Below are 56,161 nucleotides of genomic sequence, written 5' to 3'. Positions count from 1 at the left end.
GAACGTCTCGCGCAGCCGGCACCAGTCCAGCGTCAGGTCGAGGGCCCGCTGGGCGTGCGAATACGCCTGCACGGCAAGCGAAAGACGCTCGGTGACGAACTGCGTGGCCACCTGCGCGAACCCGCTGTTCTCGGCGCCCACCAGGTTCTCCACCGGCACCCGGACGTCCACGTAGGACAGTTCGGCGGTGTCGGAGCAGAGCCAGCCCATCTTCTCCAGCTTGCGCGACACGGTGAAGCCGGGCGTCCCGCGCTCGACGACGATCAGCGAGAGCCCGTGCGCGCCGTCGCCGCCGGTGCGCACGACCGTCGTGACGAAGTCGGCGCGGCAACCGGACGTGATGTAGGTCTTGGCGCCGTTGATGACGTACTCGTCGCCCTCGCGCACGGCGGTGGTGCGGATCCCGGCGACGTCCGACCCGCCGTCCGGCTCGGTGACGGCCAGCGAGCCGATCTTGTCGCCCGCCAGCGTCGGCCGGACCCAGCGCTCGATCTGGACGGGGTCGCCCGCCTCGGCGATGTGCGGGACGGCGATGCCGCAGGTGAACAGCGACGCGAACAGCCCGCCGGAACCGCCCGCGTAGTGCATCTCCTCGGCGATCACCAAAGCGTCCAGGTAGTTGCCGTCCCCGCCGCCGACCTCTTCGGGGAAGCCGACGCCCAGCAGGCCGAGGTCGCCGGCCTTGCGGTGCAGGTCGCGCGGCAGCTCGCCCTCGCGCTCCCAGTCGTCGAGGTGCGGCAGGACCTCCTGCTCGACGAACTTGCGGACGGTCTCGCGCAGCTCGGCCCGCTCGGGCGTCCGGAACGGATCAGTCACAGGAGCACCTCGGGGACGTCGATTTCGCGGGACCGCAGCCATTCCCCGAAGGCCTTGGCCTGCGGGTCGAACCGCGCCTGCGACGCGACACCCTCGCCGAGGATGCCTTCGACGACGAAGTTCATCGCGCGCAGGTTCGGCAGCAGGTAACGCGTCACCGGCAGGTCGGCGGTCTCGGGCAGCAGCAGCTTGAACTCCGCGACGGTCAGCCGGTGCACCAGCCACCGCCAGGCCTCTTCGGACCGGACCCAGACGCCGAGGTTGGCGTTGCCGCCCTTGTCGCCGCTGCGGGCGCCCGCGATCGTGCCCAGCGGCACCCGGCGCACCGGCCCGTGGTCGAGCGGCTCGGGCAGGGCGGGCTCGTCCACTTCGGACAAGTCCAGAGTGGACGACGAAGGCGCTATGTCGACACGCATGCCGTCCGGCAGCACGGCGACGTGCGGGACCTGCCCGGCGTCCACGTAGGCCGCGGTGTAGACGCCGTAGGGCGAGGCGTCCGACGGCGGCGCGGTGACGTGGAACCCGGGGTAGCTGGCCAGCGCCAGCTCGACGGCGGCGCCGGTGAACGCGCGGCCGGCGACCTTGGGGTCGGCGTCCTTGACGGCGACGTGCAGCAGGGCGCTCGCGGTCTGCTCGGTGTCGGCGTCGGCGTGGTCGGTGCGGGCCAGGGTCCACTTGACGTCGGCGGGCGGCCGGTCCTTCAGCGCCGCTTCGAGCTGTTCGCGCACCAGCGCGGCTTTCGCGTCGATGTCGAGTCCGGTGAGGACGAACGTCGTCTCGTTCCGGAAGCCGCCGAGGGTGTTGAGCGCGACCTTCAGCGTCGGGGGCGGAGCCTCCCCGCGGACGCCGGAGATCCGGACGCGATCCGGCCCGTCTTCGGCGAGCGAGAGCGTGTCGAACCGGGTCGTGACATCCGGCCCGGCGTAGCGCGCGCCGGTGATCTCGTACAGCAGCTGCGCGGTGACGGTCCCGGCGTTCACCACTCCCCCGGTGCCCGGGTGCTTGGTGATGACGCTGGAGCCGTCGGCCTCGATCTCGGCGATCGGGAAGCCCGGGACGCCCAGGGAGTGCTCGGTGAAGAAGGCGTAGTTCCCGCCGGTGGCCTGCGCGCCGCACTCGATGACGTGCCCGGCGGCGACGGCGCCGGCGAGGGCGTCGTAGTCGTCGCGGGCCCAGCCGTAGTGCGCGGCGGCCGGGCCGACGATCACCGAGGCGTCGGTGACGCGCCCGGTGACGACGACGTCCGCGCCCGCGTTCAGGCATTCGACGATGCCCCAGGCGCCGAGGTAGGCGTTGGCCGTCAAGGGTTTTCCGAGGTTCAACTCGTCGGCGCGCGCGACCAGGTCGTCGCCTTCGACGTGCGCGATCTTGACGTCGAGCCCGAGCTTCGCCGCCAGCTCGCGGAGGGCGTCCGCGAGCCCGGCGGGGTTGAGCCCGCCCGCGTTGGCGACGATCTTGACGCCCTTTTCCCGCGCCAGGCCGAGGTTTTCCTCCATCTGGCGCAGGAACGTCTTGGCGTAGCCGCGGTTCGCGTCCTTCATCCGGTCGCGGCCGAGGATGAGCATGGTCAGCTCGGCCAGGTAGTCCCCGGTGAGCACGTCCAGGGGGCCGCCGGTGAGCATCTCCCGGACGGCGGAGAACCGGTCGCCGTAGAAGCCGGACGCGTTGCCGATCCGGTAAGTCATGCGAACTGCCCCGGCTTGCGGCCTTCCCCGGGCGGACCCGCGAAGGCCTGCGCGATGGTCAGCCATTCTTCGACGTCGGCGCCGTGCGCGACGAGGTCCGTGTCGGCCGGGTGCCGCCGCTGCGTGACGACCAGGCAGAAGTCGACGGCGCTGCCGGTGAGCTTCTGCTCGGCGTCCTCGGGCCCGAACGCCCAGGTAGATCCGTCGGGCGCGATCAGCTCGACGCGAAACTCTTCGGACGGCGGCGCGAGGGAGTTGAGCAGGTAGGCGAAGTCGCGGGTGCGGGTGCCGAAGCGGGCGATGTGCCACAGCCGCGCGGTCGGCTCACGCGTCAGGCCGAGAGCGTCGAAGATGTCCTGGCCGTGGGCCCACGTTTCCATCAGCCGGGCGGTGACCATGGAGGCCGCGCTCATCGGCGGGCCGTACCAGGGCAGCTTCTGCCCGTCCGGCACGGCGGCGAGCGCCGCGGCCAGCTCGGCCCGCCCGGCGCGCCAGTCGTCGAGGATCTCCTGCGGCGGGCGCTCGGCCCCGGCCGCGGCGCCGTCGTCGACGTAGGTCTCCCCCACCTTGAGGAGCTCTTCGACCTCGGCCTGCCAGTCCTCCGGGTGGGCCGCCGCGATGAGCGCCTTGCGGTCGGTCCAGGCCAGGTGGGCGATGGTGTGCGCGATAGTCCACCCCTCGGCCGGCGTCGCGCGCGCCCAGTCGGACGCGGGCAGGTTCGCCACCACGTCGTCGATAGTCCGTGATTCCGCGTCGAGATCCCCGAGGATCACGCCGAGGTCCGCCATCCGCCGCCTCCTTGCGTCCTGGTGCCCAGCGTCGCACCGGCCGCCGGAAAAATCAAGCGCGCCTGATTGTTTCGCCTCGGACGCTGCGGACCCACTATTGACATCTTGCCAGTAGTGGCGGACTGCAATACGTTCCTCACCATGGCCGAGACCACCTACGCCGTCGCGGACCGGATCGCCACGGTGACGCTGAACCGCCCCGAGGCGCGCAACGGCTACACGATCCGGATGGCCGACGAGCTCGGCGCCGCGATGGATCGCGCGGACCGCGACGAAGACGTCCGCGTGGTGGTGTTGACCGGGGCGGGCAAGGACTTCTGCGTCGGCGCCGACCTGTCACAGGGCGGCTTCGACTTCGACCCGGCGACCGGCCCGGACGCGGCCTGGCAGGAGCCCGCCGGCCGGTGCTCGAAGCGGATCTTCACGATGAACAAGCCGGTGATCGCGGCCCTGCACGGCGCGGCGGTCGGCGCCGGCAGCACCATCACGCTCCCCTGCGACTACCGCCTCGCGTCCGAGGACTCCCGGTTCGGCTTCGTGTTCACCCGCCGCGGCATCTACCCCGAGGGCGCGTCGGCGTGGTTCCTCCCCCGGCTCGTCGGGATGGGTACGGCGCTGGACTGGATGATCAGCGGCCGCGTCTTCCCCGCCGCCGAGGCGCTCGAAAAGGGCTTGGTGCACCAGGTGTTCCCGGCCGGGACGGTGCTCGACGAGGCGTACGCGCTGGCCCGCGAGATCATCGCGAACACCGCACCGGTGTCGGTCGCGGTCACCCGCCAGCTGCTCTACCGGATGGCCAGCGCCGACTCGCCGTTCCCGGTGCACGAGCTCGACTCCCGGCTGATCGGCGGGCTGGGCACGAACCCGGACGCCGTCGAAGGCGTCATGTCGTTCTTGCAGAAGCGGCCGCCGTCGTTCGGTCTGCGCGTCGACAAGGACCTCCCCGACTACTTGCCCTGGTTGGACGCATGAGCCTCTATCCCCCGCAGCCCTGGGCCCTGACCGCCGACGCGCGGGTGTCGATCTGGCGCGTGCCGCCGTCCGAGCTGCCCGCTTTGCCGGAAGGCGCTTCGCCGTTGCTCGTCGCGGGCCGGGCGTCGGTGTTCACGGCGTGGATCGACTACACCCCGCCGGGGCAGCTGGCGTACCACGAGCTGCTCGCCGCGGTGTCGATCAAGGCACGGCGCGTGTCCTGCTCGATCACGGAGATCTGGGTCGACAGCGAGGCCTCCCTGGCGGGCGGGCGCGAGCTGTGGGCGATCCCGAAGGACCTGGCGACGCTGGACTTCACCGGCGGCCGCACGTTCCAGGCCACGGCGGCGACGGCGGACGACTGGATCGCGACGGCGGCGTTCAAGCCCCGGCCCGCACTGCCGCTGCGCGTGCCGACGACGTTCGAGGTGGTCCAGGAACGCGACGGCCTCCTGCGGACCCCGGTCGGCGCGAAGATCCGGCCCCGCCCGGCATCGGCCGACTGGAGCTTCAACCCGGACGGCCCCCTCGGCTACCTCGCCGGACGGCGGCCGGTGACGAGCCTGGAGCTCCCGAAGTCCGAACTCCGCTTCGGCGCCTGAACGTGCCGAGCGGACCGGAAAACTACCCCCTGAACGCACGTCCCGCGGCCTGAACAGCACCTCTGGGTGATCGCGTAACCCGCCAGGGTGAGAGCGCGACACGCCACCCCTTGGGTCCCGCGCGGGGGATCACCCCTACATGTAGTCTCTGATGACCGGCAGCGCCCAGCGACGGGGAGACCGCTGCAGAGTACTGCCGGGCAGCTTTGAAGAACCTGCAGCGCACGGCCTCGCGAGGCCGTGCGGCGATCGAACGCGCCCGAAAGCTTGGAGACACGCATGTCAGTCGATACCGGTCAGCGGCCCGCCGCCGCCGACACCCCCACCGCGATCCGGGTCATCCGGCGGGACGGCAGCGTGTCGCCGTTCGACGCCGGGAAGATCTCGGTCGCGCTGACCAAGGCGTTCCTCGCGGTCGAGGGCGGCGACGCCGCCGCGTCCTCCCGCGTGCACCACGTCGTCGCGGAGCTGACCCAGCAGGTGGAGACCACCCTGCTGCGCCACGCCGGCCCCGAGACCGCCCTGCACATCGAGCAGATCCAGGACATCGTCGAGCTGGCCCTGATGCGCGGCGAGCACCACAAGGTCGCCCGCGCGTACGTCCTCTACCGCGACGAGCGCAGCAAGGCCCGCGAGGCCACCAAGCCCGCCACCACCGAGGTCGCGCTGAACGTCAAGGGCGCCGACGGCGTCCTGCGCCCGCTCGACTGGGCCCGCGTTTCCCACGTCGTGGGCGAGGCCGTCGCCGGCCTCGAGGACGTCTCGGCCGAGCCGGTGCTGGCCGAGGCCAAGCGCAACCTCTACGACGGCATCAGCGCCGACGAGCTGGCCCTCGCCCAGGTCCTCGCCGCCCGCGTGCTGGTCGAGCAGGAGCCGAACTACTCCTACGTCTCCGCCCGGCTGCTGCTGGACAAGCTGCGTGGCGAAGCACTGAGCTACCTGGCGAAGAAGCCGCGCCTGGCCAGCCAGGACGAGATGGCGACCGAGTACCCCGCGTACTTCCGCGCCTACCTGCGCCGCGCGGTCGAGCTGGCGCTGGTCGACGGCGAGCTGCTGTCGTTCGACCTCGACAAGATCACCGCCGCGATCCACGCCGAGCGGGACCTCGACTTCGGCTTCCTCGGCCTGCAGACGCTGTACGACCGGTACTTCCAGCACCACAACGGCACGCGCTTCGAGCTGCCGCAGGCGTTCTTCATGCGCGTCGCGATGGGCCTCGCCATCCGCGAGGACGACCGCGAAGCCCGCGCCATCGAGTTCTACGAGCTGCTCTCGACGTTCCACTTCATGGCCTCGACGCCGACGCTGTTCAACTCGGGCACCACCCGCGCGCAGCTGTCGTCCTGCTTCCTGACCACGGTGGACGACGACCTGGACTCGATCTTCCAGGCCTACAAGAACAACGCGCTGCTGGCGAAGTACTCGGGCGGCCTCGGCAACGACTGGACCCCGGTCCGCGGCCTCGGCGCGCACATCAAGGGCACCAACGGCCAGTCGCAGGGCGTCGTGCCGTTCCTCAAGATCGCCAACGACACCGCGGTCGCGGTCAACCAGGGCGGCAAGCGCAAGGGCGCGGCCTGCGCGTACCTCGAGACCTGGCACGTGGACATCGAGGAGTTCCTCGACCTGCGCAAGAACACCGGTGACGACCGCCGTCGCACGCACGACATGAACACGGCGAACTGGGTGCCGGACGAGTTCCTCCGCCGCGTCGAGGCCAACGCCGAGTGGACGCTGTTCTCGCCGAACGAGACCCCGGACCTGCACGACCTCTACGGCAACGAGTTCTCCGCCCGTTACCGCGAGTACGAGGCGATGGCCGACCGCGGCGAGATCAAGGTCTTCCGCCGGATCCGCGCGGTGGAGCTGTGGCGCCGCATGCTCACCATGCTGTTCGAGACCGGCCACCCGTGGATCACGTTCAAGGACCCGTGCAACCTGCGCTCGCCGCAGCAGCACGTCGGCGTCGTGCACTCGTCCAACCTGTGCACCGAGATCACGCTGAACACCACCACCGACGAGGTCGCGGTCTGCAACCTCGGCTCGGTGAACCTGCTCAAGCACGTCACCCCCGAGGGCCTGGACACGAAGCGCCTCGAGAAGACCGTGCGCACGGCCGTCCGCATGCTGGACAACGTGATCGACATCAACTTCTACACGATCCCGGAGGCGCGCCGCTCCAACCTGCGCCACCGCCCGGTCGGCCTGGGCATCATGGGCTTCCAGGACGCGCTGTTCGAGATCGGCGTCCCGTTCGCCTCCGACGAGGCCGTGAAGTTCGCCGACACCTCGATGGAGCACCTCTCCTACTACGCGATCTCGGCGTCGACCGACCTCGCCGAAGAGCGCGGGCAGTACCAGTCGTTCGAGGGATCGCTGTGGAGCAAGGGCATCCTGCCGATCGACTCGATGCAGCTGCTCATCGACGCGCGCCGCGGTGACGGCCTCGACGTCGACCTCTCGTCCACTTTGGACTGGGCGCCGCTGCGCGAGCGCGTCAAGACCGTCGGCATGCGCAACTCCAACGTGATGGCGATCGCGCCGACCGCGACGATCTCCAACATCTCGGGGGTCGGACAGTCGATCGAGCCGCTGTTCCAGAACCTGTTCGTCAAGTCGAACATGTCCGGCGACTTCACCGTCGTCAACCCGCACCTGGTCAAGAGCCTCAAGGCCCGCGGCCTGTGGGACGAGGTCATGGTCAGCGACCTCAAGTACTTCGACGGCAGCCTCGGCCAGATCGACCGCGTCCCGGACGACCTGAAGGCGCTGTACGCGACCGCGTTCGAGATCGAGTCGAAGTGGATCGTCGACGCCGGTTCGGTGCGCCAGAAGTGGATCGACCAGGCGCAGTCGCTGAACCTGTACATCGCGGCGCCGAGCGGCCGCAAGCTCGACGAGCTGTACCGCTACGCGTGGCACAAGGGCCTCAAGACCACGTACTACCTGCGGGCGCAGTCCGCGACGCACGTGGAGAAGAGCACCCTGCGCGGCACCGACGGCAAGCTGAACGCCGTCTCGGCCACCCCGGCTCCCGCCGCGCCGGCGGCCACCCCGGCGCCCGCGGCCGCTGTCCCGGCGGTGCCGGTGACCGCGCCGGAGCCGAAGGAGATGCCCACGACGGACGTCGACTTCGTCACCACCGAAGGCGCCGCCTGCCGCATCGACGACCCCGACTGCGAATCCTGCCAGTAAGGAACCCGAGAACATGACCAACGTGGAGACGACCGGCGCCACCGGCCTCGGCGAGATCGAGGTCGGGGCCGCCCGGATCAACGTCGACGACAAGCGCATGATCAACGCGCGCGCCGACGTCAACCAGCTGCTGCCGATGAAGTACACCTGGGCCTGGGAGAAGTACCTGGCCGGCTGCAACAACCACTGGATGCCGACCGAGGTCGCCATGCAGGCCGACATCGCGCTGTGGAAGTCGAAGGACGGCCTCACCGAGGACGAGCGGCAGATGCTCAAGCGCAACCTGGGCTTCTTCGCGACCGCGGAGTCCCTGGTGGCCAACAACATCGTGCTCGCGGTGTACCGGCAGATCACCAACCCCGAGTGCCGCCAGTACCTGCTGCGCCAGGCGTTCGAGGAGGCCGTGCACACGCACACCTTCCAGTACATCTGCGAGAGCCTCGGCCTGGTCGAGGGCGAGCTGTTCAACATGTACCGCGAGGTCCCGTCCATTTCGGACAAGGACGCGTGGGCGCTGAAGTACACGCAGCACCTCGAGGACCCGGACTTCGAGACCGGGACGCCGGAAGCCGACACGGCGTTCCTGCGCGACCTCGTCGCGTTCTACGTGATCTTCGAGGGCATGTGGTTCTACACCGGCTTCGCGCAGATCCTGTCGCTGGGCCGCCGGAACAAGATGGTCGGCATCGCCGAGCAGTACCAGTACATCCTGCGCGACGAGTCGATCCACCTGAACTTCGGCATCGACTGCATCAACCAGATCAAGATCGAGAACCCGCACCTGTGGACGCCCGAGTTCCAGGAAGAGGTCCGCGGGATGCTGAAGGACGCGTGCGAGCTGGAGGTCAACTACGCGCGCGACACCATGCCCCGCGGCATGCTCGGCCTGTCGGCGCAGCTGTGCGAGCAGTACATGCACTTCATCACCGACCGGCGCGCGCAGCAGATCGGCCTCCAGCCGATCTTCGGCGAGACCGAGAACCCGTTCCCGTGGATGTCCGAGGCGATGGACCTGAAGAAGGAGAAGAACTTCTTCGAGACCCGCGTCATCGAGTACCAGTCGGGCGGCGCGCTCGACTGGGACTGATCTCCCGACACCGGGTTCCTGCCTGGGAAGGATCCTTCCCAGGCAGGAACCCGCGGCTTTTCCGCGGCACGGCCCGGGGTGAAGGTGTCCTCATGACCAAGACCACCGTCACCTTCACCAGCGCCGGCCTCGACATCGCCGCCCACCTCTACGTTCCCGACCATGCCGACGGCCGGGCCCTCGTCGTCGGTCACCCCGGCACCGGGGTCAAGGAACAGACCTCCGGGACCTACGCGCGGCTGCTGGCCGAGCAGGGCTTCGTGACCCTCGCCTTCGACGCCGCCCACCAGGGCGAGTCCGGCGGACTGCCGCGCGGCCTGGAAGATCCCGCTCAACGCATCGAAGACTTCAAGGCCGCCGTCTCCTTCCTCACCACCCGGCCGGAGGTCGACGCCGACCGGATCGAGCTGCTGGGCATCTGCGCCTCCGGCGGTTACTCGCTCGCCGCCACCGGCGGTGACCACCGGGTCAAGGCCGTCGCGACCGTGTGCACCGCCGAGCCCGCCCGCCAGTTCCGCTACGGCGCCGACGGCACCCAGGACCCGGCCGTCTTCCAGGGCCTGCTCGACGCCGCCGCCCAGGCCCGCACGACCGCCGCCCGCGGCGAGGACCCCGGGGTGCTCACCATGTTCCCCGAGACGGCCGAACAGGCCGGTGCGCTCGGTGGTGAGCACGGCGTCGAGGGCTGGGAGTACTACTGCGGCGCCCGCGGTCACCACGAGCGTTCGGCGAAGTTCCTCACCTGGGACAGCGTCGACAAGATGGCCGCGAGCGACGTCTTCCACGCCGTCCCGCTGATCGGCCCGCGCCCGATCCTGCAGATCCTCGGGGAGCGCGCCGTCACCGCCTGGATGGGCCTGGAAGCCCACCGCCGCGCCACCGGCCCGGCGGAGATCCACTGGATCAAGGGTGCGAGCCACGTCGACCTCTACGACAAGCGCGAGTACATCGACCAGGCTGTCGGCAAGCTCACCGATTTCTCCACCGGCACCCTGGACAAGTGACCTAGACTCGGGCTCGCCACTGGTTCCCCGGGGTTCGCCCCGGGGAGGCAACAGGGAACCCGGTGCGAATCCGGGACTGCCCCGCAGCGGTGAGTGGGAACGAAAGCCGTCATGAAGCACTGAGCGACACAGCTTGGGAAGCGACGGCCGGTAGGCGAAAGCACGGCGCCCACGAGTCCGAAGACCTGCCCGTGGTGCGCGCGCCGACGGCGTGCGCGAGTCCGGGCCTCGCGGGATGGGCACGACCGAAACGCTCGCCTTCGCGCGCGTCCGGACTCTTCGGACTAGCTCGCGAGGAGAGAGCTGTGACCATCGGCACCACTGTGCTGGGCTACCCCCGGATCGGCCCGGACCGGGAGCTCAAGCGCGCCCTGGAACGCTACTGGGCGGGCAAGATCGACGAGGCCGCGTTGCTGGCCGTCGGGCGCGAACTGCGCCGGCGGACCTGGCTCGACCTGCGGGACGCCGGCCTGGATTCGATCCCGTCCAACACGTTCTCGCACTACGACCACGTGCTCGACACGGCCGAGCTGTTCGGCGTGCTGCCCGCACGGCCGGGTCTTTCGCCGCTCGACACGTACTTCGCCGCCGCGCGAGGCGTCCAGGACGCGCCGGCGCTCGAGATGACCAAGTGGTTCGACACCAACTACCACTACCTGGTCCCGGAACTGGGCCCGGACACCGAGTTCACGCTCGCCGGGACCAAGCCCCTCGACGAGTACCGGGAGGCCCGCGCGCTCGGCATCGAGACGCGGCCGGTGCTCGTCGGGCCGGTGACGTTCCTGCTGCTGAGCAAGGGGATCGGCGGGTTCCGGCCCCTGGACCTGCTCGACGCGCTGCTGCCCCGCTACGCCGATCTGCTGGCGCGGCTGCACGACGAGGGTGTCGAGTGGGTGCAGCTCGACGAGCCCGCGTTCGCCGCCGACCGCACCGAGGCCGAGCTGAACGCGCTGATCCGCGCGTACCACTGGCTCGGCAAGACGAGCGCGCGGCCGAAGCTGCTGGTCGCCGGGTACTTCGGCGGCTTGGGCCGCGGGCTCGGCGTGCTGGCCCGCTCCCCCGTCGACGCGCTGGCCGTCGACCTGGTCTCCGACGAGTCCTTTGTGGACGCGGTGGCGGCCGAACCGGCGTTGCGGGACAAGGAGCTGCTGGCCGGGGTCGTCGACGGGCGCAACGTCTGGCGGACCGACCCGCAGCGCGCGCTGAGCCGGGCCGCGACCCTGCTCGGCGTCGCGAAGTCCGTCAGCGTGTCGACGTCGTGCTCGCTGCTGCACGTGCCCTACGACGTTTCCCGGGAAGACCTGCACCCGCGGCTCGCGAGCTGGCTTTCGTTCGCGCGGCAGAAGGTCGACGAGGTCGTGCTGCTCGGCCGCGCCCTGCGGGGCGAATCCCCGGACCTGACCGCCGCGCGGGCCGCCGTCGCGGACCGGGCCTCGGCGGCCGAGCTGGCCGACTCGAGCGTCCGCGACCGGCTGGCCGCGCTTCCGGACGTCGGCCGGGCGCCGTACGCGGAACGGGCGGCGGCGCAGGCCGCACTCGGGCTGCCGCCGCTGCCGACCACGACGATCGGGTCGTTCCCGCAGACCCCGGACGTCCGGCGCGCGCGGGCCGCGCACCGCGCCGGCACCCTCGACGACGCGGGCTACATCGCCGCGATGCGGGCCGAGGTCGAGCGCGTCATCCGGCTGCAGGAGGAGCTGGGGCTCGACGTCCTCGTGCACGGCGAGCCCGAGCGCAACGACATGGTGCAGTACTTCGCCGAGCAGCTGACCGGGTTCGCCGCGACCGCGCACGGCTGGGTGCAGTCCTACGGCTCCCGCTGCGTCCGGCCGCCGATCCTCTACGGCGACGTCTCGCGGCCGGCGCCGATGACGGTCGAGTGGGCGCGCTACGCCCAGGGCCTGACCGCGAAGCCGGTCAAGGGCATGCTGACCGGCCCGGTGACGATCCTGGCGTGGTCGTTCGTCCGCGACGACCAGCCGCTCGGCGAGACGGCGCGGCAGGTGGCGCTGGCGATCCGCGACGAGGTGCACGACCTGGAGGCGGCCGGCATCCGCGTCGTCCAGGTCGACGAGCCGGCGCTGCGGGAACTGCTGCCGCTGCGCGCCCGCGCACACCGGGCGTACTTCGACTGGGCGGTGTCGGCGTTCCGGCTGGCGACGTCCGGCATCGCCGACGCGACGCAGATCCACACCCACATGTGTTATTCGGAGTTCGGCGAGGTGCTGCCGGCGATCGACGCTTTGGACGCGGACGTCACGTCGATCGAGGCGGCGCGGTCGAAGATGGAGGTGCTCACGGACCTGAACGCGGGCGGCTTCGGCCGCGGCGTCGGGCCGGGGGTGTACGACATCCACTCGCCGCGGGTGCCTTCGGCTTCGGAAGTCGGCGCTCTGCTGCGGACGGCGGTGGGGGCGGTACCGGCTTCGCGGGTGTGGGTGAACCCGGACTGCGGGTTGAAGACGCGGGGTTATGCGGAGGTCGAGCCGGCGCTGCGGAACCTGGTGGCGGCGGCCCGGGAGGTGCGCGCCGAGCTGGACTGAGGCCGGAGCCCCGGGCGGGAGCATCCGCCCGGGGCCCGTTCAGTACGCGTAGCGGTGCACGGTTTCCGGGTGGAGCACCAGCCGGACCTGGTCCACCGCCAGGATTCCGGCGAGATCCGCGGCCCGGGCCGGGTCGTCGAGGTCCCAGTACCGCGCGGCCAGCCGGGACGCCAGGTCGTGCGCGCCGCCTTCTTCCACCGTGACGCGGCCGGCGACCGAAACCCACCGTTCGCGCTCCCCCACCGGCGCGGCGACCACCAGGGAGGCGCGGGCGTCGCGGCGCAGGCGTCGCACCTTGGGCGCGTCCGGCTCGGTGAACAGCTGGAGCGTGCGGTCGGCGGCCGCCTCGAACCACACCGGGCGGGGCCGGCCGCCGGCCACGGTCAGGAACCCGTGCAGGGGCCGGCGGAGGAACTCGAGGTCGTCTTCGGTCAACGCGGTCATGCCGTCGAGTCAACCCGATCCGCTCGGACGATCCCATGGGCGAGAAGCCGGAATCCCTGCGCGATCGTCTAATCTCGGGGACGTGGACGCGTTCGGTGACCTGCGGGCGCACGGCTCGCTGTTCGGCAGTTCGGCCCTCTCCGCGCCCTGGGCGCTGCACTTCGTCGACGGCGCGCCGCTGACCCTGTGCACCGTCCTCGACGGCGGCGGCTGGGTCGTGCCGGAGCACGGCGAGCCCGAGCCGCTGAACGCCTACGACACGGTCGTCGTGCGCGGGCCCGGGACCTTCTCCTTCGTCGACGAGGTCGGCACACCGGCCGAGCCGGTCGCCTGCGGCGAGCACTGCGCGGCACCCGAAGAAGGCGGGACCCGGCACCGGCGTGGCTGGCACGACCCGGGCGACGGCGCGACGACGCTGATCGTCGGCGCCTACCCGGTGCGCGGCGAGATCGGCGCGCGGCTGCTGGACGCGCTGCCCGCCGTCCTGCGCGTCGCCGGTGGCGGCACGGGCGACGCCGTGCTCGACCACCTCGCCGCCGAGGTCGCCGTCGACGCGCCCGGGCAGCAGGTGGTGCTCGACCGGCTGCTCGACTGGATGCTGGTCTGCACGCTGCGCGAGTGGTTCGACCGGCCCGGCGGCGAACCCCCGGCCTGGTGGACCGCCCAGCGCGACCCGGTGGTCGGCCACGCGCTGCGCCTCCTGCACGCCGAGCCGGCCGCGCCGTGGACGGTCGGATCGCTGGCCGGCCGCACCGGCGTGTCGCGGTCGACGCTGGCCAAGCGGTTCGCCGACCTCGTCGGCGAACCGCCGCTGACCTACCTCACCCACCGGCGGATGGCACTCGCCGCCGACCTGCTGGCCGAGCGCGCGGACCGGACGGTCGCGGACGTCGCCCGCGCCGTCGGGTACTCCGACGCCTTCGGGTTCAGCGCCGCGTTCAAGCGGGTCCGCGGCGCCAACCCGAGCGAGTTCCGCCGCGCGGCACGCTGAGAAGCCACCCGAAAAGAGGACACGCCCTACTGTTGTCAGGTCGTCAACAAGGGTGCATCGTGGAGGGATCGCCGATCTCGACGAGGAGATGGTCACTTTGCCGGGCACCGTGAGCCGAGCCGCCGAAGCACTGCGCGAGCGCGTGCCGCCGCTGACCGCGCTTCCCCTCCCCCACCGGGTCGACGAACGCTGGCTGCAGTCGCGCTGGCCCGTCAAGGAATTGGCGACGCCGCCCGCGGGCAGCGGCCTCAAGCCCGTCCTCGGCGACGAGGGCCCGCCGGTCGTCGGGCACATGCTGGAGATGATGCGCTTCGGCCCCGCTTTCGGCCTGCGCCGCTTCGAGCTCTACGGCCCGGTGTCGTGGACCGGCGGCTTCGGCCGGCGGATCGTCGCGCTGTCCGGACCCGAGGCGACGCAGATCGCGCTCGTCAACAAGGACAAGGCGTTCTCGCAGGAGGGCTGGAAGTTCTTCATCGAGAAGTTCTTCGAGCGCGGCCTGATGCTGATGGACTTCGGCGAGCACCACCTGCACCGCCGCATCATGCAGGAGGCCTTCACCCGCTCCCGGCTCACCGGTTACGTCAACGAGATGGGCCCGGCGCTGCGCGAGGGCGTCGCGAGCTGGGGGTCGGCCGAGCGGCCCCGGCTGTACTGGGCGCTCAAGCAGCTGACCCTCGACGTCGCGACGCGGGTCTTCATGGGCATGCGCAGCGGCGGCGACGCGCACCGGATCAACCGCGCGTTCGTCAGCTCCGTGCGCGCCGGCACCGCGCTGGTGCGCTTCCCGGTGCCCGGCGGGCGCTGGTCGGCCGGGCTGCACGGGCGCAAGGTCCTCGAGCGCTACTTCAGCGAAACCCTGCCCGCCAAGCGGAAATCGGACGGCAACGACCTGTTCACCGCGCTCTGCCACGCCACCACCGAGGACGGCGACCGGTTCACCGACACCGACATCGTCAACCACATGATCTTCCTGATGATGGCCGCGCACGACACGACGACCATCACCAGCAGCGCCATGGCGTACTACCTCGCCAAGCACCCCGAATGGCAGGAACGCGCCCGCGAGGAGTCCCTCGCCCTCGGCGACGACATCCTCGACATCGACGCCATCGACAAGCTGGAAACCCTCGACCTCGTCATGAAGGAGGCACTGCGGCTGGTCGCGCCGGTGCCGACGCTGACCCGGCAGACCGTCAAGGACACCGAGGTGCTCGGCCACTACATCCCCGCGGGCACGCTGTGCGGCGTCTCGCCCACGGTGAACCACTTCTCGCCGGAGTGCTGGACGAACCCCTTCGAGTTCGACCCCGAGCGGTTCGCCGAGCCGCGTCGCGAGGACAAGTCCCACCGGATGGCGTGGATGCCGTTCGGCGGCGGCGCGCACAAGTGCATCGGACTCCACTTCGGCGGGCTCGAGGTGAAGTTGCTGATGCACGAAATGCTGCGCGCCCACCGCTGGTCGGTTCCGGAGAGTTACACCGCGAAGTGGGATTACGTGTCCCTGCCGGTGCCCGCCGACGGTCTCCCGGTGCGGCTGACCCCTCGCTGACCCCGGCCGCGTCCACCACTGCATACGCCGTGTGACAAAAAGTTACCGCATGTGGATGTTCGTTCACTCGTTCAGCCGGTAGACACCCCGTTACACACATGATGGCGTGGCATCGGTCGCGGGCGAGGGGTACCCGGTGTGGCTTCATGATCCCCTGGCACCGTGCTTGAACTGGCCTGACTTGCACGTGAAGAGGTGGAGTGTGCCTGAGTCCGGTGCCGCGCCAGGACTGCTGGACGTGGCGCGCCGGTGGGCGGCGACGTTGGCCGACACCAAAGGAGTAACACTTCCCCTGGAGGAGCTGGAGCCCCTGCTGCTGGAGATCGCGCACGACGCGGTCGACCACGCCGGCTCGGGTCACGGTGGCGCCCTGCACCGGTTCACGGCGCTGTACGCCGCGTCCCCGATGGGGATCGCGCTGGCCGGGCCGGACGGCGAGATCGTGGAGGCCAACCTCGCGCTCGGCCAGCTCCTCGGCTGCTCGCCGAACCGGTTGCGGGGCCGCCACATCACCGACCTCGGCTCGACCGACCACGACGTCTCGCGGCTCAAGGCGGGGCTCGAGCAGGTCCGCAACGGGCGTGAGCGCTACCAGGAGCGGATGCTGCTCGACCACACCGAGGACGGGCAGCTCTGGACCGACGTCACCCTCGCCCGGCTGCCGGGCGACCGGCCGGGTTCGGTCTACCCGGTGCTGATGGTGTCCGACGCGAACGAGCTGCACCTGCTGCAGGAACGGCTGCTGCACCAGAACGTGCACGACCCGCTGACCGGGCTGCCCAACGCGTCCTCGTTCACGACCAAGCTCGAAGCGGCGCTCGGCGCCGGCGCGCGGGACGACATCGCGCTGATCTACCTCGACGTCGACGGCTTCAAGGTGGTCAACGACGGCCTCGGCGCCGGCGTCGGCGACCAGGTGCTGCGCGGGGTCGCGGGCAAGCTGTCGGCGGTGTTCACCGGCCACCACGACGGGTTCGTCGCGCGGCTGTCCGGCGACGGCTTCGCGGTGCTGCTGCGGGGCGAGCTGACCGCCACCGAGGTCGTCGAGCTCGTCGAACGGGCGCTGGAAGACCTCAACGAGCCGATCTACCTGGGCGGGCACGGCATCGGCGTGAGCGCGAGCGCGGGCATCGTGGTGCGCGCGGCCGTCGAGGACGGCGGCGCGGAGCTGCTGCGGGCGGCGGAGATCGCGCTGCACCGGGCCAAGGAGGCCGGCAAGGCGCAGTGGATGCTGTTCGACCCCGAGCTGGACGCCCGCGACCGCGGCCGCTACCAGCTGGGCGCGGTGATCGCCGGGGCGCTGGAGAACGGCGAGTTCTCGCTCGTCTACCAGCCGACGGTCAACCTCGCCGACCCCGACCGCCTCGCCGCGGTCAACGCGGGGCTGCGCTGGAACCACCCGGAGAAGGGCGAGCTCGGCTCGGACGAGTTCTACCCGCTCGCCCAGACCACGGGCATGACGGTGCCGCTGGGCCGCTGGCTCCTGGCGGAGTCCCTGGCGGCGACGGCCCGCTGGCGGGCGCGCTTCGGCGCGGCGGCCCCGGACGTGTGCGTCCAGCTGCCGACCCGGCTGGCGATCGACCCCGACCTGGTGCTGCTGGTGAAGGAGCAGCTGGACAAGCACGAGCTGCCGCCCAACGCGCTGCGGCTGTGCACGGACCGCGCGTCGGTCCTCGACCCGCGCGGCGAGGTCCTGGACTCGTTCGCGGTGCTGTCCGACCTGGGCACGCAGCTGGTGCTGACGATCACGGGCTCGGCGGACCTGGAGCTGATCCCCCGCCACCGGCTGCCGGTCCACCACGTGATCCTCTCGGGCGCGGTGGTCGACGCGCTGGACTCGGACGCGCCGCCGGAGCCGGCGCTGCGGCACCTGACGCAGCTGGTGACGCGGGCCCGGGAGCTGAAGCTCCGGGTGGGCGCGGAGGGCGTCCGCACGCACGAGCAGGCCGCCCGGCTGCGGCAGCTGGGCGTGCTGGCGGCCCGGGGCCCGTTCGTGACCGACTCGGCCACCGGCGACGAGGTCGACGAGCTGATCGCCCGGCACCCCGCCCGCTGATCCGGAGCGGGACCAAGCCGGGTGCGCGGCGGCTCCGAAGACCCGGCAGGATGGGTTCTGCCGCCGACGAGAAGGGACCTCCATGGAAGCCGGAGACCTCGCCCCCGATTTCACGCTGCCCGACGACCAGGGCGCCGACCGCACGCTGTCGGACTTCCTGGCCACCGGCCCGGTGGTGCTGTTCTTCTACCCGGCCGCGATGACCGGCGGCTGCACGGCGGAGAGCTGCCACTTCCGCGACCTGGCGGCCGAGTTCGCCGAGGTCGGCGCGCACCGCATCGGCATCAGCCCGGACGGCGTCACCAAGCAGCGCCAGTTCTCCGAGGCCAACGGCTTCGACTACCCCCTGCTGTCCGATGTGGAGGGTGAGGTCGCCAAGCAGTTCGGCGTCTGGCGGAAACTGCTGCCGCTGCACGCCAAGCGCGCGACGTTCGTGATCGGCGAGGACCGGAAGGTGCTCGAGAAGATCAAGAGCGAACTGAACTTCACGGTCCACGCCGACCAGGCGCTGAAGGTGCTGCGCGAGCGCAACAAGGTTTCCTGAGCCGGTCAGCGGCGCCACCCGCGGGGCGGCCAGCCCGGCGGGCGGCGCACCCCGGCCGACGGCCACCCCCTCGGGCGGTCACGCCGGCGCCGCCGGAACGCGTACTCGTGGGCCTCCGCGCGGTTCCCGCGCTTCTCGGCCCGGTTCGCGAAATCGCGTCGCTCGCACAGCCACCGGTGGCTCGGCTGGACTACTCCGGCAAAGACCGGATTCACGGCTTCTCCTTCCGCCACACGCGGTACGTGCCACTGCACGACGGTGCCCAGGGTGCCTGCATGGGCTCCACACCCGCTTTCGTGAACCCGAGCCGCGCGGGCACCGCTCCGCTTCGGACGTTTCGCTCGTCGTGCTTGATCTCGACGTACCCGGCGCCGAGCCGGAACGCCTCCTCGGTCAGCAGCGAAACCGCGCGCGTCATCAAGCCGCGGCCGGTGACGTCCCGCGTGAGCCAGTAGCCGATCTCGACGCCGCCTTCCCGGGCCATCAAGCCGACGGCGCCCACGATGGTCCCGCCGGCGCGGAGGGCGAAGTCGTGGGTTTCGCCGGTCTCCCACTGCTTTCGGGTGCGCTGCAGGAACTCCTCGGCGTCGGCGGCCGTGTAGCCACCCGTGGCCCAGATCAGCCAGGCACCGAGGTGCTCCACGGACCCGGCGACCGTCGCGAGCAGCTCCGCCGCGTCGGCGGTCTGCCAACGGGTCAGCGAAAACTCGTCACGGGCGTACGACTCGGCCGGGGTCTCCATGGCTTCCATGGTGCCCCGGCCGAGTGCGAAAGCGCTCCCGAATTAATTGACGATGACGCTGTCCGGGATCTCCGTGTCGTTCTTCAGCGCGTCGAACATCTGCTTCGACTTGGCCTTGTCCCAGTTCTCGGCCGACCCGCTGGTCACCGGGACCGTCGTCGTCACCACGCCACCGGAAGAGATCCCGCGCATCGCGAGCGCCAGGCCGGCCAGGTTGTGCACGTGGTCGCCCGAGTCCATGGTCAGCGCGTCCGGCCCGGAACCCAGCAGCGGGAAGAAGTGGAACGGGTTGAGCAGCGTGCCGGGGCTGGCGATCTGGCTGACCAGTGCGCCGATGAACTTGCGCTGGTTGGCGACGCGGTCGAGGTCCGAGCGCGGCGTCGCATCGCTGTGGCGCATCCGGACGAAGCCCAGCGCCGACCGGCCGTCGAGCGTCTGGGGGCAGCCCGCCTTGATGCTGATCCCGGTGACCGTGTCGTTCATGTCCTTGTCGATGCACATGTCGACGCCGCCGATCGCGTCGACGATCTTGGCGAACCCGCCGAAGCCGATCTCCGCGTAGTGGTCGATGTGCAGGCCGGTGGCACCTTCGACGGTCTGCGCCAGCAGCTTCGGGCCGCCCAGCGAGAACGCCGCGTTGATCTTGTTCTTGCCGTGCCCGGGGATAGCCACCTGCGAGTCGCGCGGCAGCGACAGCAGCGTCGGCTTGGTGGAGTTGTCCGGGATGTGCGCGACCATGATCGTGTCGGTGCGCTGCCCGCCGCCCGCCGCGGCGACGTCGCCGGTGGCGAGCCGCTCCTCGTCCTCCGCGGTCAGGCCCTCGCGGCTGTCCGAGCCGACGATCAGCCAGTTGGTGCCGGACGCGGCGACCGGGCGGCCGGAGTAGTCGGCGAGCGCGTCGACGCGCTTGATGGAGAACTCCAGGTAGACCCAGATGCCGGCGAGGAAGACGACGAACACCAGCGCCAGCGTCAGCAGGATCCGGCCGAAGCCCCAGCGACGCCGGCGCGGCGGCCGGGACGGCGGGTAGTCGTCGTCGGCCGCGCGCCGGGGCGGGTCCTGGCGCGGCGGTGCCGGCGCGTACTGCCGCTCGTCCTCACGGGTGCCCATCGGGCGGGTGCGCTCGTCGTACGGGCTCTGGCCGCGCCCGGGCAGCGGCATCATCTGCGCGCGCTGGTGGTCCCGGGATCGCCCGGCGGGCCGGGGCGGCGGCATCCGGCGCCCGCCGTCGTCGCCACGGTACGTCATCACCATCACCCAATCCCGATCCGGACAAATGTGTCGTCATCAGTAGACCGCACGCCCTCGTAAGGGGCTCGTAAGGGGGACGTGCGGCACCGGGGTCGGGTTGTCCGGCGCGGTTACTCGCCGGTCGCTTCGTAGCCGAACTGGTGGACCTTGAGGTACCCGGAGCGGAACCCGGCCTCGGAATAGGCCAGGTAGAACTCCCACATCCGGCGGAAGACGTCGTCGAACCCGAACCCGGCGATGTCGGCCCAGCGGTGCAGGAACCGTTCGCGCCACAACCGTAGCGTGTGCGCGTAGTCCTGGCCGAACTCGCGCATCCCGGCCAGCTTGAGCCGGGTGTTCGCGACCAGGCCGTCCTCGATCGAGCGGACCGACGGGATGATGCCGCCGGGGAAGATGTACTTGTGGATCCAGGTGTAGGCGCGCGACGACGCCATCATCCGGTCGTGGTCCATCGTGATGGCCTGCAGGCCGAAGCGCCCGCCGGGGCGCAGCCGCTCCCCGATCGTGGCGTAGAACGTCGGCCAGTACGACGCGCCGACGGCCTCGATCATCTCGACGCTGACCACGGCGTCGAACTGCCCGCTCGACTCGCGGTAGTCGCACAGCTTGACCTCGACGCGGTCGCTGAACCCGGCCGCGGCGATCCGCTCGGTGGCCAGCGCGCGCTGTTCCTCCGAAATGGTCAGTGACGTCACGTGGGCGCCGCGGGCCGCGGCGCGGATGGCGAGTTCACCCCATCCGGTACCGATTTCGAGGACTTCGCTGCCCTCGCGGACGCCGGCGTAGTCCAGCACGCTGTCGATCTTGCGGTGCTGAGCGGCGGTGAGGTCCTCGCCGGGGCCGAAGAGCGCCGAGGAGTACGTCATCGATTCGTCGAGGAACGCGCCGAACAGGTCGTTGGACAGGTCGTAGTGGCGGTGGATGTTGGCCCGCGCGCCCTCGAGGCTGTTCTCCTCGGACGGCGGCTGCGTGCGCTCGGCGATCTTCCGGAACTTCTGCAGCACCGGCGGCACGAGGGTGGCCATCCGCGCGGCGAACGGCGTCAGCACCTCGGCCAGGTCGGACGCGGTCCAGTCGCCGGCCATGTAGGACTCGCCGAAGCCGATCTTGGCGTCGACGCCGAGGCGGTGGAAGAACGCCTCCGGGCGCAGAATGCGCATTTCGGGTGATTCGGGCCCGCCGGCGCCGAGCACGGTGCCGTCCGGGAACGTCACCCGCAGGTCGAGCGGGCGAACCGCGCGACGGAACAGCGTGGCGGCGATCCGCGCGCGCAGCGCGGACCGCGGCGGGGTGGCCAAGCCCGGCCAGCGGGACTCGTCGGGGATTTCCTGAGCGCGGTCGACACTCGAGGTGGTCACGGTTCTCCCTCCGCCGGCCTGGTTCGCCGGTGAACGATCGTAGTCGCCGCACCCCCGCGGCGCGCTTCGCTGTATGCCCTGTTCGGGGCGGTCCTATACGGGTATTCGGAGCCGCTCGGGCCCCGGCGCGGCCCAGGCGCCGCGCAGCTCGTCACCGGTGCCCCCGGCGAGCACTTCCAGTGTGAAAGCAATCGTCAGCCGGGTCCACACGGACGAGCGACGCAGCATCGCGTGTCCCTCGTTGGCGATCTCGAACCGGGCGACGCGCGCGGCGACGCCTTCGGCGCGTTCGGCGAAGGCGTGCGATTCCACGGGGCTGGTCATCCGGTCACGGGTGCCGTGCACGATGAGCACCGACCGTCCCGTGACGGCGTCCACCGGCTCACCCCGCGGCGTCCACGGCGCCAGCGCGCAGACCCCGCGCACGGCCGGGTCGTCCGCCACCCGCAGCGCCACCCGCGCACCCATGGAGTGACCGACCAGCACCACCGGCAGGCCGGGGTGGTCGGCGCGGATGCGCTCGAGGGCCCAGCGGGCGTCGTCGAGCGGGTCCATCGCCGGGGCGTTCCAGCCGTAGCGGCGGTTGCGCAGCAGCCGCACCTCGACGCCGTTCTTGCGGCCGGCCCGGTGCAGGGCGCGCGCGATCGGGACCATCCGCAGGTAGGCGAGCTTCCAGGGCGGCACGCTGCCCGTGCCGCGCTCGGCGCCGCCGTGGAGCACGAGCACGACCGCTTCGGTCCGCCCGCGTGCCGGCCACACCGACACCGCCGGTTCCGCTTCGCTCACCCGCGTCCTCCTGTCGCACCCGCATCCGGGTCAACCCCGTCCGCCCACCGGGCTATTCCACCGCGTACCACCATCTTCGCGGTAGATTCGGCGCCCGGTCCCCTACGGAAGGGTGGGTGTGGTGAGCGCCACGGACATCTCGGGCAGCGTCGCGAAGCAACTGGCGGACGTCGAGCAGGCCAACGTCGAGGCGGTGCGCGAAGCGGCGGATCTGGTGCTGGGGGTGATCCGGGCCGACGCACTGGTCTATACCGCCGGCGCCGGGCACTCGCTGGCGGCCGTCGCCGAGACGTTCTACCGGGCCGGCGGCCTGGCCTGCGTCTACCCGCTGTACCACCCGGACCTGCTCCCGCTGCACGGCGCGGTGAGCAGCACGAAGACCGAGCGGCGCAGCGGCCTGGCCGCCGAGGTGCTGGCCGAGCGCGCGCCGGGGCCGGACGACGTGCTGGTCGTGTTCTCGACGTCCGGGTCGAACCCGTACCCGGTCGAGCTGTGCATCGAGGCCCGCGAGCGCGGAGCGGCGGTCATCGCGATCACGTCGCGGGCGTGCGTGGCGGCGGCGCCGCGGCGGTCGTCGAGCACGCTGGTCGAGCAGGGCACCGTCGTGCTGGACTCGCTGGTCATCCCGGGCGACGCGAGCTACCCGCCGGACGCGCCGCGCACCGCGCCGCTGTCCACTATGGTCAACGCGTTCCTGTGGAACCTCGTGCTCGCGCAGGTCTACGACCGCGGGACGGCCGAGGGCCTCGACGTCCCGCTGTGGCGCAGCTCCAATGTGGAGGGTGGCGACGAGGCGAACGCGGCGCTGCTGGAGAAGTACAGCGCGATCGTGCCACGGCTGAAGTAGCCCGTTTCGTGCCGCCAGTTCGTGAAGAAGCACCGGCCGGGCACACCTTGACGGGCGTGCCCGGCCCCCTTTAGCGTCGACATACCGACTGGTCGGTGTGCTCAACGACGAGCTGAGGAGATCCCATGGACGGTGCCACGGCGACGGTGCACGGCGAGTGCGCTCCCGGGTTCGAGCCGGTGCGCGAAGCCTTCGAAGCGAACTTCCGCGAGCGCGGCGAGCTGGGCGCCGCGTTCACGGCCCTCCGCCACGGCGAGGTCGTCGTCGACCTGTGGGGTGGCTGGTCCGGACCGGACCGCGCGCGTCCGTGGCAGCCGGACACGCTGGCCAACGTCTGGTCGACGACCAAGGGCATGACCGCGATCTGCGCGCACCGCCTCGCCGACGCCGGCGAGCTGGACGTCGACGCGCCGGTCGCGAAGTACTGGCCCGAGTTCGCCGCGGCGGGCAAGGGCGAGATCCCGGTGCGGTGGCTGCTCACGCACCGCTCCGGCGTCCCCGGGATCGGCCTCGACCGGCCGGTGGCCGTCGAGGAGCTGTACGACTGGGACCTGATGACGTCGCTGTACGCGGCCCAGGAACCGTTGTACGAACCGGGTTCCGCGGGCGGGTACCACGCGCTGGCGTACGGCTGGCTCGTCGGCGAGGTCGTGCGGCGGATCGCCGGTCAGGGCATCCGCGAGTTCTTCGCCGAGCAGGTCGCCGGGCCGCTGGGCGCGGACTTCTCGATCGGGCTGGGCCCCGACGCCGACCTGGACCGGTGCGCGACCCTCGTCGACCCCGTCATGACCGAAGAGATGGCGAACGCGCTGGCCACGGCCTTCGCCGCGGCCGGCCCGGTCGCCCAGGCGGCGTTGACCAACCCGCGGCTCGCGGGCCACCACGCGAACGAACCGGCTTTCCGCCACGCCGTCATGCCGGCGCTGAACGGCCACGGCACGGCCCGCGCGATCGCCACGATCTACAACGGGCTCGTCGACGGCACGCTCCTGTCCGCATCGGCGCTGGCGCTCGCCCGCGAGAGCCAGGGCAAGGAGATCGACGCGGTGCTCGGCCTCCCGAACGAGTGGGGCCTGGGCTTCTACCTCGGCAGCGACGCCCGCGGCTTCGGGCCCAACCCGAACGCGTTCGGCCACGACGGCCTCGGCGGCTCCACCGGCGCCGCGGATCCGGAAAACGGCATCGCCTTCGGCTACACCCTCAACCAGCTGGGCCCGTTGATCCGCGACGACCCCCGCAAAATGGCCCTGGTCCAAGCCCTCTACACGTGCGTGAAGGGGCATCAGGCGTGATCAAAGAGGCATCACGCGTGATTGGCGGGGTCACACGCGTGATTGGCGGGGCATCGCGCTGATGCCCGCCCAATCGCGTGATGCCCGTCCAATCACACGTGATGCCCGCCTGATCACGTGTGATGCCCGGCTGATCACGCCACGGCTGGTTCTTCTTCGGCGAACTGGGTTGCGTGGAGGGTTGCGTAGCGGCCGTTGGCGGCCAGGAGTTCCTCGTGCGTTCCGCGCTCGACGATCTCGCCGTGCTCCAGGACCAGGATCTGGTCGGCCGCGCGGACCGTCGAGAGCCGGTGCGCGATGACCAGCGCCGTACGGCCGGCCAGCGCGTGCGTCAGGGCTTCGCCGACCGCCGCCTCGGACTCGGAGTCCAGGTGCGCGGTCGCCTCGTCCAGCACGACGACCTTGGGCTGCGCCAGCAGCAACCGCGCGATCGTCAGCCGCTGGCGTTCGCCGCCGGAGAGGCGGTAGCCGCGCTCCCCCACCGTCGTGTCGAGGCCGTCCGGCAGCGAATGCACCAGCTCACCGAGCCGGGCCCGCTCCAGCGCCGCCCAGATCTCGTCGTCGGTGACGCCCGGACGCGCGTAGGCCAGGTTCGCGCGGATCGTCTCGTGGAAGAGGTGCCCGTCCTGCGTCACGACGCCGACGGTCTCCCGCAGCGAAGCGAAACTCAGGTCCCGGACGTCCACATCGGACAGCCGCACCGAGCCGGAGTCGACGTCGTAGAGCCGCGGCAGCAGCGACGCGATCGTCGACTTCCCCGCGCCCGACGACCCGACCAGCGCGACCATCTGTCCCGGCTCGGCGCGGAACGAGATCCCGTGCAGCACCTCGTCCCCGCCGCGGTGGTCGAGCGTCGCGACGTCCTCCAGCGACGCCAGCGAGTACCGGTCCGCCGCCGGGTAACCGAAGCGGACGTCGGAGAACTCGACGGAAACTCCGGAAGAAGCTGGCAAAGTACGCGCGGACGGCTTCTCCTCGATCATCGGCTTCAGGTCGAGGACCTCGAAGACCCGCTCGAACGACACCAGCGCCGTCATGACGTCGACGCGCACGTTGGCCAGCGCGGTCAGCGGCGCGTAGAGCCGGGTCAGCAGCAGCGCGAGCGCGACCACGGTGCCCGGCGCGAGCTTGCCGGTCAGCGCGAGGTACCCGCCGAGACCGTAGACGAGCGCCTGCGCCAGCGCCGAAACCAGGGTCAGGCTGGTCATGAACCAGCGGGTCAGCATCGCGGTCCGCACGCCGATGTCGCGCACGCGCCCCGCGCGCACCCCGAAGTCGTCCGCTTCCTGCACCGGACGGCCGAAGAGCTTCACCAGGGTCGCGCCCGGCGCGGAGAACCGCTCGGTCATCTGCGTGGTCATGCCCGCGTTGAGGTTCGCGGCTTCCCGCTGCAGCCCGGCCATCCGGCGGCCGAGCCGGCGCGCGGGCAGCACGAAGATCGGCAGCAGCACCAGCGCGAGCAGCGTGACCTGCCACGACAGCGTCAGCATGACGGCCAGCGAGAGCGCCAGCTGGATCGTGTTGGTGACCAGGCCGGACAGCGTCGCGGTGAACGTCCGCTGCGCGCCGATGACGTCGTTGTTCAGACGGGAAACGAGCGCCCCGGTGCGGGTGCGCGTGAAGAAGGCGATCGGCATCCGTTGCACGTGCTCGAACACGGCGCGCCGCAGGTCGTAGATGATGCCTTCGCCGATGCGCGCGGACTGCCAGCGCTCGATGAGGCCGAAGCCGGCGTCGGCGACCGCGAGCAGGGCGATGACGACCGCGAGCCAGACGACCAGCGGCAGGTCACGGCCGCCGACGATCGCGTCGACCACCTTGCCGGCCAGGACCGGTGTCGACACCGCGAGGACCGCCGAGACCACGGTCAGGACGAGGAAGGCCAGCAGCCGCCGCCAGTGCGGCCGGGCGAACCGCGCGACGCGTTTGAGCGTGCCGCGGGTCAGCCCCTTCGGGACGTCGTTGGCGCGCATCGCCGAGCTCAGCAGCGCCCAGGTGTTGTCCATGAGGAACCCCCAGTGTCAAAACCTCTACTATAGCTGAGGTTTTCTCCGGATATGACCTGGACAACGTCGTCGTTGCCCGTTTGCTTCCCGTCGCCGTTCACTCCCCGCGAACAACGCGGTGCAGTGCGGCGCGCAGCCGTTCCGCATCTCCTTCGCCGAGCGGCGCCAGCAGCGCACCCTCCGCCTGCCGGGTGACTTCCTCGCCCGTCACACGAACGCGCTCGCCCTCGGCGGTCAGCGTAACGAGGCGCTTCCGGCGATCACCCGGCGCGACCTCGCGCCGGACCAGCTCCTTGTCCTCCAGCTCGTCGACCAGGGCGACCATCGTCGTCCGGTCGATGCCGAGGCGCGCCGCACCCTCCTGCTGCGACAACGCCGGCCCGTCGCCGAACAGCGTGAGCAAGGCGAGCTGACGGCCGGTGATCCCGAGCGGCGCGTACAGCGGCTCGGCCAGCTCGGCGAGCCGCAGCTGGGCGTGCTTGAGCAGGTAGCCGAGCCGGCGGTGGACGGCGAGATCGCTGGACATGCGAGAACTCTACCCTTACGCTGATCGTCAGTTTCACTGATGATTTGTAACGCTGATAATCAGGAGCACATCATGGTCACCGTCGGACTCAAGCCGCCGCAGCAGCACATCGGCATCGCCGCGCTCCGCGAGATCTGGGCCATCGCCGACGACGCCGGATTCGACGGCTGCTGGGTCTTCGACCACCTCGCCCCGATGGGCCCGGACCGCACCGGCGACATCTTCGACGGCTGGTCACTCCTCGCAGCGATGGCCGAGGCGACGCAGCGGGTGCGCATCGGATGTCTGGTGTCCGGAAACACGAACCGCCACCCGGGCACGTTCGCGAAGATCGCGGCGACGGTCGACCACCTCTCCGACGGCCGGCTCGACATCGGCCTCGGCGCGGGCGGCGACGCGCACACCGACGCGATGATGGGCACGCCGACGCCGCCACCGGTCGAACGTGTCGAAAGGCTGGCCGAGACGTGCGAAATCCTCAGTCTGCTGTGGACCCGGAAAGAAACCGATTACCGCGGCCGCCACTACGCCTTGACCGCCGCGCGCAGCGATCCGAAGCCCCGCCAGCCGAAGCCACCGCTGTGGCTGGGCAGCAGCGGCGAGAAGCTCGGCCTGCGGGTGGTGGCCGCCCACGCCGACGTGTGGCTGAACGCGGCGCTGCCGGGCACGGAAATCGCCGAGCTGCAACGGCTTTCGCGCGTGCTGGACGACCATTGCGCGGCGGCGGATCGTGACCCGGCGACGATCCGCCGGGCAGTGCAGTTCCGGCTGCCGCCCGAGGGGGATGCCGCCGTGCGGCTCGCGGAGGGGTACGTCGAGGCGGGGTTCACCGAGCTGGTCCTGATGCCGACGGGCCACGACAACGTCGTCAAGGCGGCCGAAGCCGCCGCGGATCTGCTTCCGCGGCTGCGAAAGCTCGGCTGAGAAGGCGACTGCGGCATGCCAAAGCGGCCACAGATCTGGTCCCCCGCCTGCGAGAACTCGGCTGACGAGCCAACCTCTTGCCCGGCGGCATGCCAAGGCCGCCGCAAATCTGCACCCCCGCGTGCGAGAACTCGGCTGACCCTCTCGCCCGGCAGTCCGCCAAGGTCGCTCCCCCACCCGCGAAGGCCGACCAAGCCCCGCCGACAAAATCCCGCCGCGGCCGCCGCCATCCCCGGCAGCGGGCGCCTCACCCGCCACCCGCACCCCATCCACCGCCGAAGCCCGCCACGAACCCCGCCTGCGTGACGGCGGCTGAACCGGGCGAAGGGCCCCTCGGTAGCCTGGCCGGGTGGGAACGGAGGTGGGCCGGGCGCCCGCATGGCGGCGCGCGGCACGGCTCTTCACGGCCCCCGCGGCCACGCTCGACCGGGCCCCGCTGCGGTGGGACCTCGGCTTCTACCTCGCCTGTCTCGCCTTCGCCCTGCCGACCGCGCTCAAGTCCGAGTTCTACGGCTACCGCGTCTGGGGCAACTTCGCGACCGTCGCCTACGCCCTCGGCGCGCTGCACAGCGGGTGGCTGCTCTGGTCGGCGCGGAAGGGCCGCACGCCGCGCGGGCTGCTCGGGTCGCGCTGGTGCGGCATCGCCGCCGTTGCCCTGTTGGCAATGATCCTTCCGTTGCTGCTTCTGGTGATCCGGCGACTGACCGGAGTGGACTGGCTGATCACGCCGTTCTCGTGGGCCGCGCAGCCCGAGGTCTGGGTGATCGAGCGCTCCGCGGATCTGCTGCTGCACCACGGAACCCCGTACGTCGACGTCACCGCGCTCGGCCGGGCGCCCGTGGTCAACGACTACACCCCCTACGGCCCGGTGATGGCGGTCTTCGGCCTGCCGCGCGCGCTGTTCGGCGGCACCCCGCTGGGCGACGCGCTCACCGACGCCCGCTGGATGTTCGCCCTGGCCGCCGTCGCGTGCGTGCTGGGCACGCTGAAGCTGCTGAAGTGGCCGAAGGTTCCCGTGGGTGCCGCGCAGCTCGCGCTGGCCTGCCCGCTCACCGCACTCACCTGGGCGGTCGCCGGGCCGGACCTGGCGATCGTCGGGCTGCTCGTGCTCGCCTGCGCGCTCGCCGCCACCGGGCGGGCCGCCTGGGCGGGCCTGGTGCTCGCGCTGGTCGTCAGCGCGAAGCTCATCGTCGCGCCCGCGGCCGCGGTCCTGGCCGTGTTCGTGCTGGTACGCCGGGCCGGCCACGAAACCGGGCTCGACTGGCCCGCGGTGGCGCGGTTCGCCTCAGCGCTGGTGGCCACCACGGCCGCGCTGCACCTGCCCGTGTACCTCGTGGACCCGGCGGCGTTCGTGGAGCACGTCTTCCGCTTTCCCCTCGGGATGGGCGTTGTGCGGTCGCCCGCGGCGAGCCCGTTGCCGGGCCACCTGATCGCCGAACTCGGCCCGGTGGGCCAGGTGGCGGCGTTCGCGCTCGTCGGCGCCGCGGCCGTGGCCATGGTGATCTGGCTGGTGCGCCGGCCCCCCGCGAACGGCTCCGGCGCAGTCCTGCGCATCGCCGTCGGACTCGGCGCGTTGATCCTGCTCACCCCGGCCACTCGGTACGGTTACCTGGTGTACCCCCTGGTCCTGCTCGGGGCGTACCTGACGTTCCGTGCGGCCGAAGCTTCCACTGCGCGCCCCCCGCGCAGCAGTTCCTGACTACTTCTTCTTGACCCGCGTGGCCCCGCCGCGCCCCCGCAGCTGGACCCCGGACTCCGACAGCACCCGGTGGACGAACCCGTAGGAACGCCCCGTCGACTCCGCGAGCGCCCGGATGCTCGAGCCCTTCTCGTATTTCTTCTTGAGGTCAGCGGCCAGCTTGTCGCGCGTGTTGCCGGTGATCCGCGCGCCTTTCTTGAGATCAGCCACGTCGATCGCCTTCCCGCCGAGAGTGTTCTGGGCCACATATCGACCCCTGCCGGGGCAATGATCGAACACCGAGCGCCGGAATGCCAGACGACAGACGTAAAACAGCCGAAACTGCGATCACATTGGGCCATTCCAGTGCCCGGCCGTAGCGATCTTGCACCCGAATGGACGCATAGAGTCACGCAAGCTGGACAAGTTCCAGATAGTCGGCCGACCAGTGATCCTCGGTGCCGTCGGGCAGCAGGATGACCCGCTCGGGCTCCAGCGCCTCGACCGCGCCGGGGTCGTGCGTGACCAGGACGACGGCGCCGGCGAAGCTGCGCAAAGCGTCCAGGACCTGGGCACGGCTGGCCGGGTCCAGGTTGTTCGTCGGCTCGTCGAGGAGCAAGACGTTGGCAGCACTGGAGACCAGGCTCGCGAGGGCGAGCCGGGTCTTCTCGCCGCCGGAAAGGGTGCCGGCGGGCTGGTCGAGTTGTTCGCCGGTGAAGAGGAACGAGCCGAGCAGGTTCCGCAACTCCTGAGCACCGGTGTCCGGTGAGAGATGTCGGATGTTTTCCCACACCGACGCATCATGATCAAGAGTTTCGTGTTCCTGTGCGTAATAGCCCAAACGCATTCCGTGACCCGGCACGATCTCCCCGGTGTCGGGAGTTTCCATTCCGCCGAGGAGCCGGAGCAAAGTCGTCTTTCCCGCACCGTTCAGGCCGAGTACGACGACCTTCGAACCGCGGTCGATCGCGAGATCGACCCCGGTGAAGATTTCCAGTGAGCCGTACGACTTCGAGAGGCCCTCGGCGGTGAGCGGGGTCCGGCCGCACGGGGCGGGCTCGGGGAACTTGATCCGGGCGACCTTGTCGGCCACCCGGGTCTCGTCGAGCGCGGACAGCATCTGCTCGGCGCGGCGCGCCATGTTCTTGGCCGCCACGGCCTTCGTCGCCTTCGCGCCGAGCTTCGCGGCCTGCTGCTGCAGCGCCGACGCCTTCTTCTCGGCGTTGGCGCGCTCGCGGCGGCGGCGCTTCTCGTCGGTCGCGCGCGCGTCGAGGTAGCGCTGCCAGCCCATGTTGTACAGGTCGAGCTCGCCGCGGGTGGCGTCGAGGAACCAGACCTTGTTGACGACGTCGGCCAGCAGCTCGACGTCGTGGCTGATCACGACCAGGCCGCCGTCGTGCTGCTTGAGGAACCCGCGCAGCCAGTTGATGGAGTCGGCGTCGAGGTGGTTGGTCGGCTCGTCGAGCAGCAGGATCGTCTCGGACTTGCCGCCGGCGCCCGCTTCGGCCGCCGCGAACAGGATCCGCGCCAGCTCGACGCGACGGCGCTGACCACCGGAGAGCGTCTGCAGCGTCTGCGCCAGGATCCGGTCGGCCAGGCCGAGGTTCGAGCAGATCCGCGCGGCTTCGCTCTCGGCGGCGTACCCGCCCAGCGAGGAGAACCGCTCTTCGAGCCGGGCGTAGCGGTTGATGGCCTTGTCGCGCGCGGCCTCGTCGACGAGCTCGGCCATCGAGGCCTGCGCCTTCTCCATGTCGCGCATCAGCTTGTCGAGTCCCCGCGCGGAGAGCACGCGGTCCTTCGCGGTGACCGAAAGATCACCTTCGCGCGGGTCCTGCGGCAGGTAGCCGAGCTCGCCGGTGCGGCGGACCTCGCCCGCGTGCGGCTCGCCCTCGCCGGCGAGGACCTTCAGCGAGGTGGTCTTGCCCGCGCCGTTGCGGCCGACGAGGCCGATGCGGTCGCCGGACTGGATGCGGACGGAGACGCCGTTGAGCAGGATGCGCGAACCCGCGCGCAGCTCAAGGCCGGTGGCCGTGATCAAGGAAAACTCCCGTGGAATGGGGGTGAACGGAGGACAGCGTCGAGCGGCCGGTCGGTCTCGACCGGCGCGGCGTCACTCCAGCTGGATGTCCACGGAGTCCAGTGTACGGGCCGGGGTCCAGCGGATTTTCCGGACGTGTGCGGTCTCACCCGTCGCGCAGCGTGACCTGCACCGACAGCGCCCGCACGGCGGCTTCGTCGAGAACGGCGCGGCTCGGCTCGCCGACCTCCAGCACGCGCGGCTCGGCGCGGGCGAACAGCGGGGCCAGCCGGCGGTCCTCGCGCAGGGCGTCGAGCGCCCGCCGGTCGCCGCCGAGCACCACGGCGTCCACTTCGGACAACCGCGGGACGAGCACCTCGAGGACGTCCTCGGCCGCGTCCTGGAGCGCGTGCCGCGCCTGGCCCGCGCGCCGCCGGGCGAAGCGCTGCTGCGACCAGCCGCCCGCGGCGGAGCGGCCCTGCACGAGGTGCCGGTCGGTGCGCGACAGCTCGACCCGGCCCCGGCTGGCGACACCGATGCTGTGCGCGCCCACCCGCACCAGCACGAGCGCGATCCGCCGGGGCGCGAGGGTGTGCGTCAGGAGTGCGTCGATCACCAGTCCCTCGAAGGTGCCCGACGGCGCGGCCAGGGGTCCGAAGGGGACGGTCGCGGTCGCCGTGGCCCCGTCGCCCGCGAGCGCGCGGACAGCGCGCGGGGCGACCTCGGTCGTCAGGATCCCGTCGTGCCGGGCGGAGAAGCGGTCGAACCAGCCGGCGAGACGATCGGGCGGCACCTCGACCGCGCGGCCGCCACCGGCGACCTGCCGCGGCTTCTCCATGGGGAAAACGGTACGGGGCCGCCGCGTCGCCGCGACGGCCCCGTTCGGGTTGTTCAGTTCACCCGCGTCGTCACAGCGGGTGCACCGGCCCGTTGTTCGTGTAGCCCCGCACGTTCGACGGCGCTCCGGCCGCCGGGGGCTGGACGAACCCGTTGATGTGCAGGGCGACCGAGCGGATCGAGCCGACGTCGCCGCCCGCCGCGTCGACCACGGCGAACGTCCACGTGCCGTCGACCGCCGCGGCGGTCAGGCCGCCGGTCAGCGACTGCGTCGGCCGCCACGTGCCGGTGAACGGCGCGTTCGCCGACGTCACCGTGCTGAACGCGGTCGCGGCGGTGTCGGCGAACACGACCTGGCACAGGTTCTTGCCGGAGCCGCCGTTGCGCTGGAACACCGTCGCCTTCGCCCCGGACGGCGCGATCAGCGTGCCGACCAGGTCACCGACGTAGGTGTGGTCCAGTCCCACGGTGGTCGAGGCGGTACCGGTGTTGCAGGCGGTGCCGTCGATGGAGAAGCCCACCTTGGACGCGCGGCCGACCCCGGTGACCGGGATGGTCACCGACGCCCCGACCGGGCTGTTGTCCGGGATCGCCACCGGCGCGCCGGTGTAGGCGAAGTCCTGCGCGACCGGCGACGGGGTGCCGACCGGGAGCGAGAACGTCGACGTCGTCGGCGAGTGCGCACCGGCGAAGCTGACGCGGGCGTTCAGGACGACCGGCGCGCCGAGCTGCTGCGTCGCCGGGACGGTGATGGTGAAGTCGTTGACGCCGGTCTGTCCCGGGCTGATGGTGCCGTAGGACTTGGACCGCGGCGCCACCGTGACACCCGGGGTCGGGCTGGTGAGCACGACGCTGGTGGAGACGGCGGTGCCGTCACCGTCGTTGGTCACCGGCAGCGTCACCTTGGCCGTGTCGCCCGGGTCGAGCGCGGAGCCGCCGTCGGCCGGGGTGACCGTCGGCTGCTTGGCCACCGCGAGCGGCTGCGGGCTGGCGCCGGTGTAGGCGAGCACCTTGTCCGCGAGGATGACGCCGGAGCCGGTGACGTTGTCGCGGCCCGGGGTTTCGATGTCGATCGCGGTGTTGATCAGCGCCTCGCGCACCTCGGACGGCGGCAGGCCGGGGTTGCCGGACAGCACGAGCGAGGCGATGGCGGCCGCGTGCGGTGCGGCGGCCGAGGTGCCGAAGAACGGGCTGAAGCCGGTCACGCTGGTCTTCACGCCGTCGGCCGCGGTGATCTCCGGCTTGTTCCGGACCTCGCCCCCGGTCGAAGACACGTTGCCCGGGGTGATCGGGGTGCCGTCGGCCTCGTAGAACACGCGGCGCGGGCCGTCGGAGCTGAACCGCTCGGCCTTGGTCGCCCCGCTGAAGGCGGCCGGGTACGGGCCGGTCGGGTTGGCCGGGTCGCCCGGCTCGAGGGGACGGCCGAACGCCGCCGCGGCCGGGGCGGCCGCGACGCTGAAGGCGTCCCGCGCGGCCGAGTGGCCGACCGTCACGCCCGGGGTGTTGTAGGCCTTGAGGCCGTCCGCCGAGTCCTTGAACCGCCCGCGCAGCGCGGACAGCGACAGGTAGCGGGCTTCACCGGAGAACTTCACGACGGCCAGGCGCAGCCCGGTGCCGCCGAAGACGGGCGTCTGCAGGATCTCGAACGGGTCCTGCGTGCCGTCCTGGACGTTCTGGCTGAAGCTGACCACGGCACCCGCGGAGTTGAGCAGGTAGAGGTCGTAGTCGTTCGCCGAGTGCCCGAGCGGGTCGGACCAGTGCAGCGTCACCGGGACACCGGCCGACGAGGCGTCGGAAACGGGCTCGTAGATCTGGTTGCCCGCGGTGCCGGCGAAGTTGTGCGCGGTGCCGGCGAACTTGCCGACGGACTTGCCGGAGTCGACGAAGTCGCCTTCCCAGTGCCCGGCGGTGCCGTCGAGGACGTTGCCCTCGTTGCCGGCCGACGAGAAGTACAGCGCGCCGTCGGCGGTCACGTCGTTCACGGCCTGGGCGATGATCCAGTCCTGGAACGGGGATTCCTTGAAGTAGATGACGTCGTCGACGATGACGTCGCAGTGCGACTCGAAGCGCAGCTTGCGGATGTTGTCCGCGAAGCTGGCGTCGGAGTTGAACGCCGAGGCGAAGCCGAGCGCGGCGTTGGGCGCGAGGTCGTGGATGATCTCGAGCATCGCGGTGCCCTCGTCGCCGTCGCCCTCCTGCCCGGCGATGACGTCGACGTTCGGCGGCAGCTCACCCTTGGCCTGCGAAGCGGCCAGGGAGTCGACGCCGTCCGACAGCGCGCACGCCTTGACGCCGACGCCGGTGACGCCGAACTGCTGGCGGGCGATGTCGGCGTTGTGGGCGCGGTCGCCTTCACTGGTCAGGGTCGCGGCGGCGGCAGCGCTGCGCTGCGACTTGCTCGCAACCGCTTTCTGCAGCTCGCCGGCGATGCGGTCGGCCTTCTGCTGCTTGGTTTCGGTCTTGGCCGGCGTCGTCGCCGGGGTGGCCAGCTCGCGGGCCGTCATGGCCTGGTCGGCCTGCTCGACGCGCTTGACGTCGCCGCGGGCCGCGATCGCGGCGAGCTGGTTCAGCGGCACCTCGGCGCGGACGCTGGCGTAGCGGTCGGACACCGCGCGGATGCCCGCCCCGGCCTTCGTCAGCGAGGAGATGAGGTCCGGCGAGACCTTGCTCGCGCGGATGTCGACCAGGACGGTGCCGGTCGAAGAGACCTGGGCCCCCGACTGCAGCGCGGTGAGCTGCTTGGTGACGCCCTTCTGGGCGGCGAGCAGATTGCTGTCCACTTTGGACTCGGCGGCGGTGCGGCCCGCCTTGACGGACTGCAGGGCGGCGATCTGCTGTTGCGCGGTTTCGGTGAAGGCGTCCGGAGTGGACGCCGAGGCGGCCCCCGCGACCGGCGGGGAAACCAGGCCGAGCGCGGCGAGCAACGCCGCCGCCCCGGCCGTGAGCACTGTGGATCTCGATCTCGTGGAACGGGTACGACGCACGTGCGCCCTCCGATATCTCCAGGCGCGTGCCCCGACTCACGCTGACCGACGCCGGTGATCACCGGCAAGTTCCAGCTAAGTACTGTGAGTTCCCTGTGAGCAGCGGCCGTTCGAGTGACATCGGATGGAGAATTTCCTGAATGGACCGTAAGTCGTAGGCCGTTCAGCGGAACCGCACAACCGTTACAGGACGAACGAAACGGACCAGCGCGTCAAGCGGTACCACTGCACGGGATCGCCGGATCGGACAAGAACCGGACAACTCCTCGATCAGAGGACGAAGGAGTCCGACCACGGCTGGGCGGCCCGCCCGGACAGGGCGTCCAAAAGGGTCACCGCCTGCTTGTCGGTCAGCGAAGCCACGAAGTCCACCACCGCGCGGCCCCGGGCCAGCCCGCGCACCGCGTCCGGCCCGGACACCGGCTCCCCGGTCGCCCCGACGAGCAGCTCCGGCGCCGACCGCGCCAAGCTCGTGTACTCCGCGTGCGCCAGCTCGACCAGGTCGTGCAACCGCCGCGGCAGCCGGGAAACCTCGTCGCGGTCGAGCAGCCACGCGTCGAGCGCGTCGACCAGGCTCGACACCGCCCCCGCCTGCCCGCGCTGGTGCAGCGCGAGGTCCGGGCGCAGCAGCACGAACCGGCGGTGCACGAACTTCAGCACCTGGACCTCGTGCCACTGGGCGGGGCGCAGCGACACGTGGCCGGTGCGGGTGGACGGGGACGCCAGCACGAAGACGCCGTCGACCAGGCGCGCCGTCCAGTTCGCCGAGAACGCCGCCGTCGCCTGCTCGGCTTCGATCGAGCCGTCGAACTCCGCGGCCAGCAGGCCGTCGACCAGCTCCGCGCGAACCCGGGCCACCGCCGCGGCGAACGCGTCGTCGTCGACGATCCAGGCGTCCTTGACGTGCATCCGGCGGCGGACGCGCTCGAGCGACCGGCCCGGCCGGCGCAGTTCCGCGTGCAGCGTCTCGTCGTCCAGCGCCGCCAGCTCGCCGGCGTGCTCGAGCCACTCCCCCAGCTCCGCCGCCACCGGCGCGTGCTGCAGGACGCCGATGCGGTGGAAGTCCTGCAGGTCGTGGATGGCGTAGGCGATGTCGTCGGCGGTGTCCATCACGGACGCTTCGACCGTCTGCTGCCAGCTTTCGACGCGCCCCGCGAACGCCGCGCGCGCCTGCTCGAAGTCGTCGAGCTCGGTGGCGTAGGCGGAGAACTTGGCCGCGCCGGTGCCGGGCGACGACTCCGGCTCGCCGGCGCCGCGCGGCGGCACGGCCATCGCGGACGGGTGCGGCGCCGGGTGGTGCAGCCGCAGCCACGGGTACTTCAGGACGGCCGCGCGCACCGCCGTGGTCAGGTCGAGCCCGATCGCCGACGGCCCGCGCACGTCGGTCGTGGTGATGATGCGGAACGTCTGGGCGTTGCCCTCGAAGCCGTCGGCCAGGCCGAAGCGGTGCCGGGCGATGCGGTCGAGGGTCTGCTCGCCGAGGTGGCCGAACGGCGGGTGGCCGAGGTCGTGGGCGAGCGCGGCGGCCTCGGCGACGTCGAGGTCGCAGCCGCCCAGCTTGTCGACGAGGCCGGCGTCGTCGCCGGCGGTGATCCGCTCGGCGATGGCGCGGGCGACCTGCGCGACCTTCAGGCTGTGGGTGAGCCGGTTGTGCAGCAGCCCGGCGCCGCCGGCGCTGACCACCTGCGTCACCCCGCCGAGGCGGGCGAAGAACGGCGAGGCGGCGATGCGGTCGCGGTCGATCCGGAACGGGCTGGTCGCCAGGTCGGTGAACCCGCCGGCGTTCGCCACCGGGTCGCGCCGCACCACCCTCGGGTCGGTCTGCTCGCTGCCCTGATCCATGCGCCCGACCTTATCCGGCTTCACCCGAACGGCGGGCAGGTGCGTGGGTACCTTCAGGTATGCCCCGAGCGATGGTCACGACGCTGGCAGCACTCGCGTTCACCCTGGTCGCGTGCGGCACGCCGCCCGGCGATCCCGGCACGGCTCCCACCTCGGCCTCGGCGTCTTCCTCGACGTCCAAGCCGGCCAAGCGGATCAAGGTCCCGGACGTTTCCGGCATGAACCACCAGGACGCCCAGGACGCGATGCAGAAGGCCGGGCTCTACAACCTGCGCGAGGTCGACGGCACGGGCCAGGGCCGCATGCTGGTCATCGACCGCAACTGGGTCCAGACGGGCCAGGACCCGCCGGCCGGCACCGAGGTCCCGGCCGACGCGGTGATCACCCTGACCGCGGTCAAGGCCGGCGAACGCTGACCCGTGTCGACCCTCCAATCACGAGTGATGCCCCTCTAATCACACGTGATGCCCCTCTGATCACGCGAGAAGCCGTTCGGCCTCGGTGCGTGGGAAGGTCACACCCGTGAGCCGCGAGGCATCACGCGTGATTGCAGGGGCATCACGCGTGATCAGAGGGTCGACTCGCGTGATTGGCGGGTCGACACGGTGCGGGTCAGGCCTCCGGCGGGGTCGTGTACGCCTTGAGCGTGCGGTCGGCCGCCGCCCGGGCCTTCGCCGGGTCCGCGCCCGACGCGACGTCGGCCTCGTACCAGGCCTCGTTCGACGCCGTCATGAAGCGGATGCCCTCCGGGGACATCATCCAGGCCATCGCCGCCTCCGGGTCGACGGAAGAGCCCGGGGTGGCCAGGTGGAGGACCAGGCCGACCAGCGCGCCGTCCCAGCCGATGCCGACCGCGCCGGGGCCGAACTCGTCCCAGCGCTCGTCGATGTGCGCGACGTGCTCCAGCTCGAACCGGGTCCCGTCGCCCTCGGGCGTGAGACGGACCTCGATCCAGCTGACGTTGCCGCCGAACTCCCACGTCGCGGCGAAGCTCTTCGGCGGGTCGCAACGCTCGACCGTGCCGCCCGCGTTGCCCTCCAGCTGGTACTTCCCACCCAGCTTCAGCTCGCCGCTGACCGGGAGGAACCAGCGCGGGATGCGCTCGGGGTTCGTGCAGGCGTCCCACAGGTCGTCGACGTCGGTGTCGTAGACCTGGCTGATGGTCAGGACGCGGGCTTCCTCCCCCTCGACGACCCGGTCGCCGAGCGTGCGGCGGACGGCGCTGATCTGGTGGCTGACGTCGATCACGAACCTTCTCCTTCGGTGCGGCGCCGCGCGCGCTTGCCGCGGGCGATTTCGGTGGCCAGTGCGTCCAGCGGCGGCGTCCAGAACCGGCGGAACCGGTCGAGCCAGACTTCGATGTCGTGCAGCGGCTCGTGCCCGACCGCGTACAGCCGCCGCGTCCCGTCCTGGCGGACGACCGCGAAACCGTTGTCGCGCAGTACTTTCAGGTGCTGGGACACCGCGGGCTGCGAGATGCCGAACTCGGCCCGGATCACCTCGGTCACCGCGCCGGCGGCGCGCTCGCCGTCGGCCAGCAGCTCGAGGATCCGGCGGCGGACCGGGTCACCGAGAACGTCGAACGCGTGCACCCGGCCAAGCTACAAGTATCGACTTATATAAGTCAACTCTGAACTAGTGGCCGACGTCACCCTCCGTTACTCCGATTCGGGTATCGGCGGTGAACATCAGTCGACATCGGTTTCGTTTCGCCGCCCGACCCGCGACGATCGGGGCGTGAAGTCGCCACGCGCGGTCCGCTTCGCTTTCCAGCCGCTGTACAGCCTCCACACGGGAGGCGTCGTGGCTCACGAAGCGCTGGCCAGGCCGGGCCAGGGCACCGTCCCCGAACTGCTCACGCAGGCGCGCCGCGACGGGCGCCTCGCCGAGGTCGACCTCGGGCTCGCGATCGCCGCCGTCCGGCAGGACGAGTCGGCACTCCCCCTGCACCTCAACCTCTCCGCCCGCACCCTCGCCGCGCCGCAGGCGATGTACGACGACCTGCTGGCCGAGCTCGGCGACGCCGGGCGCCGCACGCGCGACGTCGTCCTCGAGATCGGCCCGCCGTTCGCGCCGCTGCCCGCCGCCCGTGCGCTGTCCGGGATGCGGACGCTCACCGAGCTCGGCTTCCGGCTCGCCCTCGACGGCCTCGGCCGCGGCGACCTGCCGCTCGGCCTGCTCGTCGAGGCGCCGGTCGACCTGGTCAAGCTCGACCGCACGGTGCTGCGCGGCCTGCCGGACGACCCGGGACCGGCGGCCATCGTCGAGGCGCTGCTGCACTTCACCAACCGCACCGACACCCGGCTCGTCGCGACCGGTGTGGAGACCGATGCCCAGCTCGACGCCGTCCGGAGCCTCGGCATCCGGATCGCGCAGGGCAACCTGCTGGCCCCGCCCACCGCCGCCGGCCCGGCCCCGGCGCTGCTCACGCGCTCACCGGCCACCCCGCGCGCGGCGGGTCCGGCGCAGTGCGTCGGCGACTTCCTCCGCCCGGCCACGACGCTGCCGGAAACCGCGACCTGCGACGAGGTCCGCGAGGTGCTGGCGGCGGCGGACGCGCCCAGCGGCGTCATCGGGGTCGACGAGCTGAACCGGCCGCGCTGGTCGGTCGACCGGACACGGTTCCTGGTCGCGGTCACCGGCCCGTACGGGCACGCGCTGCACGCGAAGCGCCCGGCGGCGCGGCTCGCGGACACCCCGCGCACCATGGAAGCCCGCGCGGGCGCGATGGAGTTCCTCGAGCTGGTCACCGACGCCGACTGGGGGCGCACCGGCGACGACGTCGTCGTGGTCGACGACGTCGGCCGCTGCCTCGGCGTGGTGCTGGTGACCGAGGTGGTGCGCGGCGTGGCCGAGGCGAAGGTCGAAGCCGCGGCGGCGCTGAACCCGCTCACCCGGCTGCCGGGCAGCGACACGGTCGCCCGCGACGTCGCCCGCCGGATCACGATCGGCGAGCCGTTCGTGGCGGCGTGGCTGGACATCGACGCGTTCAAGGCGGTCAACGACACGGCCGGGTTCGCCGCGGGCGACGACCTGATCCGCGAGCTGGGCGGCGCGCTCACCGGGCTGACCGGGCAGCTGCGCCGGATGCGGGTCAGCCACGTCGGCGGCGACGACTTCCTGGTGGTCTGCGACGTCGACGAGATCGCGACGGTGGCGGCCGCGCTGCTGGACCGCCACTGGACGGCGGACGGCATGCCGGTGACGGTTTCCCTGGCGACGCTGGTGTGCGCGAGCGGCTCGATCCGCTCGTACCAAGAGGTTTCGCGCTTGCTGGCGCCGCTGAAGAAGCGCGCCAAGGCGGTGCCCGGGTCGAGCTGGGTGCTCAGCCGGCCGGGCTCGGAGCGGGTGGAAGTGCTGCGCGGCATCGGAACACGCGGTCTGCAGGCCGCCGCGGGTTAGGAGTCTGCCGCAGCCGGTCGTGAGTGAGAAACCGTGTTCTGACCCGGTTTCCCGCTCACGACCCGCCGAGCCCGAGCTGAGCCTGGATGGCCTCGGCCGTCCACGTCACGTAGTCCTCGTGCGGCCAGCCGCACACCGCCGTCAGGTGGTCGTACGCCTCGTGCGAGGTCAGCAAGCCGATCGCGTCCGCGAGCCGGCCGGAAGCCGGCATTCCCGCCGCTTCCAGGCGCGCCACGATCTCCGCGCGGCGGGCCACCGCCAGCTTCGCGCGGACCGCCGCCACCGCCGGGTCGGCCATCGCCGCCGTCGTGAACGCGCGCCAGATCGGCAGCGACCTCCGCACCCCCTCGGCCACGCGCCCGACCACCACCGGCAGCTCCGCGGCCGAGCCCACGAGCGCGTCCAGGTTCACCGCGTCCGGGTCACCCGCGAAGCCCTCCTGGAACGCGGCGAGCAGCAGGTCCGCCTTGCGCCCGGCCTGCGTCACGGTCTCGAGGCTCACGCCGGCCGCCGCGGCGATCTGCCGCATGCTCGTCCCCGCGTAGCCGCGTTCGGCGAACAGGCGCCCGGCCGTCGCCACCACGTGCGCGCGGGTTTGCCGCGCTCGCGCCGCGCGCACCGGTGACGAGTAGCGGCGCCGTTCGGGTATCGTCATCAATTGGATGGTACAGCGTATCGGTCAATCCAGGGGGAGCCATGACCCGCGTACTCGTTTGCGTGCAACCCGCTCGCGGCCACGTCGGCCCGACCAAGCCGATCGTCGAGGCCCTGCTGGCCGCCGGGCACGACGTCACCGTCGTCACCGGCGCGCGCTACCGGGAGGCTTTCGGGAACGCCACCGTAAAACTCCTGCCGCCGGAAGCCGACTTCGACGAGACCGACCTCGACGGCTCGATCCCCGGCCGCGCCGGCCTCAAGGGACTGAAGCTCGCCCGGTTCGAGCTGACGAACTTCGTCCGCGCGATGCCGGCCCAGCTGAGCGTCCTGGACCTCGACGTCGACGTCGACGTCGTGCTCTGCGACCCGCTCTTCATGGCGGGCCTGGCCCTCGTGCGCCGCGAGCACCGGCCGCGCGTGCTCGTGCTGGGCTTCCTGCCCTTCATGCCCCCGGTCCCGAGCGGCCCGGACAGCGCGATCCTGAAGGTGCTCGCCCCCTGGGTCCTGCGGCCGGCGCAGAAGCAAGCCCGCACCGCACTGGGCGAAGACCCCGGCATGCTCTTCGCGGACTGGCCACTGCACAGCGACGGCGTCCTGCAGATGACCTGCCCGGGCTTCGAATACCCGCGGGCGAACGCACCCCTGCACTTCATCGGGCCGACGACGGTCAGCGCGACGGCCGAGCACCCGCTGCCACCGTGGTGGGCCGACCTGGACGGCTCCCGCCCGATCGTGCACGTCACCCAGGGGACCGTGGCGAACGACGACCTGGGCCGGCTCGTCGAGCCTGCGATCGCCGCCCTGGCCGGCGAAGACGTGCTGGTCGTCGCGACGACGTGCGGCGGCAAGCTGAGCCCGGGTCCGCTGCCGGACAACGTCCGCGTCGCCGAATTCCTGCCCTACGACGAGCTGCTCCCCCGCTGCGCCGCGATGGTCAGCAACGGCGGGTACGGCGGCGTCAACCAGGCGCTCCGCTACGGCGTCCCGCTGGTCGTCGTCGGGGCCAGCGAGGACAAGCGCGAGGTGGCCGCCCGCGTCCGGTGGTCCGGCGCCGGGATCGGCCGCACCCGCGCGTCGGTCCCGCCGAAAACGCTGCGCCGCGACATCCGCGCGATCCTGGACGAGCCGCGCTACCGGGCCCGGGCGAAAGAACTGGCCGCCGAGATGGCCGCCGGACCGTCGATGGACGACGTCGTCAAGCTGATCACGGCGTAGGGTTTCCGGCATGGACGCCGAGATCCGCGCCGCGATCGTCGAGCACTGGACCGCTTCGGAACAAGGCGACGTCGAGCGCGAGCACGCGATCTACGCCGACGACGCGATCCTGGACTACCCGCAGTCCGGCGAGCGCTTCCGCGGCCGCGCGAAGATCCAGGCCCAGCGCGGCGGTCATCCGGCCGAGCGCCACTTCACGATCCGCCGCATCCAGGGCGGCGGCGGCCTGTGGGTCAGCGAGTGCGTGATCACCTACGACGGCGTGCCGACCCGCACGGTGAGCATCATGGAGTTCGACGGCGGCCTCGTGACGCACGAGACGCAGTACTTCGCCGACCCGTTCCCGGCGGCGCCCTCGCGCGCGGCTCTCGCGGAGCCCATCCCGGCCGGCTAGAAGTACGTGCGGAGGTAGCGCGCGAAGCGCTCGTCGACTTCCTCGGGCGTCAGGCCGAAGTCCGCCAGACTGTAGCGGTGGGCCGGTTTCCGCTCCCCCGAACGGCTCTTGGTGTGCAGCGCGGTCATCGCCGCCCGGGCGTCGTCGGTGAGCGTCAGTCCGAAGTGGTCGTACACAGTGGACACCGTGCCGATGGGGTCCGCGACGAAGTCCTCGTACCGGACGTCGCAGAACCGGGCCGCGTCGTACCGGGTGCGCGCCGCGTCGAACTCGTCGGCGCCGCGGGCCCACAGGCCGAGCTGGGACCTGCCGATCACCTCGCCGCGGAACTTCGTGGACCAGCCGTCGGCGGCCTTCTCCGCGAGGCTGCACATCGAGCCCATGATCGTCCCGGGCGCGCGGTGCGTCTGGACCACCAGCGCGTCCGGGTACGCCGCCATCAACGCGTCCAAGGCGAAGAGGTGACTCGGGTTTTTCAGGACCCACCGCTTGCCCGCGTCCGGCAGCCCGATGAGCTGCAGGTTGCGCCGGTGGCGGGCGTAGGCGTCGGTCCAGTCCTGCTTCGCGAGCCAATTCGAGTAGCGCGGCACGTGCGCGAGGCACTCGAACGACAGCGAGCGCATCGACTGGCGCAGCAGCTGCCAGCACTCCTCCACCTGGTCCGCGGACATGTGGTGCACGCCCATGAACTCCGGGTGCTCGACGTGGTGCCGCTCGTAACCGGCCTGAATCCCCTGGTACACCGGGTTGTCCGCCCACGTCTCGCGCGGCGGCCGCGGCTGCGGAACCTCGGCCAGCCAGACCTCCAGCCCCTGGTGCCCCGGATCCTCGGCGAGCAGCCGGTGCAGCGCCGTCGTGCCCGTGCGGGGCAGGCCGGTGACGAAGATCGGCCGCTCGATCGCCACCGAAGCCGACGCCGGGTGCTGCTTCCAGCCCGCCTCGCTGAGCAGCCGGGCGACGAGCGCGCCGCGCAGCATCGCCCGGTGCACCTTGTTGCCGAACGGCGTGAGGTCCTCGTCCGCCTCGTACGCCTCCAGCAGCACGCGCATGCCTTCGACGTGCTCGTCGCCGCCGAAGTCGTCGAGCCCGGTGAGCTTGGTGGCCGACGCGTGCAGGTCCTCGACGGTGCCGACGTCTTCGCGGCCGGGGAGCATGGATCCTCCTAGTGGTGGTACTCGCCGCCGTTGACGTCGAGGCACTGCCCGGTGATCGCGCGCGCCATCGGCGAGGCGAGGAACACCACGGCGTCGGCGATTTCGTCGGGCTCCGGCAGCTTCCGCAGGTCTATTGTGGACGCCGTTTCGGCGTACACCTCTTCCGGCGTGATTCCGCGTTCCTTGGCCAGGTAGTTGAAGTACCACTTGAGGTTCGGCGCCCAGATGTACCCGGGTGCGACGGTGTTGACGCGGATCCCGTCCGGCCCGAGTTCGCTGGCGAGGCTCTGCGAAAGCGAGAGCAGCGCGGACTTCGCCATCTTGTACGCGCCGAACGTGCGCCGCGAATGCCGCAGGACCGCCGAGTTGATCATCACCAGCGAGCCCTTGCTCTCCTTGAGCGCGGGCAGGAACAGCCGGGTCAGCCGGAGCACCGAGATCCCGGCCGTCTCGAACCCGGCGCGGACGGCGTCCAGGTCCACAGTGGCCAGATCGGTCAGCGGCGGGACGGCGAAGGCGTTGTGCACCACCGCGTCCACCCGGCCGAAGGCCTCGACAGCCTCGCTCACCAAGTGAGCAGCGGAGTCTTCGTCGTCGATGTCGGTGCGAACCGCGACGGCACGACGGCCGAGGTCGGTGACCTCCTTCGCGACCTCGGTCAGCCGCGACTCGGTGCGCGCCGCGAGCACGACGTCCGCGCCGGCGAGCGCGCTGCGCACGGCGATCGACCGGCCGAGCCCCGGGCCGATACCCGAGACCACGACCACCTTGCCCTGCAACAACTCCGCCACGCTCACCCCAGCATCCGGGCGGCGACGGCGTCCTGCCGGGCCGCGATCCTCGACGCCCATTCCTCAGGCGTCACCCGGGCGTCGTCGTAAAACGGCAGCCGGTCGGGCAGCTCGTCCACCTTGACCACCTCGACGACCGGCCCGTCGGCCGGGCCGAGGTCCCGCGCGAGCCGCTGCCACCGGATCTGGACGTACCCGCGGTCGTGGCCGTTGCGCTCCAGCCAGTTCGCCACGCCGGGGTCGCGCTCGCTGATGACGAACCGGATCTTGCCGTCCGGGTCGACGCGCGCCTGGTCGGCGGTGAGGCTCGTCTGGTGGTTGATGTAGTCCAGCGAGACGTACCAGAGGCTGCCGAGCTGGATGCCCTGGTACGGCGCGTCGGCACAGCGCGGCACGGTGACGATCATCGCCTCTTCGTCACCCAGCTCGTAGTGCCCGGCCGAGGAGAACTGCGTGGTCAGCCCGCCCGGCGTCGAGCGCGGCTCGGTCATCGTGTTCACCGGCAGGTTGTCGTAGAACCACTTCGGGAAGGCCAGGAACGTCCGGAGCCGGCTCAGCAGGATCTTGCCGGTGACGCCGTAGCGCTTCGCCATCGCCGAGCGGTCCGGCACCGGCGGCGCCTGCCCGGCGGTGTCGACGCACCGGATCCGGATCTCGCCGCGCTTCTCGGTCGCCCAGTCGCTGTGGACCTCGCGGACGACGAGCATCGACGAGCCCTCGCCGAGGACGAAGTAGTTCGGCCCCGGGTTGTCGCGCGCCGGTCCGAAGCGCAGCTCGAACCGGCCGTCTTCGCCGATTTCGATGGCGCGGTCGTCGAACGCGGCGAGGCTGTCGGGCACCACGACCGGCGAGTAGTCGCCGTTGAGGATCTGGAAGCTCAGGTCGGCGGTGGTCCCGCGGACGCCGGTGACGAGGTATTCGCGGTCGGCGCGGATGTTCGCGTTGAAGTAGAGCGTGTCCGGGTTGTCCAGGCCCATCTTGGTGTACGGCCCGGTGGACGCGGTGAAGTACGGGAAGTCGCGCTGGTAGGCCCAGGCCATCTGCAGCGACGCGCGGATGCTGCCGGCGAGGTAGTCGTAGCCCTCGAGGAGGCCCTGCTCGGTCTGCGCCGGCGGCGCTTCGGCGATCAGCTTCTCGGCCTCGGCGATGGCGTCGGCGAACGACCGGGTCAACGAGAACTCGTTCTCGATCATGCCGGAACAGCCCAGCGGTTCGCGAGCAGCCGGAAGCCCGGGGTGTCCTTCCACGAGACCATCGACTCGTACGTCCGGACGTAGCCGATGTGCGTCATCCGCCACGCGCCGTCGGTCTCGCGGCGGTAGGTGTCCTCGTAGAACGCGGCGCCCTCGATGATCACCTTGTGCTCGGGCACGATGACCTTGTCGGTGAACGACCAGCGCCCGGTCGCGGTGTCGCCGTCGACCTCGATCTCGGGCTGACCTGCGTGATGGACGGTGATGATGCCGTTGCCGAGGCTCTCGATGAGGAACGCGACGATGGCGTCGCGACCCTCGAAGTGCTTCCCGTCCTCCCCCGTCGCGCGGGTCCCGTAGTCGGCCGTGGCGTCGGCGGTGAAGGTGTCGGCCACCTCGTCCCACTGCTTCAGGTCGACCGCGCGGAGGTAGCGGTACTTCAGCCGGCGGATCTCTTCGAGTACGACCAGGTCCATCGTCCCAGGATCGCGCACCGCTTGACCGATGACAAGAACATGTTCTACTTTTTTCCGGTGTCCGTGGCCTATGAACTCTCGCACCTGGCCGCGCTCGAAGCGGAGGCCGTGCACGTCTTCCGCGAGGTCGCGGCGACCTTCGAACGTCCGGTGCTGCTCTTCTCCGGTGGCAAGGACTCGGTGGTGATGCTGCACGCCGCCGCGAAGGCCTTCTGGCCGGCCCCACTGCCCTTTCCCGTGCTGCACGTCGACACGGGCCACAACTTCGACGAGGTGCTGCGGTTCCGCGACGAGACCGTCGCCGCCTTGAACCTCCGGCTCGAGGTGGCGAGCGTGCAGGACGACCTCGACGCCGGCCGCGTCGTCGAGGAGACCGGCCCGGGAGCCAGCCGCAACCGGCTGCAGACCGTCACGCTGTTGCGGGCGATCCGCGAAGGCGGCTTCGACGCCGTGTTCGGCGGCGCCCGCCGCGACGAGGAGAAGGCACGGGCGAAGGAACGCGTCTTCAGCTTCCGCGACGAGCACGGCCAGTGGGACCCGCGGGCGCAACGCCCGGAGCTGTGGAACCTCTACAACGGGCGGCACCGGCGCGGCGAGCACATCCGCGTCTTCCCGCTGTCGAACTGGACCGAGCTGGACATTTGGCAGTACATCCGCGACGAGCGGATCGCGCTGCCACCGCTGTACTACGCGCACCGGCGTCCGGTCGTCCAGCGCGACGGCATGCTGCTGGCGGCGACCCGTTTTCTGTCTCTTGTGGACGGTGAGACGCCGTACGAAGCGACCGTCCGCTTCCGGACCGTCGGCGACGCGACGTGCACCGGCTGCGTCGAATCGTCGGCGGCGACACCGTCCGAAGTGGTCGCCGAGGTGGCCGCGACGCGCGTCACCGAACGTGGCGCGACGCGGGCGGACGACCGGATTTCCGAAGCAGGCATGGAAGACCGCAAGCGGGAAGGCTACTTCTGATGCAGCTGCTGCGGATCGCCACGGCGGGCAGCGTCGACGACGGCAAGTCGACGCTGATCGGGCGGCTGCTGTTCGACTCGAAGGCGATCTTCACCGACCAGCTCGCCGCCGTCGAACGCGCCAGCCGGGAGCGCGGCGAGGACTACCCGGACCTCGCGCTGCTGACCGACGGCCTGCGCGCCGAGCGCGAGCAGGGCATCACCATCGACGTCGCGCACCGCTACTTCGCCACGCCCCAGCGGAAGTTCATCATCGCGGACACGCCGGGGCACCTGCAGTACACGCGGAACATGGTGACCGGCGCGTCGACGGCCGACCTGGCACTGGTCCTCGTCGACGCACGCAAGGGCGTGCTGGAGCAGTCGCGGCGGCACGCGTTCCTCGCGTCCCTGCTCGGGATCGGGCACCTCGTGGTGTGCGTGAACAAGATGGACCTCGTCGGCTGGTCGCAGGAGCGGTTCGACGAGATCCGCGAGGACTTCCGCCGGTTCGCGATGAAGCTGGACGTCGCCGACCTGACGTTCGTGCCGGTTTCGGCGTTGCACGGCGACAACGTCGTCCACCGCAGCGCGAGCATGCCTTGGTACGAAGGAACTTCGCTGCTGCACCAGCTGGAGGAGGTGCACGTCGCGTCCGACCGCAACCTGATCGACGCGCGGTTCCCGGTGCAGTACGTCATCCGCCGGTCGGACTTCCGCGGCTACGCGGGCACCATCGCCGGCGGGGTGTTCAAGCCGGGCGACGAGGTCGTGGCGCTGCCGTCCGGGTTCACCTCCCGGGTCCGGGCGGTGTGGGGGCCCGGCGGGACCCCGCTTCAGGAGGCCTTCACCGGGCAGGCGGTGGCGGTCGAGCTGGCCGACGACCTCGATCTGGGCCGGGGCGCGATGCTCTGCCGGCCGGGCAATCGCGCGGAGTCGGCGCGCGAGGTCGACGCGCTGGTGTGCTGGTTCTCGGCTCGGTCCTCGCTGACGCCGGGCGCTTCGTACGTCGTCCGGCACACGACCACCGAAACGCGGGGTTCGGTGGAGCGGCTGGAGTACCGCCTCGACGTGACCACGCTGCACCGTGACTCCGCGGAGTCGTTGTCGTTGAACGACATCGGCCGGATCCGGCTGCGCACGCGCGCGCCGCTGCTGTTCGACCCGTACCGCCGCAACCGCGCCACGGGCGGGTTCCTGCTGGTGGACGAGCACACCGGCGACACGGTCGCGGCGGGCATGATCACCGGCGCACCGCTGTCCCCGGTCGTCTGGCACACGGCGGCGGTCCGCCGCGAGGACCGCCCGACCCGTGGCGCGACGGTGTGGCTGACCGGGCTGTCGGCGTCGGGCAAGTCGTCGGTGGCGGTGGAGCTGGAACGCCGCCTGGTGGCGGCGGGCCGCCCGGCGTACCTCCTGGACGGCGACAACTTGCGCCACGGCCTGAACGCGGGCTTGGGTTTCAGCCCCGAGGACCGCGCGGAGAACGTCCGGCGGGTGGCCGAGGTGGCGCGCCTGTTCGCGGACGCGGGCGTGGTGGCGATCGCGTCGCTGATCAGCCCGTACGAGTCGGATCGCGCTTCGGCGCGGGCGATTTCCGGCGATCTGCCGTTCGTGGAGATCTTCGTGGACACGCCCCTCGAAGTGTGCGAGGCGCGGGACCCGAAGGGGATGTACGCGAAGGCGCGGGCCGGGGAGATCCGAGGGTTCACCGGGATCGACGCACCGTACGAGCGCCCGTCGGCGCCGGACCTGGTGCTGCGCCCGGGCGACGGCGACCCGGCCGCGATGGCGGCGGCGATCCAGGCCCTGCTCGAAGGTCTCGACTGACGAGACCGGCCCGTTGCATGATCGAGATCGCCCGAAGGTGATCAAAGGCTAGATTACCGGCATGCGCTTTCTCGGGGGGATCCTCGCTGCCTGCCTGCTGACCGGTGTCGCCGCGTGTTCAGGTGGCACTCCGGCCGTGGCACCGCCGCCCGCGACGTCGACACCGCCGTCCAGCACGGTGAGCAAGCCGAAGACGACGGCCCCGACCTTCACACCGGCGGCCTCGCCGGCGTCGGTCACCGCGGCCTGCCCGTTCCTCAGCGCCGAGGAGATCATGCAGGCGCTCACCCAGGTACTCACCGGTGGATCGACCGAGCAAGATCCGGTACAGACCGGCGTCGGCAAGGCCTACTCCTGCGATTACGGCAAGGGGCTGACCGGAAGCCTGTTCGTCGCCACGGATTCCAGCACGCCGGCCCGGTTCCTCTCCCGGTCGGAAAAGGACTGTGCGGACGTGGTGCCGATGCCCGGCATCGGCGAGGGCGCGATGCACTGCGAGACGAAGGACGCCGGCACGCAGATCGCGGTCGCCAAGCACAGCCACGGCCAACTGCGTACCGCGACCCTGTTCGTGCGCTCCGAGGGCCGCGCGGACAGCTACACCACCCTCGCGAAGCTGCTGGCTGACCGGCTCTGAGACCGGTCAGCCAGCCGGCCACGCGGTGGACGCGGGTCGAGCTAGTAAGCGACCTTTTGGGAAGCGGCCGCGGTAGCCGCGAAACCGTTCACCCACAACGACTGCACCTTCGCCGCCTCGGCCGCCGACGGCTTCGCGTTCGTGCACGCCGTTCCCGGGCCGTGGCCGGACATCAACTCCGTGCACGGGCCCGTGTAGTGGTCCGGCAGACCCAGGTTGTGGCCCAGCTCGTGCGCCGCGATGCGGGTCGGGTCGAAGCCCTCCGCCACCTGGCTCGTGTCCAGGTAGATGTCGCCGCGGCCGTGGCCGTTCGTGTTCGTGTACGAACCGCCGCTGTGGATCTCGTGGAACTTGATCGTCGCCCCCGAGGTCCGCTTGACCAGCTTCACGTCGGTGACCGCGGCGTTCCAGTTGGCCGCGCCCTGGTCGATCTGGCCCAGGTAGTCCGGCGCGCCCGACGAGCTGTAGTACAACGTCGTGACCGCGGCCGCCGAAGCGGCGGGGGCGACCGCGAGCCCCAAGCCCAGCGGGGCCGCGACTGCCGTGGCCAGTGCCACGATCCGGCCGATCGCGCGTCCGTTCATCGTGTCTCCTTCGTCCGGTTTAGAGAACACTTCACCGTGGTTCGCGCGGTCAGGTTAGAAGTCCACGGACGATCGGGGCCACGGCCGAAAGTACCCTGCTGGCGATCAGCGCACCGGTGGAGCTGCTTTTCGCCGTCCTCCGGCGTTCCGGACGACGGTCACGATCAGCCCGATGAACCCGCCGACGAACAGCACGAACCCACCGAGGATCCACCACCGCAAGCCAGGCAGGGTCCCGTCGGAGTTCGGCGCTCCCGGCAGGCCCGCGTCGGTGAACGAGGTGACCGGGGTCAGGGCCTTCGGGGTGACCACCGTGCCGGTCGCGACCACCAACCCGACGACGCCGGACGACCGCACCGGGCCGCTGAACCGCGAGTCGTCGGAATTGCCGCGGTTGTCGCCCTCGACGAAGATCGTGCCTTCGGGCACCGTGGCCGAGAACTCGAAGAGCCCCTCGAAGCCGGGCGTGATGTAGGGCTCGGTGATCGGCTTGCCGTTGACCGAGAGGTGCTCGTCGGTGCAGCAGGCGACCGTGTCCCCGGCGACCCCGACCACGCGGACGACACTGACGCCCTCGTGGCTCGCCTCGGCGTACGCGCTCAGGTCGATCGCAACGACGTCCCCGCGGTGCACCTCGTCGACCGGGCGCACGACGAGCCGGTCGCCGGTCGCCAGCGTCGGGCTCATGTTCCCGCTCTGCATCACGTAGGCCTCGTACCCCAGCATCAGCCGCCCGAGGCCGTAGCCGCCGGCGGCCACGCCGAGCACCATGACGGCGATCATCACCAGCAGGACGGGCGAAACTCGGCGCCGCTTCGGCGCAGGGGGTGGTGCGGGCGGGAAGACGGGTTCGGTCACCAAGATCTATCGGCGCGAAGCGGACGGCGTTACCCCGTCCGGGGCGCGTACATGATCACCGCGACGCCGGCCAGGCACAACAGCGCGCCGATCACGTCATACCGGTCGGGACGGTAACCGTCCGCGACCATCCCCCACACCAGTGAACCGGCCACGAACACGCCGCCGTACGCCGCGAGGATGCGGCCGAAGTGGGCGTCCGGCTGGAGCGTCGCCACGAAGCCGTAGAGGCCGAGGGCCACCAGGCCACCGCCGATCCAGAGCCAGCCGCGGTTTTCGCGGACGCCTTGCCAGATCAGCCACGCGCCGCCGATTTCGCAGACCGCCGCGGCCAGGAACAGGAGGATCGACCGCAGGACCACCCCGGGATACTAGCTCCCGTGCCGTTCACGCTGAGTCATCCCGCCGCCGTGCTCCCGCTGGCGAGACGACCGCTGGTCCCGGCCGCGCTCGTCGCCGGGTCGGTCGCCCCGGACGTCTTCTGGTTCGTGCCGCGGCTGCCCGGCGTCGGCCTGACCAGGACCCACGAACTGACTTCCGTCCTCTGGCTCGACCCGCTGCTCGCGCTCGTCCTGCTGGCGGTCTTCCAGATCGTCCTGAAGGAACCTCTGCTGGCCCTGGCACCGAGGCCCCTGGCCGAACGGCTCCCCCGCCGCTTCAGCTGGCGGCGGCCGGGCTGGATCGCGCTGTCGCTGGTCGTCGGCGCCGCCACCCACGTCGGCTGGGACGCTTTCACCCACGAAAGCGGCGGGTTTCCGTTCCTGCGGATCCCGCTCGTCACCGGAGTCGACGTCGGACGGCTGATCCAGCTGGTCAGCACGGTCGCGGGCGCCGGGATCCTCGGCTGGTGGCTCGTGCGCTGGTACCGCACCGCGCCCACCGGACGCGCGCCGAGAGCCACTCGTCACCGCAAGCCCGTGCTCGCGTTCCTGGCCGCCGGTGCGGTCATCGGCGGCCTGGCCGAGGTGCTGCCCTTCCTGGCCCACCACGACCCGATGACCCGCGCCGGCGTCGTCGGCAACGCGACCTACCTCGCGGTCACCGGCGCCGGAAGCGGGTTTCTCGCCGCGCTCGTCGCTTACGCGCTGGCCTGGCACGCGCGGTATAGCTCGTTATACACAAAGCGGGCCACCCCGGAGGGTGACCCGCTCGATGAAAAGACCGTCAGACGGTGAAGCCGAGGGCGCGCAGCTGCTCGCGGCCGTCCTCGGTGATCTTCTCCGGGCCCCACGGCGGCATCCAGACCCAGTTGATCCGGAAGTCCTTGACGAGGCCGCCGGACGTCAGCGCCGCTGACGTCTGGTCTTCGATGACGTCGGTCAGCGGGCAGGCCGCCGAGGTGAGCGTCATGTCGATGGTGGCGGTGTTGTCCTGCTCGACGCGGATGTCGTAGACCAGGCCCAGGTCGACGACGTTGATGCCGAGCTCGGGGTCGACGACGTCGCGCATGGCTTCCTCGACGTCCTCGAGCTTGGCGAGGTCGAGGTCCTGCGTGGCCGTCGTCTCGGCGTCGAGGTCGGCGGCGGTCCGGCCCTCGCGGGTGTCGGTGGCGGTGTCTTCGGTCATGCTGTCTCAGCTCCACTGGTGGTCCGGGCGACGGCGTCCTTGAAAGCCATCCAGCCGAGGAGGGCGCACTTGACGCGGGCCGGGTACTTGGCAACGCCCGCGAAGGCGATCCCGTCCTCCAGCACGTCCTCGTCCGGCTCGATCTTTCCCTTGCCCTGCATCAGTTCCACGAAGGCGTCCATGGTGGTGAACGCCTCCTCAAGGGTGTGGCCGACCACGAGATCCGTCAAGACCGACGTCGAAGCCTGGCTGATCGAGCAGCCCTGGCCGTCGTAGGAGACGTCGGCGACCTTCCCGTCGTCGAGCTTGACCCGCAGGGTCACCTCGTCGCCGCAGGTCGGGTTGACCTGGAACGATTCGGCGTCGAACGGGTCGCGCAGGCCGCGCCCGTGCGGGTTCTTGTAGTGGTCCAGGATGATCTCCTGGTACATGCTCTCCAGGTTCACTGGGCCACCCCGAAGAACTTCTGGGCCTCGCGCACACCCGCTACCAGGGCGTCCACTTCGGACAGCGTGTTGTAGAGGTAGAACGACGCGCGCACGGTCGCCTGCGCGTTGCAGGCCCGGTGCAGGGGCCACGCGCAGTGGTGGCCGACGCGGACGGCGATGCCGAGGCTGTCGAGCACCTGGCCGGCGTCGTGCGGGTGCACGCCGTCGATCACGAACGACACGGTCGCGCCGCGGTCCTTCAGGTCGGTCGGCCCGATGATCCGGACGCCCGGGATGGCGCCGACGCCTTCGAGGGCGGCCGCGGCCAGCTCGTGCTCGTGGGCGGCGATCCGGTCCATGCCGATGGCCGAGAGGTAGTCGACGGCCGCGCCGAGGCCGATGGCCTGCGACGTCATCGGCACGCCGGCCTCGAACCGCTGCGGCGGCGGCGCGAAGGTGGAGCCCTCCATGCGGACCATCTCGATCATCGACCCGCCGGTGAGGAACGGCGGCATGGCCGACAGCAGCTCGGTGCGGCCGTAGAGCACACCGATGCCGGACGGGCCGAGCATCTTGTGGCCGGAGAACACCGCGAAGTCGACGCCCAGCGCGTGGAAGTCGACCGGGAAGTGCGGAACGGACTGACAGGCGTCGAGCACGGTGAGCGCGCCGACGGCCTTGGCCTTCTCGACGAGCAGCGACACCGGGTTGACCGTGCCGAGCACGTTCGACTGGTGCGCGAACGCGACGACCTTGGTGCGCGGCGTGATCAGCTCGTCCGCATCGGACAGATCCAGGCGGCCTTCGGGCGTCACCTTGAACCACTTCAGCGTCGCCCCGGTGCGCTGGCACAACTGCTGCCAGGGCACGAGGTTCGCGTGGTGCTCCATCTCGGTGATGACGATCTCGTCACCCGGGCCCACGACGAAGCGCGCGGCTTCGGGACCGGCGGTGGCGGCGTTGCTCATCGAGTACGCGACGAGGTTGATGCCCTCGGTCGCGTTCTTGGTGAACACCAGCTCTTCGGGGTCGGCGCCGACGAACTCGGCGATCTTCGCCCGAGCGGACTCGTACGCGTCGGTCGCTTCTTCCGACAGCTGGTGCGCGCCGCGGTGGACGGCGGCGTTCGACGTGAAGACGTAGTCGCGTTCGGCCTCGAACACGGCGGTCGGACGTTGGGACGTCGCCCCGGAGTCCAGGTACACCAAGGGTTTCCCGTCGCGGACGGTGCGCGACAGGATGGGGAAGTCGGCCCTCAGGGCCGCCACGTCGAGTGGCACAATCGCCGAAGCGCGCTTCTCAGGTGAGGCGGCATCAGCACTGCTGGCCGAGGTGGTGGTCATCGGGCCGACTCCTCTCATTCTCGGTGTGTACTGGCGAAAGTCAGAGCGCGGCCGGCTCGGGCTTGCCGGCGTACTTGACGTAGCCGTTCTCCTCCAGCTCGTCCGCCAGCTCCTTGCCGCCCGACTCGACGATCTGGCCGCCGGCGAAGACGTGCACGAAGTCCGGCGTGATGTGCCGCAGGATCCGGGTGTAGTGCGTGATCAGCATGACGCCGACCTCGCTCGAAGCCTTGTACGCGTTCACCCCGTCGGAAACGACGCGCAGGGCGTCGACGTCGAGACCGGAGTCGGTCTCGTCGAGGATGGCGAACTTCGGCTTGAGCAGCGCCAGCTGCAGGATCTCGTGGCGCTTCTTCTCGCCGCCGGAGAAGCCCTCGTTGACCGAGCGCTCGGCGAACTCCTGCGAGATCTCGAGCTTGCCCATCTCCTCCTTGACCTCCTTGACCCAGTGGCGCAGCTTGGGGGCCTCGCCACGGACCGCGGTGGCCGCGGTGCGGAGGAAGTTGGACATGGACACGCCGGGCACCTCGACGGGGTACTGCATGGCCAGGAACAGGCCGGCGCGGGCGCGCTCGTCGACGCTCATCTCGAGCACGTTCTCGCCGTCGAGCAGCACCTCGCCGGAGGTCACCTGGTACTTGGGGTGACCGGCGATCGCGTAGGACAGCGTGGACTTGCCGGAGCCGTTGGGGCCCATGATCGCGTGCGTCTCGCCCGACTTGATGGTCAGGTTGACGCCCTTGAGGATCTCCTTGGCGCCTTCGTCGGTGTCGACCGAGGCGTGGAGGTCCTTGATTTCGAGGGTAGCCATGTCTTTTCTTTCCTGAAGTCTGTGGTGGACGGCGTCAGGCGCCAACGGCTTCGAGCTCGGCCTCGATCGCGGCTTCGAGGCGCTCGCGCACCTCGGGGACGTCGATCTTCACCAGGATCTCGTGGAAGAACCCGCGCACGACCAGTCGCCGCGCGGCCTCTTCGCCGATCCCGCGCGACTGGAGGTAGAACAACTGCTCGTCGTCGAACCTTCCCGTCGCGCTCGCGTGGCCGGCGCCTTCGATCTCGCCGGTCTCGATCTCGAGGTTCGGCACCGAGTCCGCGCGCGCCCCGGGCGTGAGCACCAGGTTGCGGTTGAACTCGTAGGTGTCGGTCGACTCGGCCGCGGCGCGGATCAGCACGTCACCGATCCAGACCGTGTGCGCGCCCTCGCCCTGCAGCGCGCCCTTGTAGCCCACTCGCGACTTGCAGTTGGGCACCGCGTGGTCGACGAAGAGGCGGTGCTCCTGGTGCTGGCCGCCGTCGGCGAAGTAGACGCCGAGCATGTCG

At 71.1% G+C, this 56,161-nt stretch carries 52 protein-coding genes and 1 riboswitch (2 of these 53 cut by a window edge); of the genes, 22 read left to right on the top strand and 30 right to left on the bottom strand.

Translation table 11 applies throughout. From position 1 onward, the window contains the following. The 3 genes in view from AA23TX_RS11705 to AA23TX_RS11695 are tightly spaced (each overlapping or abutting the next) and all read right to left on the bottom strand, a layout consistent with a single transcriptional unit that may run on beyond the window. A protein-coding gene (locus AA23TX_RS11705; RefSeq protein ID WP_155542560.1) for an acyl-CoA dehydrogenase family protein crosses the window boundary here: on the bottom strand, window positions 1–816 show its 5' portion. It extends 333 nt beyond the left edge of the window; the window shows 816 of its 1,149 coding nt (coding positions 1–816); its start codon is at window positions 814–816; the stop codon falls past the left edge of the window. Then, window positions 813–2,501, bottom strand: a complete 1,689-nt coding sequence (locus AA23TX_RS11700) for an acyclic terpene utilization AtuA family protein (protein ID WP_155542559.1) — start codon at window positions 2,499–2,501, stop codon at window positions 813–815. The genes AA23TX_RS11705 and AA23TX_RS11700 overlap by 4 nt, the downstream gene beginning before the upstream one ends. Continuing rightward, window positions 2,498–3,289, bottom strand: coding sequence for a TIGR03084 family metal-binding protein (locus AA23TX_RS11695; RefSeq protein ID WP_155542558.1), 792 nt, complete (start codon window positions 3,287–3,289; stop codon window positions 2,498–2,500). Before AA23TX_RS11695 ends, AA23TX_RS11700 begins: the two co-directional genes overlap by 4 nt. Before the next feature lie 141 nt (window positions 3,290–3,430). Between AA23TX_RS11695 and AA23TX_RS11690 the strand changes: the two genes are divergently transcribed. From AA23TX_RS11690 to metE, 6 genes are all read left to right on the top strand, one after another. Beyond that, window positions 3,431–4,261 carry an enoyl-CoA hydratase-related protein gene (locus AA23TX_RS11690; RefSeq protein ID WP_155542557.1) on the top strand — a complete coding sequence of 277 codons (831 nt, stop codon included), beginning with the start codon at window positions 3,431–3,433 and terminating at the stop codon, window positions 4,259–4,261. Continuing rightward, window positions 4,258–4,863 carry an acetoacetate decarboxylase family protein gene (locus AA23TX_RS11685; protein WP_155542556.1) on the top strand — a complete coding sequence of 202 codons (606 nt, stop codon included), beginning with the start codon at window positions 4,258–4,260 and terminating at the stop codon, window positions 4,861–4,863. Before AA23TX_RS11690 ends, AA23TX_RS11685 begins: the two co-directional genes overlap by 4 nt. A gap of 279 nt (window positions 4,864–5,142) precedes the next feature. Further along, window positions 5,143–8,058 (top strand): ribonucleoside-diphosphate reductase subunit alpha, encoded by a 2,916-nt coding sequence (locus tag AA23TX_RS11680; protein ID WP_155542555.1) that lies wholly within the window; start codon window positions 5,143–5,145, stop codon window positions 8,056–8,058. Between the two features lie 13 nt (window positions 8,059–8,071). After that, complete coding sequence (locus AA23TX_RS11675) at window positions 8,072–9,145, top strand: ribonucleotide-diphosphate reductase subunit beta (protein ID WP_155542554.1); 1,074 nt, start codon at window positions 8,072–8,074, stop codon at window positions 9,143–9,145. Between the two features lie 92 nt (window positions 9,146–9,237). Beyond that, window positions 9,238–10,149, top strand: a complete 912-nt coding sequence (locus AA23TX_RS11670; protein ID WP_155542553.1) for an alpha/beta hydrolase — start codon at window positions 9,238–9,240, stop codon at window positions 10,147–10,149. A 3-nt stretch (window positions 10,150–10,152) separates the two neighbouring features. Beyond that, window positions 10,153–10,356, top strand: a riboswitch (cobalamin riboswitch). A 98-nt stretch (window positions 10,357–10,454) separates the two neighbouring features. Beyond that, entirely contained in the window at window positions 10,455–12,692 is a 2,238-nt protein-coding gene (gene metE / locus AA23TX_RS11665; RefSeq protein WP_155542552.1) for a 5-methyltetrahydropteroyltriglutamate--homocysteine S-methyltransferase, read from the top strand. A gap of 39 nt (window positions 12,693–12,731) precedes the next feature. Here metE and AA23TX_RS11660 read toward each other — a convergent pair whose 3' ends face one another. Then, window positions 12,732–13,136: a pyridoxamine 5'-phosphate oxidase family protein gene (locus AA23TX_RS11660; RefSeq protein ID WP_155542551.1), complete on the bottom strand. Its 405-nt coding sequence runs from the start codon at window positions 13,134–13,136 to the stop codon at window positions 12,732–12,734. 82 nt (window positions 13,137–13,218) lie between these two features. Here AA23TX_RS11660 and AA23TX_RS11655 point away from each other — a divergent pair, with 82 nt between their 5' ends. The 4 genes from AA23TX_RS11655 to AA23TX_RS11640 all read left to right on the top strand — a co-directional run bounded on the left by AA23TX_RS11655 (window position 13,219) and on the right by AA23TX_RS11640 (window position 18,276). Beyond that, window positions 13,219–14,127: an AraC family transcriptional regulator gene (locus AA23TX_RS11655; RefSeq protein ID WP_230862430.1), complete on the top strand. Its 909-nt coding sequence runs from the start codon at window positions 13,219–13,221 to the stop codon at window positions 14,125–14,127. 88 nt (window positions 14,128–14,215) lie between these two features. Next, entirely contained in the window at window positions 14,216–15,676 is a 1,461-nt protein-coding gene (locus AA23TX_RS11650) for a cytochrome P450 (RefSeq protein WP_155542549.1), read from the top strand. Between the two features lie 238 nt (window positions 15,677–15,914). Then, window positions 15,915–17,732 carry a putative bifunctional diguanylate cyclase/phosphodiesterase gene (locus AA23TX_RS11645; RefSeq protein ID WP_155544391.1) on the top strand — a complete coding sequence of 606 codons (1,818 nt, stop codon included), beginning with the start codon at window positions 15,915–15,917 and terminating at the stop codon, window positions 17,730–17,732. A gap of 82 nt (window positions 17,733–17,814) precedes the next feature. After that, window positions 17,815–18,276, top strand: coding sequence for a peroxiredoxin (locus tag AA23TX_RS11640; RefSeq protein WP_155542548.1), 462 nt, complete (start codon window positions 17,815–17,817; stop codon window positions 18,274–18,276). A 211-nt stretch (window positions 18,277–18,487) separates the two neighbouring features. Here AA23TX_RS11640 and AA23TX_RS11635 read toward each other — a convergent pair whose 3' ends face one another. From AA23TX_RS11635 to AA23TX_RS11620, 4 genes are all read right to left on the bottom strand, one after another. Continuing rightward, a complete protein-coding gene (locus AA23TX_RS11635; protein WP_155542547.1) occupies window positions 18,488–19,018 on the bottom strand; it encodes a GNAT family N-acetyltransferase in 531 nt (176 codons plus the stop codon). A gap of 42 nt (window positions 19,019–19,060) precedes the next feature. Continuing rightward, complete coding sequence (locus AA23TX_RS11630) at window positions 19,061–20,272, bottom strand: LCP family protein (RefSeq protein WP_155542546.1); 1,212 nt, start codon at window positions 20,270–20,272, stop codon at window positions 19,061–19,063. Window positions 20,273–20,379: 107 nt separating this feature from the next. After that, complete coding sequence (locus tag AA23TX_RS11625) at window positions 20,380–21,627, bottom strand: SAM-dependent methyltransferase (RefSeq protein ID WP_155542545.1); 1,248 nt, start codon at window positions 21,625–21,627, stop codon at window positions 20,380–20,382. Between the two features lie 93 nt (window positions 21,628–21,720). Continuing rightward, window positions 21,721–22,413, bottom strand: a complete 693-nt coding sequence (locus AA23TX_RS11620) for an alpha/beta hydrolase (RefSeq protein WP_155542544.1) — start codon at window positions 22,411–22,413, stop codon at window positions 21,721–21,723. Window positions 22,414–22,531: 118 nt separating this feature from the next. On the opposite strand from AA23TX_RS11620, the gene AA23TX_RS11615 reads away from it, so the two are divergent. Then, the gene (locus AA23TX_RS11615; RefSeq protein ID WP_196425283.1) at window positions 22,532–23,260 is read left to right on the top strand and encodes an SIS domain-containing protein; all 729 of its coding nucleotides are present in this window, start codon (window positions 22,532–22,534) and stop codon (window positions 23,258–23,260) included. Window positions 23,261–23,385: 125 nt separating this feature from the next. Further along, window positions 23,386–24,552 (top strand): serine hydrolase domain-containing protein, encoded by a 1,167-nt coding sequence (locus AA23TX_RS11610; RefSeq protein WP_155542542.1) that lies wholly within the window; start codon window positions 23,386–23,388, stop codon window positions 24,550–24,552. 134 nt (window positions 24,553–24,686) lie between these two features. Here the strand turns inward: AA23TX_RS11610 and AA23TX_RS11605 are convergent, their stop codons facing one another. Beyond that, on the bottom strand, window positions 24,687–26,558 hold the full coding sequence (locus tag AA23TX_RS11605) for an ABC transporter ATP-binding protein (protein WP_155542541.1): 1,872 nt from the start codon (window positions 26,556–26,558) through the stop codon (window positions 24,687–24,689). A 97-nt stretch (window positions 26,559–26,655) separates the two neighbouring features. Then, entirely contained in the window at window positions 26,656–27,084 is a 429-nt protein-coding gene (locus AA23TX_RS11600; RefSeq protein WP_155542540.1) for a MarR family winged helix-turn-helix transcriptional regulator, read from the bottom strand. A gap of 72 nt (window positions 27,085–27,156) precedes the next feature. Between AA23TX_RS11600 and AA23TX_RS11595 the strand changes: the two genes are divergently transcribed. Together AA23TX_RS11595 and AA23TX_RS11590 are read left to right on the top strand one after the other, a co-directional pair. Next, on the top strand, window positions 27,157–28,008 hold the full coding sequence (locus AA23TX_RS11595; protein ID WP_155542539.1) for an LLM class flavin-dependent oxidoreductase: 852 nt from the start codon (window positions 27,157–27,159) through the stop codon (window positions 28,006–28,008). A 436-nt stretch (window positions 28,009–28,444) separates the two neighbouring features. Then, complete coding sequence (locus AA23TX_RS11590) at window positions 28,445–29,707, top strand: glycosyltransferase 87 family protein (protein ID WP_155544390.1); 1,263 nt, start codon at window positions 28,445–28,447, stop codon at window positions 29,705–29,707. Here the strand turns inward: AA23TX_RS11590 and AA23TX_RS11585 are convergent, their stop codons facing one another. From AA23TX_RS11585 to AA23TX_RS11565, 5 genes are all read right to left on the bottom strand, one after another. After that, window positions 29,708–29,917, bottom strand: a complete 210-nt coding sequence (locus AA23TX_RS11585; protein WP_003071237.1) for a helix-turn-helix domain-containing protein — start codon at window positions 29,915–29,917, stop codon at window positions 29,708–29,710. It abuts the gene before it with no gap. A gap of 178 nt (window positions 29,918–30,095) precedes the next feature. Next, window positions 30,096–31,724 carry an ABC-F family ATP-binding cassette domain-containing protein gene (locus AA23TX_RS11580; RefSeq protein WP_155542538.1) on the bottom strand — a complete coding sequence of 543 codons (1,629 nt, stop codon included), beginning with the start codon at window positions 31,722–31,724 and terminating at the stop codon, window positions 30,096–30,098. 145 nt (window positions 31,725–31,869) lie between these two features. Beyond that, window positions 31,870–32,541 (bottom strand): acVLRF1 family peptidyl-tRNA hydrolase, encoded by a 672-nt coding sequence (locus tag AA23TX_RS11575; RefSeq protein WP_155542537.1) that lies wholly within the window; start codon window positions 32,539–32,541, stop codon window positions 31,870–31,872. Window positions 32,542–32,611: 70 nt separating this feature from the next. After that, window positions 32,612–35,488, bottom strand: coding sequence for a S8 family serine peptidase (locus AA23TX_RS11570; RefSeq protein WP_155542536.1), 2,877 nt, complete (start codon window positions 35,486–35,488; stop codon window positions 32,612–32,614). 306 nt (window positions 35,489–35,794) lie between these two features. Beyond that, window positions 35,795–37,366: a deoxyguanosinetriphosphate triphosphohydrolase family protein gene (locus AA23TX_RS11565; protein ID WP_155542535.1), complete on the bottom strand. Its 1,572-nt coding sequence runs from the start codon at window positions 37,364–37,366 to the stop codon at window positions 35,795–35,797. Between the two features lie 71 nt (window positions 37,367–37,437). Here AA23TX_RS11565 and AA23TX_RS11560 point away from each other — a divergent pair, with 71 nt between their 5' ends. Next, window positions 37,438–37,782 (top strand): PASTA domain-containing protein, encoded by a 345-nt coding sequence (locus AA23TX_RS11560; protein WP_155542534.1) that lies wholly within the window; start codon window positions 37,438–37,440, stop codon window positions 37,780–37,782. Window positions 37,783–37,978: 196 nt separating this feature from the next. On the opposite strand, the gene AA23TX_RS11555 is transcribed toward AA23TX_RS11560, so the two are convergent. Both AA23TX_RS11555 and AA23TX_RS11550 read right to left on the bottom strand, forming a co-directional pair. Beyond that, window positions 37,979–38,614 (bottom strand): SRPBCC family protein, encoded by a 636-nt coding sequence (locus AA23TX_RS11555; protein WP_155542533.1) that lies wholly within the window; start codon window positions 38,612–38,614, stop codon window positions 37,979–37,981. After that, complete coding sequence (locus AA23TX_RS11550) at window positions 38,611–38,958, bottom strand: ArsR/SmtB family transcription factor (RefSeq protein WP_155542532.1); 348 nt, start codon at window positions 38,956–38,958, stop codon at window positions 38,611–38,613. Before AA23TX_RS11550 ends, AA23TX_RS11555 begins: the two co-directional genes overlap by 4 nt. Window positions 38,959–39,103: 145 nt before the next feature. Here AA23TX_RS11550 and AA23TX_RS11545 point away from each other — a divergent pair, with 145 nt between their 5' ends. Continuing rightward, on the top strand, window positions 39,104–40,768 hold the full coding sequence (locus AA23TX_RS11545) for a GGDEF domain-containing protein (protein ID WP_155542531.1): 1,665 nt from the start codon (window positions 39,104–39,106) through the stop codon (window positions 40,766–40,768). A gap of 55 nt (window positions 40,769–40,823) precedes the next feature. On the opposite strand, the gene AA23TX_RS11540 is transcribed toward AA23TX_RS11545, so the two are convergent. Continuing rightward, window positions 40,824–41,423 carry a TetR/AcrR family transcriptional regulator gene (locus tag AA23TX_RS11540; RefSeq protein WP_155542530.1) on the bottom strand — a complete coding sequence of 200 codons (600 nt, stop codon included), beginning with the start codon at window positions 41,421–41,423 and terminating at the stop codon, window positions 40,824–40,826. A 41-nt stretch (window positions 41,424–41,464) separates the two neighbouring features. Here AA23TX_RS11540 and AA23TX_RS11535 point away from each other — a divergent pair, with 41 nt between their 5' ends. Both AA23TX_RS11535 and AA23TX_RS11530 read left to right on the top strand, forming a co-directional pair. Next, window positions 41,465–42,640 (top strand): glycosyltransferase, encoded by a 1,176-nt coding sequence (locus tag AA23TX_RS11535; protein ID WP_155542529.1) that lies wholly within the window; start codon window positions 41,465–41,467, stop codon window positions 42,638–42,640. A 10-nt stretch (window positions 42,641–42,650) separates the two neighbouring features. Continuing rightward, the gene (locus tag AA23TX_RS11530) at window positions 42,651–43,034 is read left to right on the top strand and encodes a nuclear transport factor 2 family protein (protein WP_155542528.1); all 384 of its coding nucleotides are present in this window, start codon (window positions 42,651–42,653) and stop codon (window positions 43,032–43,034) included. Here the strand turns inward: AA23TX_RS11530 and AA23TX_RS11525 are convergent. Genes AA23TX_RS11525 through AA23TX_RS11510 form a run of 4 tightly spaced genes read right to left on the bottom strand, consistent with a single transcriptional unit; the run spans window position 43,031 to window position 46,648 of the window. After that, window positions 43,031–44,188, bottom strand: coding sequence for a sulfotransferase family protein (locus tag AA23TX_RS11525; protein WP_155542527.1), 1,158 nt, complete (start codon window positions 44,186–44,188; stop codon window positions 43,031–43,033). The genes AA23TX_RS11530 and AA23TX_RS11525 overlap by 4 nt on opposite strands. An 8-nt stretch (window positions 44,189–44,196) precedes the next feature. Beyond that, window positions 44,197–44,985 (bottom strand): SDR family oxidoreductase, encoded by a 789-nt coding sequence (locus tag AA23TX_RS11520; RefSeq protein ID WP_155542526.1) that lies wholly within the window; start codon window positions 44,983–44,985, stop codon window positions 44,197–44,199. Continuing rightward, window positions 44,982–46,172 carry a hypothetical protein gene (locus AA23TX_RS11515; RefSeq protein WP_155542525.1) on the bottom strand — a complete coding sequence of 397 codons (1,191 nt, stop codon included), beginning with the start codon at window positions 46,170–46,172 and terminating at the stop codon, window positions 44,982–44,984. The genes AA23TX_RS11520 and AA23TX_RS11515 overlap by 4 nt, the downstream gene beginning before the upstream one ends. After that, on the bottom strand, window positions 46,169–46,648 hold the full coding sequence (locus AA23TX_RS11510; RefSeq protein WP_155542524.1) for a nuclear transport factor 2 family protein: 480 nt from the start codon (window positions 46,646–46,648) through the stop codon (window positions 46,169–46,171). Before AA23TX_RS11510 ends, AA23TX_RS11515 begins: the two co-directional genes overlap by 4 nt. 39 nt (window positions 46,649–46,687) lie before the next feature. Here AA23TX_RS11510 and cysD point away from each other — a divergent pair, with 39 nt between their 5' ends. The 3 genes from cysD to AA23TX_RS11495 all read left to right on the top strand — a co-directional run bounded on the left by cysD (window position 46,688) and on the right by AA23TX_RS11495 (window position 50,062). Further along, window positions 46,688–47,617: a sulfate adenylyltransferase subunit CysD gene (cysD, locus tag AA23TX_RS11505; RefSeq protein WP_196425282.1), complete on the top strand. Its 930-nt coding sequence runs from the start codon at window positions 46,688–46,690 to the stop codon at window positions 47,615–47,617. Continuing rightward, window positions 47,617–49,425 (top strand): adenylyl-sulfate kinase, encoded by a 1,809-nt coding sequence (cysC, locus tag AA23TX_RS11500; protein ID WP_155542522.1) that lies wholly within the window; start codon window positions 47,617–47,619, stop codon window positions 49,423–49,425. The genes cysD and cysC overlap by 1 nt, the downstream gene beginning before the upstream one ends. A gap of 61 nt (window positions 49,426–49,486) precedes the next feature. Beyond that, window positions 49,487–50,062: a hypothetical protein gene (locus tag AA23TX_RS11495; RefSeq protein WP_155542521.1), complete on the top strand. Its 576-nt coding sequence runs from the start codon at window positions 49,487–49,489 to the stop codon at window positions 50,060–50,062. Between the two features lie 41 nt (window positions 50,063–50,103). Here AA23TX_RS11495 and AA23TX_RS11490 read toward each other — a convergent pair whose 3' ends face one another. The 3 genes from AA23TX_RS11490 to AA23TX_RS11480 form a co-directional block, all read right to left on the bottom strand. After that, window positions 50,104–50,646 carry a snapalysin family zinc-dependent metalloprotease gene (locus tag AA23TX_RS11490; protein ID WP_155542520.1) on the bottom strand — a complete coding sequence of 181 codons (543 nt, stop codon included), beginning with the start codon at window positions 50,644–50,646 and terminating at the stop codon, window positions 50,104–50,106. Between the two features lie 105 nt (window positions 50,647–50,751). After that, window positions 50,752–51,504 carry a signal peptidase I gene (gene lepB / locus AA23TX_RS11485; protein WP_155542519.1) on the bottom strand — a complete coding sequence of 251 codons (753 nt, stop codon included), beginning with the start codon at window positions 51,502–51,504 and terminating at the stop codon, window positions 50,752–50,754. 29 nt (window positions 51,505–51,533) lie between these two features. Further along, entirely contained in the window at window positions 51,534–51,866 is a 333-nt protein-coding gene (locus AA23TX_RS11480) for a YnfA family protein (protein WP_155542518.1), read from the bottom strand. Window positions 51,867–51,884: 18 nt separating this feature from the next. Here AA23TX_RS11480 and AA23TX_RS11475 point away from each other — a divergent pair, with 18 nt between their 5' ends. After that, window positions 51,885–52,679, top strand: a complete 795-nt coding sequence (locus tag AA23TX_RS11475; protein ID WP_196425281.1) for a DUF4184 family protein — start codon at window positions 51,885–51,887, stop codon at window positions 52,677–52,679. Here AA23TX_RS11475 and AA23TX_RS11470 read toward each other — a convergent pair. The 5 genes in view from AA23TX_RS11470 to sufD are tightly spaced (at most 40 nt apart) and all read right to left on the bottom strand, a layout consistent with a single transcriptional unit that may run on beyond the window. Continuing rightward, window positions 52,669–53,070, bottom strand: coding sequence for a metal-sulfur cluster assembly factor (locus tag AA23TX_RS11470; RefSeq protein ID WP_155542517.1), 402 nt, complete (start codon window positions 53,068–53,070; stop codon window positions 52,669–52,671). The two genes, AA23TX_RS11475 and AA23TX_RS11470, sit on opposite strands and share 11 nt — an antisense overlap. Then, the gene (gene sufU / locus AA23TX_RS11465) at window positions 53,067–53,516 is read right to left on the bottom strand and encodes a Fe-S cluster assembly sulfur transfer protein SufU (protein ID WP_155542516.1); all 450 of its coding nucleotides are present in this window, start codon (window positions 53,514–53,516) and stop codon (window positions 53,067–53,069) included. The genes AA23TX_RS11470 and sufU overlap by 4 nt, the downstream gene beginning before the upstream one ends. Next, a complete protein-coding gene (locus tag AA23TX_RS11460; RefSeq protein ID WP_230862429.1) occupies window positions 53,513–54,841 on the bottom strand; it encodes a cysteine desulfurase in 1,329 nt (442 codons plus the stop codon). Before AA23TX_RS11460 ends, sufU begins: the two co-directional genes overlap by 4 nt. 40 nt (window positions 54,842–54,881) lie before the next feature. Further along, window positions 54,882–55,652, bottom strand: a complete 771-nt coding sequence (sufC, locus tag AA23TX_RS11455) for a Fe-S cluster assembly ATPase SufC (protein WP_155542515.1) — start codon at window positions 55,650–55,652, stop codon at window positions 54,882–54,884. Between the two features lie 34 nt (window positions 55,653–55,686). Then, on the bottom strand, window positions 55,687–56,161 hold the final stretch of the coding sequence (gene sufD / locus AA23TX_RS11450; RefSeq protein ID WP_155542514.1) for a Fe-S cluster assembly protein SufD. Its footprint extends 698 nt past the window's final position; 475 of the gene's 1,173 nt are visible here — the last part of the coding sequence; its start codon lies off the right edge, out of view — the gene reads right to left on this strand; its stop codon occupies window positions 55,687–55,689.

Source organism: Amycolatopsis camponoti (genome assembly GCF_902497555.1).
Lineage (GTDB): Bacteria > Actinomycetota > Actinomycetes > Mycobacteriales > Pseudonocardiaceae > Amycolatopsis > Amycolatopsis camponoti.
The sequence above is the reverse complement of the archived record's forward strand: the minus strand, read 5'-3'. Positions and strand labels throughout refer to the sequence as shown.

Excerpts from the sequence above, each read along its gene's own strand:
- AA23TX_RS11700 (WP_155542559.1), bottom strand. The coding sequence starts at position 2,501 with ATGACTTACCGGATCGGCAACGCGTCCGGCTTCTACGGCGACCGGTTC.
- AA23TX_RS11695 (WP_155542558.1), bottom strand. The coding sequence starts at position 3,289 with ATGGCGGACCTCGGCGTGATCCTCGGGGATCTCGACGCGGAATCACGG.
- AA23TX_RS11690 (WP_155542557.1), top strand. The coding sequence starts at position 3,431 with ATGGCCGAGACCACCTACGCCGTCGCGGACCGGATCGCCACGGTGACG.
- AA23TX_RS11685 (WP_155542556.1), top strand. The coding sequence starts at position 4,258 with ATGAGCCTCTATCCCCCGCAGCCCTGGGCCCTGACCGCCGACGCGCGG.
- AA23TX_RS11680 (WP_155542555.1), top strand. The coding sequence starts at position 5,143 with ATGTCAGTCGATACCGGTCAGCGGCCCGCCGCCGCCGACACCCCCACC.
- AA23TX_RS11675 (WP_155542554.1), top strand. The coding sequence starts at position 8,072 with ATGACCAACGTGGAGACGACCGGCGCCACCGGCCTCGGCGAGATCGAG.
- AA23TX_RS11670 (WP_155542553.1), top strand. The coding sequence starts at position 9,238 with ATGACCAAGACCACCGTCACCTTCACCAGCGCCGGCCTCGACATCGCC.
- AA23TX_RS11660 (WP_155542551.1), bottom strand. The coding sequence starts at position 13,136 with ATGACCGCGTTGACCGAAGACGACCTCGAGTTCCTCCGCCGGCCCCTG.
- AA23TX_RS11650 (WP_155542549.1), top strand. The coding sequence starts at position 14,216 with ATGGTCACTTTGCCGGGCACCGTGAGCCGAGCCGCCGAAGCACTGCGC.
- AA23TX_RS11640 (WP_155542548.1), top strand. The coding sequence starts at position 17,815 with ATGGAAGCCGGAGACCTCGCCCCCGATTTCACGCTGCCCGACGACCAG.
- AA23TX_RS11635 (WP_155542547.1), bottom strand. The coding sequence starts at position 19,018 with ATGGAGACCCCGGCCGAGTCGTACGCCCGTGACGAGTTTTCGCTGACC.
- AA23TX_RS11630 (WP_155542546.1), bottom strand. The coding sequence starts at position 20,272 with ATGGTGATGACGTACCGTGGCGACGACGGCGGGCGCCGGATGCCGCCG.
- AA23TX_RS11610 (WP_155542542.1), top strand. The coding sequence starts at position 23,386 with ATGGACGGTGCCACGGCGACGGTGCACGGCGAGTGCGCTCCCGGGTTC.
- AA23TX_RS11605 (WP_155542541.1), bottom strand. The coding sequence starts at position 26,558 with ATGGACAACACCTGGGCGCTGCTGAGCTCGGCGATGCGCGCCAACGAC.
- AA23TX_RS11600 (WP_155542540.1), bottom strand. The coding sequence starts at position 27,084 with ATGTCCAGCGATCTCGCCGTCCACCGCCGGCTCGGCTACCTGCTCAAG.
- AA23TX_RS11595 (WP_155542539.1), top strand. The coding sequence starts at position 27,157 with ATGGTCACCGTCGGACTCAAGCCGCCGCAGCAGCACATCGGCATCGCC.
- AA23TX_RS11575 (WP_155542537.1), bottom strand. The coding sequence starts at position 32,541 with ATGGAGAAGCCGCGGCAGGTCGCCGGTGGCGGCCGCGCGGTCGAGGTG.
- AA23TX_RS11565 (WP_155542535.1), bottom strand. The coding sequence starts at position 37,366 with ATGGATCAGGGCAGCGAGCAGACCGACCCGAGGGTGGTGCGGCGCGAC.
- AA23TX_RS11560 (WP_155542534.1), top strand. The coding sequence starts at position 37,438 with ATGGTCACGACGCTGGCAGCACTCGCGTTCACCCTGGTCGCGTGCGGC.
- AA23TX_RS11540 (WP_155542530.1), bottom strand. The coding sequence starts at position 41,423 with ATGACGATACCCGAACGGCGCCGCTACTCGTCACCGGTGCGCGCGGCG.
- AA23TX_RS11535 (WP_155542529.1), top strand. The coding sequence starts at position 41,465 with ATGACCCGCGTACTCGTTTGCGTGCAACCCGCTCGCGGCCACGTCGGC.
- AA23TX_RS11530 (WP_155542528.1), top strand. The coding sequence starts at position 42,651 with ATGGACGCCGAGATCCGCGCCGCGATCGTCGAGCACTGGACCGCTTCG.
- AA23TX_RS11525 (WP_155542527.1), bottom strand. The coding sequence starts at position 44,188 with ATGCTCCCCGGCCGCGAAGACGTCGGCACCGTCGAGGACCTGCACGCG.
- AA23TX_RS11515 (WP_155542525.1), bottom strand. The coding sequence starts at position 46,172 with ATGATCGAGAACGAGTTCTCGTTGACCCGGTCGTTCGCCGACGCCATC.
- AA23TX_RS11510 (WP_155542524.1), bottom strand. The coding sequence starts at position 46,648 with ATGGACCTGGTCGTACTCGAAGAGATCCGCCGGCTGAAGTACCGCTAC.
- cysD (WP_196425282.1), top strand. The coding sequence starts at position 46,688 with ATGTTCTACTTTTTTCCGGTGTCCGTGGCCTATGAACTCTCGCACCTG.
- cysC (WP_155542522.1), top strand. The coding sequence starts at position 47,617 with ATGCAGCTGCTGCGGATCGCCACGGCGGGCAGCGTCGACGACGGCAAG.
- AA23TX_RS11495 (WP_155542521.1), top strand. The coding sequence starts at position 49,487 with ATGCGCTTTCTCGGGGGGATCCTCGCTGCCTGCCTGCTGACCGGTGTC.
- AA23TX_RS11490 (WP_155542520.1), bottom strand. The coding sequence starts at position 50,646 with ATGAACGGACGCGCGATCGGCCGGATCGTGGCACTGGCCACGGCAGTC.
- AA23TX_RS11470 (WP_155542517.1), bottom strand. The coding sequence starts at position 53,070 with ATGACCGAAGACACCGCCACCGACACCCGCGAGGGCCGGACCGCCGCC.
- AA23TX_RS11460 (WP_230862429.1), bottom strand. The coding sequence starts at position 54,841 with ATGACCACCACCTCGGCCAGCAGTGCTGATGCCGCCTCACCTGAGAAG.
- sufC (WP_155542515.1), bottom strand. The coding sequence starts at position 55,652 with ATGGCTACCCTCGAAATCAAGGACCTCCACGCCTCGGTCGACACCGAC.